Annotated in this window: 48 protein-coding genes, 1 tRNA gene and 3 pseudogenes (2 of these 52 cut by a window edge); 33 read left to right on the top strand and 19 right to left on the bottom strand. The window is 42.3% G+C overall.

All coding sequences use genetic code 11. The annotated features are described in order from the left end of the window. The 7 genes and pseudogenes from D1367_RS20150 to D1367_RS20120 all read left to right on the top strand — a co-directional run. A pseudogene (locus D1367_RS20150) lies at positions 1-1,108 on the top strand (PCRF domain-containing protein); it begins 27 nt to the left of the window's first position. Positions 1,109-1,210: 102 nt separating this feature from the next. Next, positions 1,211-2,333, top strand: a protein-coding gene (gene prfB / locus D1367_RS20145; RefSeq protein ID WP_118167947.1) for a peptide chain release factor 2 whose coding sequence is annotated in 2 segments (ribosomal slippage) — positions 1,211-1,282 and positions 1,284-2,333 — 1,122 coding nt in all. Because the reading frame shifts where the segments join, the coding sequence is not laid out codon by codon here. 206 nt (positions 2,334-2,539) lie between these two features. Continuing rightward, positions 2,540-2,695 (top strand): DUF3285 domain-containing protein, encoded by a 156-nt coding sequence (locus tag D1367_RS20140; protein ID WP_100899181.1) that lies wholly within the window; start codon positions 2,540-2,542, stop codon positions 2,693-2,695. A 110-nt stretch (positions 2,696-2,805) separates the two neighbouring features. Further along, complete coding sequence (ybeY, locus tag D1367_RS20135) at positions 2,806-3,333, top strand: rRNA maturation RNase YbeY (protein WP_118171596.1); 528 nt, start codon at positions 2,806-2,808, stop codon at positions 3,331-3,333. Positions 3,334-3,487: 154 nt separating this feature from the next. After that, positions 3,488-3,943, top strand: a complete 456-nt coding sequence (locus tag D1367_RS20130; protein ID WP_118167946.1) for a diacylglycerol kinase family protein — start codon at positions 3,488-3,490, stop codon at positions 3,941-3,943. A gap of 320 nt (positions 3,944-4,263) precedes the next feature. Next, entirely contained in the window at positions 4,264-4,863 is a 600-nt protein-coding gene (locus tag D1367_RS20125; RefSeq protein WP_118167945.1) for an anthranilate synthase component II, read from the top strand. Between the two features lie 3 nt (positions 4,864-4,866). Beyond that, the gene (locus D1367_RS20120; protein ID WP_118167944.1) at positions 4,867-5,634 is read left to right on the top strand and encodes an MBL fold metallo-hydrolase; all 768 of its coding nucleotides are present in this window, start codon (positions 4,867-4,869) and stop codon (positions 5,632-5,634) included. A gap of 43 nt (positions 5,635-5,677) precedes the next feature. Here D1367_RS20120 and D1367_RS20115 read toward each other — a convergent pair whose 3' ends face one another. The 3 genes from D1367_RS20115 to D1367_RS20105 all read right to left on the bottom strand — a co-directional run bounded on the left by D1367_RS20115 (position 5,678) and on the right by D1367_RS20105 (position 12,893). After that, positions 5,678-8,020 carry a beta strand repeat-containing protein gene (locus D1367_RS20115; RefSeq protein WP_118167943.1) on the bottom strand — a complete coding sequence of 781 codons (2,343 nt, stop codon included), beginning with the start codon at positions 8,018-8,020 and terminating at the stop codon, positions 5,678-5,680. 946 nt (positions 8,021-8,966) lie between these two features. Further along, the gene (locus D1367_RS20110; RefSeq protein WP_118167942.1) at positions 8,967-10,766 is read right to left on the bottom strand and encodes a beta strand repeat-containing protein; all 1,800 of its coding nucleotides are present in this window, start codon (positions 10,764-10,766) and stop codon (positions 8,967-8,969) included. A gap of 903 nt (positions 10,767-11,669) precedes the next feature. Continuing rightward, entirely contained in the window at positions 11,670-12,893 is a 1,224-nt protein-coding gene (locus tag D1367_RS20105; RefSeq protein WP_118167941.1) for an FG-GAP repeat domain-containing protein, read from the bottom strand. Between the two features lie 593 nt (positions 12,894-13,486). On the opposite strand from D1367_RS20105, the gene D1367_RS20100 reads away from it, so the two are divergent. Next, positions 13,487-14,797, top strand: a complete 1,311-nt coding sequence (locus D1367_RS20100) for an aminopeptidase P N-terminal domain-containing protein (protein ID WP_118167940.1) — start codon at positions 13,487-13,489, stop codon at positions 14,795-14,797. A gap of 104 nt (positions 14,798-14,901) precedes the next feature. On the opposite strand, the gene D1367_RS20095 is transcribed toward D1367_RS20100, so the two are convergent. The 11 genes and pseudogenes from D1367_RS20095 to D1367_RS20050 all read right to left on the bottom strand — a co-directional run bounded on the left by D1367_RS20095 (position 14,902) and on the right by D1367_RS20050 (position 27,198). Further along, positions 14,902-15,324 (bottom strand): hypothetical protein, encoded by a 423-nt coding sequence (locus D1367_RS20095; RefSeq protein ID WP_228674796.1) that lies wholly within the window; start codon positions 15,322-15,324, stop codon positions 14,902-14,904. 117 nt (positions 15,325-15,441) lie between these two features. Then, positions 15,442-15,594 carry a hypothetical protein gene (locus D1367_RS31030; protein WP_181984898.1) on the bottom strand — a complete coding sequence of 51 codons (153 nt, stop codon included), beginning with the start codon at positions 15,592-15,594 and terminating at the stop codon, positions 15,442-15,444. A 218-nt stretch (positions 15,595-15,812) separates the two neighbouring features. Then, on the bottom strand, positions 15,813-17,699 hold the full coding sequence (gene ftsH2, locus D1367_RS20090; RefSeq protein WP_118167939.1) for an ATP-dependent zinc metalloprotease FtsH2: 1,887 nt from the start codon (positions 17,697-17,699) through the stop codon (positions 15,813-15,815). 1 nt (position 17,700) lies between these two features. Further along, positions 17,701-17,997, bottom strand: a complete 297-nt coding sequence (locus D1367_RS31025) for a hypothetical protein (protein ID WP_181984897.1) — start codon at positions 17,995-17,997, stop codon at positions 17,701-17,703. A gap of 142 nt (positions 17,998-18,139) precedes the next feature. Continuing rightward, positions 18,140-18,634, bottom strand: coding sequence for a hypothetical protein (locus tag D1367_RS20080; RefSeq protein ID WP_181984896.1), 495 nt, complete (start codon positions 18,632-18,634; stop codon positions 18,140-18,142). A gap of 205 nt (positions 18,635-18,839) precedes the next feature. Further along, the gene (gltX, locus tag D1367_RS20075; protein ID WP_118167937.1) at positions 18,840-20,285 is read right to left on the bottom strand and encodes a glutamate--tRNA ligase; all 1,446 of its coding nucleotides are present in this window, start codon (positions 20,283-20,285) and stop codon (positions 18,840-18,842) included. Between the two features lie 133 nt (positions 20,286-20,418). Continuing rightward, a tRNA-Asp gene (locus D1367_RS20070) sits at positions 20,419-20,492 on the bottom strand. A 110-nt stretch (positions 20,493-20,602) separates the two neighbouring features. After that, a complete protein-coding gene (locus D1367_RS20065; RefSeq protein WP_118167936.1) occupies positions 20,603-22,126 on the bottom strand; it encodes a serine/threonine protein kinase in 1,524 nt (507 codons plus the stop codon). Between the two features lie 92 nt (positions 22,127-22,218). Beyond that, positions 22,219-23,840: pseudogene (locus tag D1367_RS20060) on the bottom strand (serine/threonine protein kinase). Positions 23,841-24,125: 285 nt separating this feature from the next. Then, positions 24,126-25,310: an esterase-like activity of phytase family protein gene (locus tag D1367_RS20055; protein ID WP_118167935.1), complete on the bottom strand. Its 1,185-nt coding sequence runs from the start codon at positions 25,308-25,310 to the stop codon at positions 24,126-24,128. A gap of 427 nt (positions 25,311-25,737) precedes the next feature. Continuing rightward, positions 25,738-27,198 (bottom strand): TM0106 family RecB-like putative nuclease, encoded by a 1,461-nt coding sequence (locus D1367_RS20050; RefSeq protein ID WP_118167934.1) that lies wholly within the window; start codon positions 27,196-27,198, stop codon positions 25,738-25,740. A gap of 180 nt (positions 27,199-27,378) precedes the next feature. On the opposite strand from D1367_RS20050, the gene D1367_RS20045 reads away from it, so the two are divergent. The 9 genes from D1367_RS20045 (at position 27,379) to D1367_RS20000 (ending at position 35,163) form a co-directional block, all read left to right on the top strand. Continuing rightward, entirely contained in the window at positions 27,379-28,572 is a 1,194-nt protein-coding gene (locus tag D1367_RS20045) for an aminotransferase class V-fold PLP-dependent enzyme (RefSeq protein ID WP_118171594.1), read from the top strand. A 680-nt stretch (positions 28,573-29,252) separates the two neighbouring features. Further along, positions 29,253-30,359 (top strand): glycosyl transferase, encoded by a 1,107-nt coding sequence (locus D1367_RS20040; protein ID WP_118167933.1) that lies wholly within the window; start codon positions 29,253-29,255, stop codon positions 30,357-30,359. A gap of 2 nt (positions 30,360-30,361) precedes the next feature. Then, positions 30,362-30,859, top strand: a complete 498-nt coding sequence (locus D1367_RS20035) for a hypothetical protein (protein ID WP_118167932.1) — start codon at positions 30,362-30,364, stop codon at positions 30,857-30,859. Continuing rightward, on the top strand, positions 30,856-31,080 hold the full coding sequence (locus D1367_RS20030; RefSeq protein ID WP_118167931.1) for a hypothetical protein: 225 nt from the start codon (positions 30,856-30,858) through the stop codon (positions 31,078-31,080). Before D1367_RS20035 ends, D1367_RS20030 begins: the two co-directional genes overlap by 4 nt. A gap of 43 nt (positions 31,081-31,123) precedes the next feature. Next, positions 31,124-31,537, top strand: coding sequence for a secondary thiamine-phosphate synthase enzyme YjbQ (locus tag D1367_RS20025; protein WP_118167930.1), 414 nt, complete (start codon positions 31,124-31,126; stop codon positions 31,535-31,537). Positions 31,538-31,804: 267 nt separating this feature from the next. Further along, a complete protein-coding gene (locus D1367_RS20020; RefSeq protein WP_118171593.1) occupies positions 31,805-32,554 on the top strand; it encodes a hypothetical protein in 750 nt (249 codons plus the stop codon). Positions 32,555-32,594: 40 nt separating this feature from the next. Further along, positions 32,595-33,383: a Nif3-like dinuclear metal center hexameric protein gene (locus D1367_RS20015; protein WP_118167929.1), complete on the top strand. Its 789-nt coding sequence runs from the start codon at positions 32,595-32,597 to the stop codon at positions 33,381-33,383. Positions 33,384-34,017: 634 nt separating this feature from the next. After that, entirely contained in the window at positions 34,018-34,236 is a 219-nt protein-coding gene (locus D1367_RS20010; protein WP_118167928.1) for a hypothetical protein, read from the top strand. A 615-nt stretch (positions 34,237-34,851) separates the two neighbouring features. Next, on the top strand, positions 34,852-35,163 hold the full coding sequence (locus D1367_RS20000; protein ID WP_012408115.1) for a DUF6679 family protein: 312 nt from the start codon (positions 34,852-34,854) through the stop codon (positions 35,161-35,163). Between the two features lie 84 nt (positions 35,164-35,247). On the opposite strand, the gene D1367_RS19995 is transcribed toward D1367_RS20000, so the two are convergent. Further along, entirely contained in the window at positions 35,248-36,915 is a 1,668-nt protein-coding gene (locus D1367_RS19995; protein ID WP_118167926.1) for an MBL fold metallo-hydrolase, read from the bottom strand. Positions 36,916-38,209: 1,294 nt separating this feature from the next. On the opposite strand from D1367_RS19995, the gene D1367_RS19990 reads away from it, so the two are divergent. The 13 genes and pseudogenes from D1367_RS19990 to bchB all read left to right on the top strand — a co-directional run bounded on the left by D1367_RS19990 (position 38,210) and on the right by bchB (position 48,055). Then, complete coding sequence (locus tag D1367_RS19990; protein WP_118167925.1) at positions 38,210-38,767, top strand: RDD family protein; 558 nt, start codon at positions 38,210-38,212, stop codon at positions 38,765-38,767. Between the two features lie 43 nt (positions 38,768-38,810). After that, entirely contained in the window at positions 38,811-39,005 is a 195-nt protein-coding gene (rpmG, locus tag D1367_RS19985) for a 50S ribosomal protein L33 (RefSeq protein WP_012411241.1), read from the top strand. Positions 39,006-39,007: 2 nt separating this feature from the next. Next, a complete protein-coding gene (gene rpsR / locus D1367_RS19980) occupies positions 39,008-39,223 on the top strand; it encodes a 30S ribosomal protein S18 (protein ID WP_012411240.1) in 216 nt (71 codons plus the stop codon). Between the two features lie 182 nt (positions 39,224-39,405). Further along, the gene (locus D1367_RS19975) at positions 39,406-41,466 is read left to right on the top strand and encodes a ribonuclease catalytic domain-containing protein (protein WP_118167924.1); all 2,061 of its coding nucleotides are present in this window, start codon (positions 39,406-39,408) and stop codon (positions 41,464-41,466) included. A 130-nt stretch (positions 41,467-41,596) separates the two neighbouring features. After that, positions 41,597-41,881 carry a type II toxin-antitoxin system ParD family antitoxin gene (locus D1367_RS19970; RefSeq protein WP_118167923.1) on the top strand — a complete coding sequence of 95 codons (285 nt, stop codon included), beginning with the start codon at positions 41,597-41,599 and terminating at the stop codon, positions 41,879-41,881. Further along, complete coding sequence (locus D1367_RS19965) at positions 41,881-42,186, top strand: type II toxin-antitoxin system RelE/ParE family toxin (protein WP_118167922.1); 306 nt, start codon at positions 41,881-41,883, stop codon at positions 42,184-42,186. The genes D1367_RS19970 and D1367_RS19965 overlap by 1 nt, the downstream gene beginning before the upstream one ends. Positions 42,187-42,269: 83 nt before the next feature. Continuing rightward, on the top strand, positions 42,270-42,467 hold the full coding sequence (gene rpmI, locus D1367_RS19960) for a 50S ribosomal protein L35 (protein WP_118167921.1): 198 nt from the start codon (positions 42,270-42,272) through the stop codon (positions 42,465-42,467). Positions 42,468-42,486: 19 nt separating this feature from the next. Continuing rightward, positions 42,487-42,843: a 50S ribosomal protein L20 gene (gene rplT, locus D1367_RS19955; protein ID WP_069069781.1), complete on the top strand. Its 357-nt coding sequence runs from the start codon at positions 42,487-42,489 to the stop codon at positions 42,841-42,843. Positions 42,844-42,855: 12 nt separating this feature from the next. After that, positions 42,856-43,668: a transporter substrate-binding domain-containing protein gene (locus tag D1367_RS19950; RefSeq protein ID WP_181984895.1), complete on the top strand. Its 813-nt coding sequence runs from the start codon at positions 42,856-42,858 to the stop codon at positions 43,666-43,668. Positions 43,669-43,772: 104 nt separating this feature from the next. Further along, positions 43,773-44,297 carry a tetratricopeptide repeat protein gene (locus D1367_RS19945; RefSeq protein WP_118167920.1) on the top strand — a complete coding sequence of 175 codons (525 nt, stop codon included), beginning with the start codon at positions 43,773-43,775 and terminating at the stop codon, positions 44,295-44,297. 306 nt (positions 44,298-44,603) lie between these two features. Beyond that, positions 44,604-44,971 (top strand): annotated as a pseudogene (locus D1367_RS19940) (copper amine oxidase); the annotation flags it as partial. A 262-nt stretch (positions 44,972-45,233) separates the two neighbouring features. Next, positions 45,234-45,803 carry a peptidylprolyl isomerase gene (locus D1367_RS19935; RefSeq protein ID WP_118167919.1) on the top strand — a complete coding sequence of 190 codons (570 nt, stop codon included), beginning with the start codon at positions 45,234-45,236 and terminating at the stop codon, positions 45,801-45,803. Positions 45,804-46,528: 725 nt separating this feature from the next. Continuing rightward, on the top strand, positions 46,529-48,055 hold the full coding sequence (gene bchB / locus D1367_RS19930) for a ferredoxin:protochlorophyllide reductase (ATP-dependent) subunit B (RefSeq protein ID WP_118167918.1): 1,527 nt from the start codon (positions 46,529-46,531) through the stop codon (positions 48,053-48,055). Positions 48,056-48,119: 64 nt separating this feature from the next. Here the strand turns inward: bchB and D1367_RS19925 are convergent, their stop codons facing one another. The 3 genes from D1367_RS19925 to D1367_RS19910 form a co-directional block, all read right to left on the bottom strand. Then, entirely contained in the window at positions 48,120-48,545 is a 426-nt protein-coding gene (locus D1367_RS19925) for a type II toxin-antitoxin system VapC family toxin (RefSeq protein ID WP_118167917.1), read from the bottom strand. Then, positions 48,535-48,792, bottom strand: a complete 258-nt coding sequence (locus tag D1367_RS19920; RefSeq protein ID WP_118167916.1) for a hypothetical protein — start codon at positions 48,790-48,792, stop codon at positions 48,535-48,537. Before D1367_RS19920 ends, D1367_RS19925 begins: the two co-directional genes overlap by 11 nt. Positions 48,793-49,566: 774 nt before the next feature. Beyond that, entirely contained in the window at positions 49,567-52,059 is a 2,493-nt protein-coding gene (locus tag D1367_RS19910; protein WP_338042130.1) for a tetratricopeptide repeat protein, read from the bottom strand. A gap of 353 nt (positions 52,060-52,412) precedes the next feature. Here D1367_RS19910 and D1367_RS31835 point away from each other — a divergent pair, with 353 nt between their 5' ends. The 3 genes from D1367_RS31835 (at position 52,413) to D1367_RS19900 (ending at position 57,508) form a co-directional block, all read left to right on the top strand. Then, positions 52,413-52,595, top strand: a complete 183-nt coding sequence (locus D1367_RS31835) for a hypothetical protein (RefSeq protein WP_220450964.1) — start codon at positions 52,413-52,415, stop codon at positions 52,593-52,595. A gap of 491 nt (positions 52,596-53,086) precedes the next feature. After that, on the top strand, positions 53,087-56,233 hold the full coding sequence (locus D1367_RS19905; RefSeq protein ID WP_118167915.1) for a plasmid replication protein, CyRepA1 family: 3,147 nt from the start codon (positions 53,087-53,089) through the stop codon (positions 56,231-56,233). A 519-nt stretch (positions 56,234-56,752) separates the two neighbouring features. Then, positions 56,753-57,508 (top strand): metallophosphoesterase family protein, encoded by a 756-nt coding sequence (locus D1367_RS19900; RefSeq protein ID WP_118167914.1) that lies wholly within the window; start codon positions 56,753-56,755, stop codon positions 57,506-57,508. A gap of 132 nt (positions 57,509-57,640) precedes the next feature. Here D1367_RS19900 and D1367_RS19895 read toward each other — a convergent pair whose 3' ends face one another. Then, a protein-coding gene (locus D1367_RS19895; protein ID WP_118167913.1) for a M48 family metallopeptidase crosses the window boundary here: on the bottom strand, positions 57,641-57,671 show its 3' end. The gene runs 833 nt beyond the window's last position; 31 of the gene's 864 nt are visible here — the last part of the coding sequence; its start codon lies off the right edge, out of view; it ends in the stop codon at positions 57,641-57,643.

Genomic DNA, 57,671 nt, shown 5'->3' with positions numbered 1-57,671 from the left:
GAAGTAGAAAGGTTATCTAATATCTTGATCAAGGCTGAAGGCTGTCTTTGACCTATCAGAACTGAGTGCAAGAATTGAAGACTTGAATCAATTGATTTCTCAAGCGACTTTCTGGGATAATTCTGTCACTTACTATCAGACACTTCAAGAAATTGACTTCCTGAACGCTAAGAAGAAACAATATCAGCGATCGCACTTGATTCTAGAAGATATCAAGGCTGCACTAGAGCTACTAGAATTCTCTGCTGATGAGGAGTTGTTGCAAGAGGCACAAACCAACCTTACCCAACTCCAGCAAGAACTCGAAATAGTAGAAATACAACAATTACTGTCTGACCCCCACGACCAAAAGGGGGCATTCTTGACAATTACGGCTGAGGTTGGAGGTATAGATTCCCAAGACTGGGCAGCTATGTTATTACAGCTATACCATCGTTGGGCAGTAAATCAGAACCATAAAGTATATCTAGTGCAAGAGTCAGCAGGTGATTTAGGAGGGGTCAAACATGCCACCCTAGAAATTACAGGGCGTTATGCTTATGGCTGACTAAAATCAGAACAAGGAACTCATGCAAGAATAGAGCGAATTTCTCCTGTTCATGGCAATGGCAGACGGCATACTTGCCTAGCCAGTGTAGAAGTCAGCCCGATTTTAGATGAGTCTGTTGATTTTGAGATTCCAGAGAAAGATTTGGAAATTACTTATTATCGCCATCGGGGGAATGTCAACCGGACAGAAACATGGGTAAAGATGGTTCACATTCCTACTGGGATTAATGTATCTTGTAACCAAGAGCGTAGCCAGATGCAAAGCAAAGAGAAAGCCTTAGCTATTCTCAAGAGTAAACTGTTTGCGATCGCACTAGCCCAAAATGTCCAGCAAGTTGAAGCAATTCAACCTCGACTCATCCAATCTCTGCTTATCCGTGAATATATCTTGCATCCTTACACCAAGGTGAAAGATTTACGTACCAATGTAGAAACACCTGTTGCTGCAGAAGTCTTGAACGGTAAAATTGATTTGTTTATCAAAGCCTATCTGCAACAGCTAAATAACACTACTTCAGTGACCCAAGAAGCGCTTGATAATTTCAAGTCACTTTTGTAACTTATAAAAAATTTGCCCAACTACAGCTAAAATCAAGAAACATAAGTAGAATAAAGAGCAATTTTCCACTACTAGCGCTCTATCTATCATTCAGCAAGTATTATGGATGTCCTAGAACTAAAACGCGAAATCGAAACGTTGTCTGGCCGCCTGGGTAAAACCCAGGACTATCTTTGACGTACCTGCACTGACAGCCAAAATTCAAGACCTCGAAAAAATATCAGCACAGCCAGACTTTTGGGATAACCAAACCCAAGCCCAAGAAACTCTGCAAGAACTCAACGATCTGAAAGCCCACCTCCAGCAATACGATCGCTGGCACGCCAATCTAGAAGATACTAAGGCAGTTGTTGAGTTGTTGGAGTTAGAAACTGATGAGGCACTACTGCAAGAAGCAGAATCTACCATCACTAAACTGAATCGTGATCTGGATCAGTGGGAATTACAACAGTTACTATCCGGCCCCTATGATGCGGAAGGTGCTGTACTAACTATTAGTGCTGGTGCTGGTGGTACAGATGCTCAAGACTGGGCATTTATGCTAATGCGGATGTACACCCGTTGGGGCGAAGCTCATGGCTATAAGGTAACTTTAGCTGAAGAGTCGGAGGGTGATGAAGCCGGAATTAAATCAGCAACCCTAGAAATTACTGGTCGCTATGCTTATGGTTACTTGCGATCGGAAATGGGTACACATCGCTTAGTGCGGATTTCACCTTTTAATGCCAACGGTAAGCGACAAACCAGTTTTGCAGGGGTGGAAGTGATGCCGCAGATTGATAACTCTGTGCAATTGGATATTCCAGATAAGGATTTGGAAATCACCACAACTCGGTCTGGTGGTAAAGGTGGGCAAAACGTCAACAAAGTAGAAACTGCGGTGCGGATTGTTCACCTTCCCACAGGTCTTGCTGTGCGCTGTACAGAAGAGCGATCGCAACTGCAAAATAAAGAAAAAGCCCTAAATCGCCTCAAAGCAAAGCTGTTGGTCATCGCCAAGGAGCAACGCGCCCAAGAAATTGCCGAAATTCGTGGCGATATGGTAGAAGCTTCCTGGGGAAACCAAATCCGTAACTATGTATTTCATCCTTACCAGATGGTGAAGGATTTACGTACAAATACAGAAACAACGGCGATTGGCGATGTGATGAATGGTGAACTTGATCCGTTCATTCAAGCTTATCTGCGCCAAGAAAATAAATTAGTAGAAAATACTAGTGCATAATTTGGGATTATTTACAAGTGCTAAGTAATTATCTTTAATATTACTTAGCACTTATTTATTATTTATTTTTCTAAGATTGGCGCGTAGGCGTAGCATTCCTTCTTATCGAGGTGTTTTCAGATAAATTCCTGAGCAATATACAGGCGATCGCCATTCTATCCCAGACCAACTGTTACAGTTATAAAAGAGTCTGTGGACAAATAACTATGAGCAACACTCCTTCAACAGAACCTCAACCTAGCTACGTAAAACTTGCCATGCGAAACATGGTGCGGAAAGGTGGAACTTCCCTAAAGCATTTTGCGTTGACTGCTGTAGGGCTTTTATCTCTCCTTGTTGGTCTTGCTTACCTAACTCACTAAATTAGTCATTAGTCATTAGTCATTAATTGTATTTAAAAGGACAGATGATCAATGACAAAGGACAGTCTTAGCGAAAAACCATAAACCTCAGACTAGGAGACTGTGTGCCCCTGAGCGTTGAACTATATGTGGAGGATGATTTTTACGAGTTGTCCCCGACAACATCTGTAAAAATTGAGGACACTGATCCCCGAATTCCTCCTGAAACTTGGGAAAATTGGTTTAATCACTGGTTGGAAATACTTCACCCTCAAATTCCGCCAGCGCCAAGTTATGAAATCGGGCTGCGTTTGACAGATGACTCGCAAATTCAAGAACTGAATGCCCAGTATCGTCAACAAAATAAGCCCACAGACGTTTTAGCCTTTGCTGCTTTGGAGGTGGATTTTCCTCAAAGCAAAGAGATGCTTGCTTCTGTACCATTATACTTAGGTGATATTATCGTGTCTGTAGATACAGCACAACGTCAAGCTCAACAGCAGGAACATAGCTTACCCACTGAGCTAGCCTGGTTAGCTAGTCACGGTTTTTTACATCTCTTGGGCTGGGATCATCCTGATGAAGAAAGTTTGGGGCGAATGTTAGAACAGCAAGTGAGATTGCTGAATGCAATAGGTATTGCTATTGACATGGAATAGCAGTAGTTAGTGTATTTCTATAGTGTTAATTTTGGGTAATACTTTTATAATAACTTCTGTGGAAAATTGCTTAAAGATTGCCTCAAAGTTAATTCTGCCATTAAAATCGGCGAATATTCCCACGTAGCAACTCTGTTTTTGTGTTTTTAAGTCTATGTCCCAAAAAATTTCTCCATCACCAACGCCCACCTCGTTACAAACACTGGTGTCTAACGAACGGGAATTCTCCTGGAAAGTAGCCTCTAATTTATTTGTTAGTTTTAAATATGCCTGGGCTGGAATCAGCTATAGTTTTCAAACTCAACGTAATTTTCGCATCCACGTAAGTGTTTGCGCGTTGGCGATCGCTTTAAGCGTTTTTCTACATCTGCAAGCGGTGGAAATCGCGGTAATTGGTGTAACTAGTGGTTTAGTTTTGGCATTAGAGTTACTAAATACAGCGATCGAGTCTCTTGTGGACTTAACCGTTAAGCAGACATACCATGAATTGGCAAAAATTGCTAAAGATTGTGCGGCTGGCGCAGTGCTTGTTTCTGCTTTAGTAGCGGTGCTGGTAGCTGGTACGCTCCTGCTCCCTCCTCTGGTAAAGTTAATTATATCGGCTTTGTAGAGGTTATTTGCGATCGCCAAGTGAGCCAATAACAGGATCAAACTCTGTCCGATCCCCTAGAGAACAGATTATAAGCAATTCAAAAGTGAGGCGATGTCTACGACGGGCTATAACGCTCTCTACGAGACGCTAAAAGCGAACGCGGACTCGCTTTGCGCGTCGCTATCTGCGTTGTGCCAAGCATCCTGGGTAAAGGATTACTTGGTAATTCTTTAAGCGTCCACGTCAGCGTTATTTTTACACCTAGCGAACAAATAGCATGAGATATTTGTCTATGCTGTTTGTAACTGATGAGTGGTAAAAACCAGGAGTTATAAGCTTTGATTATAGTTATCGACAATTACGACAGTTTTACATATAATTTAGTGCAATATCTGGGAGAATTGGCAGCAGAATTCCCAGTAGCAGATGATATTAAAGTTTTTCGTAACGATAAGATATCGATAGATGAGATTCGGGCATTAAAGCCCGAAGCTGTGGTTATTTCTCCTGGGCCAGGTCGCCCGGAAGATGCCGGTATTTCTTTAGAATTGATTGAACAGCTAGGACAAGAGTTGCCAATTTTGGGTGTTTGTCTAGGACATCAAAGCATCGGTCAAGTGTTCGGTGGTAAAATAATTCCTGCTCCAGAGTTGATGCATGGCAAAACCTCTCAGGTGTCTCACACTGGGGTGGGGGTTTTTCGGGGATTAGAAAATCCTTTAACCGCCACCAGGTATCATAGTTTGGTGATAGAACGTGAGACTTGCCCAGATGTGTTAGAAATCACCGCTTGGGTTGAAGATAACACCATTATGGGAGTGCGACACCGGAAGTATCCTCATATTCAGGGCGTCCAGTTTCACCCAGAGAGTGTCCTGACATCTTCAGGAAAACAGTTATTGCGAAATTTTCTGGAACAGTTACAGTCGAGAGCATAATTAATGAAACGACGACAGTTGATGGGCTATGCTGGGGCGGGGTTAGTCACAGCTTTGGTTACTAACTTGGGTTCTGAATCTCAAGCTGACGCACAATCTAGCGGTTTATCAGTTCAGTGGTTGGGTCATACTTGCTTTCTTTTTACTGGTGGCGGTGCGAAAATTCTTGTTAATCCATTTCGGACGGCCGGTTGTACTGCTGGGTATCGTCCACCAAAAGTTGCAGCAGATTTAGTACTGATTAGCAGCCAACTGCTGGATGAAGGTGCTGTAGACGTACTACCGGGAAATGCAAAACTCATCTATGAACCAGGAGTTTATGAGTTTAAAGGCATTAAGTTTCAAGGAATTGCCATAGACCACGATCGCAAAGGTGGTAGGCAATTTGGTTCAAATACCGCTTGGAGTTGGCAGCAAGGCGGAATTAATATCTTACACTTAGGCGGAGCTGCTGCACCGATTTCCATTGAGCAAAAAATCCTGATGGGGCGTCCCGATGTAGCATTTATTCCGGTGGGAGGCAGTGCAAAAGCCTACAATGCTGAGGAAGCAAAGCAGGCTGTGCAAATCTTAAATCCCAAGATAGTGATTCCAACCCATTACCGCACACAGGGCGCTGATGCTGCTAAGTGCGATATTTCACCACTGGATGATTTTCTGACCTTGATGCAAGGTATGACAGTGCGGCGTAGCAATGGGGATAGTATTTCCATTAGCCCTAAAGATTTGCCGGAAAATAGCGTGATTCAGGTTTTGAGTTACAAATTTTGAGGAGTAGGGGATGAGGGATAATAAACAATGACTGTGAACAAACTCATGCCCCGTTTACCAGAGTGCTGTAGTCCAAAGAGCTATCTGCAAAGATAAATTTCTCAAAGCCGGTCGTAGACAAGCTAATGGTGTTTCCATCGCTGTTGAAACTGAAGTTGGCAGAATTAACGGTATTGCCAGAAATAACACCAGATACCAGCAGTTCGGAACGATTGAAAGCGCCCAGATCCAGGGTATCAAAACCTTTACCGCCATCAACAGTTGCAGTACCGAATCCTTTCAAGTAGTCATTTCCTGTGCCGAGATCAATCTTGATACCGCCATCGATAGAGACTTTTTGTTGAACTCCATCTACGATACTGGTGGCTGTAATTTCATCATTTCCATCGCCAGTGTTAATGGTTCCTTGTCCATAAATACCGTAGGCAGTACCACCAATTGTTGTTGTTGCCTGTCCGGTAAGCTTGTCACAACTATCCCCAGTATCAATCAGTCCATCGTTGAAGATGCCATAGGCTGTAGCGTTTTCTCCTAAGCTATTCCCATAACCGATAATCGTGTCTTTGTCCGACCCTGTAGTGATGGTGGCGTTTTTAATGTTCTGGATACCGGTTCCAGCACCGCTGCTTCCAGGAGGGCTATTAATCTTGCCGCCGTTGCCAGTGCCAGTGATCGTGTCGTTTCCTGAGCCTGTATTAATACTGCCACTGTTATTGATACCAGTTCCAGCACCACCATCGCTTGCGGAGTAGGCATTGCCACCAGTGCCGCCAGTACCTATACCAGTAATCGTGTCTTCTCCGTCTTGGGTATCCAGTTCCTTACTGTTATCGATACCAGTTCCACTACCGCCGTTGCCAAAGCCGCCGTAGCTGGTATAGCCGCCGTTGCCGCCGTTGCCAGTGCCAGCGATTGTGTCTTTTCCTGAGCCTGTATTAATACTGCCACTGTTATTTATACCAGTTCCAGTACCGCCGTTGCTGAAGTTGCCGCCGTTGCCAGTGCCAGTGATCGTGTCTTCTCCTGAGCCTGTATTAATACTGCCACTGTTATTTATACCAGTTCCAGTACCGGCACCTTCGCCACCAGTGCCGCCAGTACCTATACCAGTAATCGTGTCTTCTCCGTCTTGGGTATCCAGTTCCTTACTGTTATTTATACCAGTTCCACTACCGCCTTGGACGCCGGAATTGCCACCGTTGCCAGTGCCAGCGATCGCGTCTTTTCCTGAACCTGTACTAATACTACCACTGTTATTTATACCAGTTCCACTACCGCCATATACGGTGTCGCCATAGCCGCCAGTACCTATACCAGTAATCGTGTCTTCTCCGTCTTGGGTATCCAGTTTCTTACTGTTATCGATACCAGTTCCACTACCGCCGTCGCCGCCGTTGCCGACGTTGCCGATGTTGCCGCCGTTGCCAGTGCCAGCGATCGTGTCTTTTCCTGAGCCTGTATTAATACTGCCACTGTTATTTATACCAATCCCAGTACCGCCAAGGTAGCTTACCCCGGTGGGGAAGAACATGTATATATCGCTTTTACTGCCGTCGCCGCCGTTGCCTGTCCCAGTGAGGGTGTCGTTTCCTGAGCCTGTATTCAGATTACCACTATTAGCGATGCCAGTACCAATACCGCCGTTGCCGCCGTTGCCGCCGTTGCCTGTGCCGATGATATTGTCGTTTTCTTTCTCTGTATTCAGATTGCCACTATTAGCGATGCCAGTGCCAGTACCGCCAGTACCGCCAGTAACGCCGTCGATGCCGTCGACGCCAGTGCCGCCTTCGCCGCCGTTGCCTGTGCCGGTGAGGGTGTCGTTTCCTGAGCCTGTATTTAGACTGGCACTATTAGCGATGCCAGTGCCAGTACCGCCGGTGCCGCCGACACCCTCTTCGATTTCGACACCCTTTTCGATGCCGTCGTTGGGGTAGCCTCTGCCGCCGTCGCCGCCCTGACCTGTGCCAGTGATATTGTCGTTTTCTTTCTCTGTATTCAGATTGCCACTATTAGCGATGCCAGTGCCAATACCGCCGTTGCCGCCGTCCCCACCGTCGACGCCCTCGTTGCCGCTGCCGCCGTCGCCGCCCTGACCTGTGCCGATGATATTGTCGTTTTCTTTCTCTGTATTCAGATTGCCACTATTAGCGATGCCAGTGCCAATACCGCCGTTGCCGCCGTCGATGCCTTTGTTGCCGTTGCCACCGTTGCCGCCGTTAGTGCCGTTGCCTGTGCCCTTAATGGTGTCCTTTCCTGAGCGTGTATCAATGGAACCTTTGCTTAAAATCTCAATTCCAATTGCCAAAGGTGCATTTAACTCTTCCCCTACTATTGTGTCTGCACTGCTGGTGCCGATGAAATTGGGTGGAACGCTTAGTCTAGACATAGTCAAAATTCTCCTTCATTAAATTAATAACGTGGTGAGGCACAAACCCAAATAATCAATTGCCTTATTACAATACCCTCGCCAAAATTACAGTTTTAGAACTGGACAAAAAGCTAAATTCCATAGACAGCAGGCATTTCAGGCTTTGGAATTGAGGTTTAAACCCATAGCCCAAAACCCAATACTGCTCGGATAAGCAGGGGAGGCAGGGGAAGCTCTTGAGGCAGGGGAGGCAAAAACTCAACGCCAGCCTCCATTTCTCCCCCAGCTATTGAACAGCTTGCCTCAACCAAGAAATTCCTTAACCGAGCAGTATTGGCCCAAAACCTGCATTCTGCGGAAGTTCTAAAAAATTGGCAAAGGTATTGCTAGTCAGACAGAATTAATTACACAATGTCATTGCCAATGCAGCGTACCCCTGCTCAAAAGCCTGCTACGCGCAGCATCTCGTAGAGAAGCCGAATAAAGCAATTCCAGGCGCAAGCGGATTGCTTTATTCGACTTCCCAATGACTGTAAATATTTTTGTCCATCTACTTCTTTTTATCTCTGGCTTTAACAGAAGGAAATGGAGATCAAGTTGTAAGATGTATTTTTGCTGTATCTCTCTCTTGCCAGGATAATATAGTTACTTCAATTAGCAAGTATGTGTTCACGATCACAGATATATTGTGTTTTAGATCACTGCTAATTTAAACAAAGTAAGCAGATAGGACTTACGCACGGGTAACGGAAAACGAACCTTATTAGGCGCAGTATTTCGACTTCGCTCAATAACCGGTCACGGAGGAATGAGAGTTTGAGAGGGTTTTTGCGTAAGTCCTATACATAGGCAAGAATAAACCTAACTCCAAAAGATTTGCCAGAAAATGGGGAGATTCAGGTTTTGAGTTACAAGTTTTGAGGAGTAGGGGATGAGGGATAATAAGCAATGACTGTGAACAAACTCATGCCCCGTTTACCAGAGTGCTGTAGTCCAAAGAGCTATCTGCAAAGATAAATTTCTCAAAGCCGGTTGTAGACAAGCTAATACCGTTGAAACTGAAGTTGGCAGAGTTAAGGGGATTGCCAGAAATAACACCAGATACCAGCAGTTCGGAACGATTGAAAGTGCCCAGATCCAGGGTATCAAAACCGTCCCCGCCATTAACACTTGCTCCCCCGAATCCTTTAAAGAAGTCATCTCCAGTGCCGAGATCAATCTTGATACCGCCACCGATAGAGACTTTTTGTTGAACTCCATCTACGATACTGGTGGCTGTAATTTGATCATTTCCATCGCCAGTGTTGATGGTTCCTTGCCCATAAATACCGTAGGCAGTACCACCAATTGTGGTTGTTGCCTGTCCGGTAAGTTTGTCAGAATCATTGTTGGTATCAATCACTCCATCGTTGAAGATGCCATAGGCTGTATCGTTTTCTCCTGAGCTATTCCCATACCCGATAATCGTGTCTTTGTCCGATCCTGTAGTGATGGTGGCGTTTTTAATGTTCAGGATACCGGTTCCAGTACCGCTATCGACGCCGCCGTAGAAAAGGGTGTTGATGTTGCCACCAGTACCGGTGCCAGCGATCGTGTTTTCTCCATCTCCAGTATTCAGTTTGCCACTGTTAGCAATGCCGATTCCAATACCGACGCCTTCGCTGTTGAAACCGTTGGCCTGACCGGTGCCGGTGATCGTGTCGTTTCCTGAGTCTGTATTCAGACTGCCACTATTATCGATGCCAGTGCCCCTACTTAAGTTGCTGCCAGTACCGGTGCCGGTGATCGTGTCGTTTCCTGAGTCTGTATTCAGACTGCCACTATTATCGATGCCAGTGCCATTAGTTTTGTTGCTGCCAGTACCGGTACCAGTGATCCTGTCGTTTCCTGAGCCTGTAGTCAGACTGGCACTATTAGCGATGCCAGTGCCATTACCATAATCATCGTTGCTGCCAGTACCGATGCCGATGATCGTGTCATTTCCGTCCCCTGTATTGAGACTGCCATTCTTACCACTGTTATCGATGCCAGTGCCACTACCGCCGTCGCCGTACCTGCGGGTGTAGCTTTCAGCGCCGTCGCCGCCGTTGCCAGTGCCAGTGAGGGTGTCGTTTCCTGAGCCTGTATTCAGAATGCCACTATTAGCGATGCCAGTGCCATTACCGCCGTCGCCTTGCTCGAAGCCGCCATTACCGCCGTTGCCTGTGCCGGTGATCTTGTCGTTTCCATAGCTTGTATTCAGATTGCCACTATTAGCGATACCAGTGCCAGTACCGCCTTCGGCGCCCTTCCCAAAGCCGCCAGTGTTTCTGTTGCCGGCGTTGCCGCCGTTGCCTGTGCCAGTGAGGGTATCGTTTCCTGAGCCTGTATTCAGACTGGCACTATTAGCGATGCCAGTGCCACTACCACTGGTGCCGCCGTTGCCGTATGCGAAGGCGTCGCCGGCGTCGCCGCCGTTGCCGCCCTGACCTGTGCCAGTGATATTGTCGTTTTCTTTCTCTGTATTCAGATTGCCACTATTAGCGATGCCAGTGCCAATACCGCCGTTGCCCCCGTCGTTGCCGCCGTCGATGCCGTTGCCACCGTTGCCGCCGTTAGTGCCGTTCCCTGTGCCCTTAATCGTGTCCTTTCCTGAGCGTGTATCAATGGAACCTTTGCCTAAAATCTCAATTCCAATTGCCAAAGGTGCATTTAACTCTTCCCCTACTATTGTGTCTGCACTGCTGGTGCCGATGAAATTGGGTGGAACGCTTAGTCTAGACATAGTAAAAATTCTCCTGCATTAGATTAATGGAGTTAACACAAATAAATAGATATCAAGTGGTAAGATGCATTCCAATACTGCTCGGTTAAGAAAATTTGTAGGTTTGGTTGAACGAAGTGAAACCCAACCTAGCATTGGAGTTATTTTTTAGGCTTAACCGAATAGTATTGAGATGCATTTTTGCTGTATCTATTTCTGAGCAGGATAATATAGTTATTTAAATATGTAAGTACGTGTTAATAATCACAGATATATTGTGTTTGAGATCACTGCTATTAAACAAAGTAGTAGAAGTAGATATAGCGGTTCCCATTCAGATGCGGTACAAGATTATATCGTAAGGTGTAAGGGCACGGCACTGCCGTGCCCCTACGGGTGTACCTCACGTAAACGAAAACCGCTATAGGCAAGAATCAACCTAACTTATGTAACCCCATGTGCGACTTGATCTCAAACCTAACCCCCAACCGCAACCCTTGGGGTGCATCCCAGTTCTTATTATTCGATGAAATAATAAAATAAAACAAGTCATTGCGAGGAACGAAGCAATCGCAATGGCTGGGATTGCTTGTCTGCGACACGCTCTTGCGTTCGTCGTTCCTCGTCTCTACGAGACGCACTCGCGTTCGCAATGACGGAAGATTGTTAGATTTTGAAAAAGTGGGTTTCAAGACTTAATTCACATTAAACGCAAATTATCCCAAATTATTTGTACATCTGTAGGGGCGCACAGCACAGCTGTGCGCCCCTACGATGGGATGTTTTTTTACTGGAAGTCCCTAATGCCAATTTTAGATTTTGGGTCGCACCTTTGGTGCGCTGGGAGCGCAACTTGGATATTGAAGGAAAAATCTAAAATCCAAAATCCAAAATCCAAAATTGAATGACCTCTGTTTCTAGCTTTTAGAACGTATACCACTGAGGGCCAAGCTTATCTGCGTCGCTAATGGGAGTCTCAACGGCTGTCGTCTCATTGATAGTCCAGATGTTGTCTGTACCTGCTGTCTGGTCGCGCCAGTAGATGTCGGTCTTACCATCGCCGTTGAAGTCGCCAAGAGATGGTGTCAAGGCCGCGTTATTAGTCGGTAAGAAAGCTTCAGTCGCAACTGTTGTACCATCCATCAACCAAGCGGTGTTCTCACCAGTTGTGCCATTGTGCCAGAAGATATCGGTCTTGCCATCACCGTTGAAATCGCCAATTTTAGAAGTCCAGGCTGAGTCAAGTGTCCCTAAAGCGCCTTCTGTGACTAAGATGCCTCTCATCGTCCAAACCTTGTTCTCACCTGTTTGAGCGTTTCTCCACAGAATGTCAGTGCTTAAATCGCCGTTGAAATCACCAAGGCTAGCAGTCCAAGCGGCATCTTGTGATTGCAGCGCAAATTCAGTCTTTTGCGTACCATCCATAAACCAAGCGGTGTTATCGCCGGTTGTCTGATTGCGCCAGAAAATGTCACTCTTACCATTGCCGTCGAAATCAACAATGGTAGGAGTTAGTGCTGCATCTGTTGTGTCTAGAACAGTTGCATTCAGAACGGTGGTACCATCCATCTCCCAAATAGCGTTCTCACCAGTTGTAGCATTATGCCAGAAGATATCGGTTTTGCGATCGCCATTGAAATCGCCAATCTGAGGACTCCACGCTGCATCAACGCTAGATAGAGCAGCCGCACTACCAACCTTGGTTCCATCCATCAGCACAATACTATTTTCGCCGGTTGTCTTATTGCGTAATAAGAAGTCGGTTTTGGCATCATTGTTGAAATCGGCAATTTTGTAATCATAGGCAGTTAGGTCGAAATTACCTAGAGAACCCTGCTCAACAACTTTTGTGCCATCCATCAACCTAATGATAATCTCACCGGTTGTAGAATCCACCCAAACTTTATCCGTTTTGCCATCACCGTTAAAGTCAGGAGTAATCGCCGCACTGGTTAAGTAAGGATTAGGATTGGGATTTGCTGACAGCAATCCAGATGATTGTGGTACTGAGGAACTCTTACTCAGTGGAAGAAAATCAGAAGTTAGAGGAGTTGAACTAGCAATAATCGATCCTAATGATTCTATTCTTTGGGTAGTTGCTGCGAATAGTTTATCGGAATTTATTGAAGTGTTTTGAGTTCCAAACATGGTGTGTTTTTATGGTTGGTTGTCATATTTTTTTAACTTTTTTTGGCAATCTATTTCTGTAACCAAATAACATTTACCAGTTTTTTAAATTTTCTTTATAACTATTTTTTGTTTATAAATTTCATTGTTTAAAGATAAAATTATGTTCCTTTTATCCTATTGGCATAAAAAAAACAAGCTCTATATAAGCAATTAAAAATATTCCTTTGTATTTTACATATATGATGATTTGCAGACAAAATATAATTCACTAATCTATTTACTTTGATATTCACAATGTTGAATTAAAACATCCAATACATCTTAATGTGATTGTTAGTTGATTACATAAAAATAGTTACACTAGGTAATCTGAATGTGAGTTTGTATAGTAAGTCTAAATTATCGATGAATAATAAGATACCCGACTTCTCAAAGAAGTCAGGTATTTGAGATTTTTAAGATAATTGATTATTTACCAATCATTTATGACTTGAGTTAAAACAAATTAGTTAGAATAACTTAGATTAGCAACTACCTAGATGCACAAATTCTGCTTCTAAGTAGTTGGCAAAAGTGTAAAATAACACATTAATTTAATACATACATCAGCTATGAAAGCAGAATATCGGCAGCGTCGTGAGCAGTTAATGGCAAAAATTGGTGATGGCACAGCCATTTTTCGCAGTGCGCCAATGGCAGTGATGCACAACGATGTCGAGTATGTTTATCGCCAAGATAGTGATTTTTTCTACTTAACTGGTTTTAATGAACCACAGGCAGTAGCAGTGTTAGCGCCGCATCATTCAGAACATCGGTTTGTGCTATTTGTCCAACCGAAGGATCGCGAAAAGGAAGTATGGACTGGTTATCTTTCTGGGGTAGATGCAGCCAAGGAAATTTATGGTGCTGATGAAGCTTACCCCATTAGCGAGTTAGATGAAAAGTTGCCGCAGTATTTGGAAAAATCCAGCCGGATTTATTATCACTTAGGACGCGATCGCCCTTTCAATGACCAAATCCTGCGACATTACCAAAGTTTACTACGAACTTATCCTAAACGCGGTACAGGGCCTGTCGCTATTGAAGATACTGGCCCTGTTCTCAACAGCATGAGACTAATCAAAAGTGAAGCTGAGTTGGAATTGATGCGTCAAGCAGTTGCGATCGCAGTCGAAGCACACAATTACGCCCAAGAGATCGCCGCACCCGGACGTTATGAGTATGAAATACAGGCGGAGATGGAACGCATTTTTCGAGTTCGGGGTGGCTTAGGGCCAGCTTATCCTTCGATTGTGGCTTCCGGTGTGAATGCTTGCGTACTGCACTACATTGAAAATAATCGTCAAATGCAGGATGGAGAATTACTGCTAATTGATGCCGGTTGTGCTTACGGTTATTACAACTCGGATATTACGCGGACATTTCCTGTTGGGGGTAAATTTACGCCAGAACAAAAGACGCTGTATGAGATTGTATTGGAGGCACAAAAACAAGCGATCGCTCAAGTAAAACCAGGTAATCCCTTCAAATTAGTTCATGATACAGCAGTGCGCGTTCTCACGGAAGGTTTAGTTGAACTTGGCATCCTCAAAGGTGAAATTGATAAGTTAATTGAAGAAGAGAAATATAAGCCATATTATATGCATCGCACTAGTCATTGGTTAGGGTTGGATGTTCATGATGTGGGTGTTTACCAACACGGTGAAGATAAACCGCAGATTTTGCAACCAGGCCAAATTTTGACAGTGGAACCGGGATTATATATTGTGCCTGATACCAAACTAGCAGAAGATCAACCAGAGACTGATCCTCGATGGATTGGCATTGGTATTCGGATTGAGGATGATGTGTTAGTTACATCTGATGGACATGAAGTGTTAACTGCGGGAGTTCCCAAGGCAGTGGATGAAGTGGAAAGATAAATCTAATTCGCAATTCGCAATACCTCGACTTCGCTCGGCACAAGTTCGCAATTCGCAATTAAACACTGCGATCGCAAAGAAAGTAAGTTTGATGATATCTCAGATCAAGAACACCCTTCAACAAATTCAACTTCCGGCAGCTTACCTGACCGAAACTGAGTAACACGCTTACCGTCAGTCTCGAATACCACACGATAGTTTTGGTCAGCACGGTCTTTCGGGATCAATGTCAAGTAGTGTCCGCCTTGGACGTATTTATGAGGCGTGACTTTAATTTGTCCTGGATAAAGAGACTTAATCCGCGCTTCCGTGTCGCCAATTTTTGCACCTTTTAAAGTAGTAATTTTGCCATCTCTCCACACATCTACTCTAGAAATACGACCTTCTGTCACCATAAACCCAAGATTTTTCGGTTCCCCTTCTGGCTTAACGTAGTAGCAATTATTATTAGGTGCATCGCCAACTAGCTTAGTAGTAGAAGCTTTTGCCGCTTGGGAGAAAGTCATCCCAACTCGAACCTGTCCCAATACTGTTCGGTTAAGAAGATTTGTAGGTTGGGTTGAACTTTAGTGAAACCCAACAAATCCCTGAAAATGTTGGGTTTCGTTCCTCAACCCAACCTACATTGGAGTTATTTTTTAGGCTTAACCGAACAGTATTGGAACCTGTCCGATACCATTGATGAACAATTTCGATTGATTTGTCAGTTTTGTCTGTGCTATGACTGTGCCGACAGTTAGAGAAGAAAGAGCAAGCGTTACAATGCCAAAAGTCAAAAATTTAGCTTTGCTATTCATTTTCTGCAAATAAAATTGGGTAGATATTTATATACAATAGCTATGTTGCCAGTTTCGGATTTTTATTTGGTTTATCGAACAGAATTCAGAATTATTCTTCAATAGCAAAACATTTACGGTAGAGCTAAAAAAATGAGGATGGTATGTGCCATCCTCATTTGATTTCTTGCTTATTTATTTGCTCATTCCCAGGCATTAGCCCAGAAAATAATTAATTATTACAGTTGTGGTACGTACTGCTGCTTCTCAGGAACTTCAGCGTACTCAGCCACAATTTGACGGAATTCTTCGCCGTCAATGGTTTCTTTTTCGATGAGCAAATCGACTAAGCGATCGGTGACAGTGCGATGGTCACGGATAATCTTCTTCGAGTTTTCGTAGCATTCTTCCACGATCGCTCGCACTTGTCCATCAATGCGAGAGGCGATAGATTCGGAATACTCAGATCGAGTTGTCCAGTCACGACCCAAGAACACTTCACCTTGCTGGCTTTCCAACGACAATGGCCCTAAATCGGACATCCCGAAACGAGTCACCATCTGCCGCGCCATTCCCGATAACTGTTGCAAGTCTCCACCAGCGCCAGTTGTAACTTCCGCAGCCCCAAAAATTACTTCCTCAGCAGCGCGACCGCCCAAAGCACCAGTAATCCTCGCTTTCAACTGAGAACGAGAAATTAACCCTTGTTCTTCGTTGGGAGTAAACCAAGTTAAACCTTGCGCTTGTCCTCTTGGAATCAAGGTAACTTTCTGCACTGGGTCATGGTCTTTTAACAAAGTCCCAACTAAGGCGTGTCCAATTTCGTGGTATGCAATTAAGCGTTTGCTCTTGCTGTCTACCAAAGGAGTGCCTTCCATCCCAGCGACTACCCGATCCACCGCATCATCAATTTCGCGGAGGGTGATAGCTTCTTTACGTCTTCTAGCTGTGAGAATTGCTGCTTCGTTGAGTAAGTTGGCTAAATCAGCACCCGTAAATCCAGGAGTGCGGCGAGCGATCGCATCCAAGGATACACTAGGATCTAGTTTCTTGTTGCGTGAATGGACTTGCAAGATTTCCAAACGCCCTTTGATATCGGGTGGATCAACTGTTACTTGTCGGTCAAAGCGACCGGGACGTAACAAAGCTGAGTCTAGTACGTCGGGACGGTTGGTAGCAGCAATAATAATGATGCCTGTATTACCTTCAAACCCGTCCATTTCAGTGAGCAACTGGTTGAGGGTTTGCTCTCTCTCGTCGTTACCGCCACCGATACCAGCGCCCCGTTGTCGTCCTACAGCGTCGATTTCATCGATGAAGATGATACAAGGGGCGTTATCTTTGGCTTTCTTGAACAAATCGCGGACGCGGGATGCACCCACACCAACGAACATTTCCACAAATTCCGAACCGGAAATACTGAAGAAAGGTACGCCTGCTTCACCAGCGATCGCCTTTGCTAGTAAAGTTTTACCAGTTCCAGGAGGCCCAACTAACAGCACTCCCTTGGGAATCCGTGCGCCTACTGCGGTAAATCTTTCTGGCTGCTTCAGGAAGGTGACAACTTCTTGCAATTCTTCCTTAGCTTCTTCAATCCCGGCTACGTCATCAAATTTGACCCCGGTTTTCGCTTCCATTTGGAAACGCGCCTTGGATTTGCCGAAGTTCATCGCTTGACCTGGCCCGCCAGGGAGGTTGCTAGAACGTCGGAACAAAAAGAACAGCCCGGTAATCAATAAAACTGGGAATATCAGATTGCCCAACAATCCCCAAATTGCGCCATCATTCCGCATCGGGTGAGCATCAAAACTAATGTCTTTTTCTTTGAGCTTGCTAATTAACTCAGGAGCGTTAACAGGCAAATCCACACGCCACCTTTGGACACGATTTTCGATGTCTGGATCGCGGGCTTCGATAATTGCTGTCCTACCACCTTCGTATAGATCCACGCTGGTGACGCGATCGCCATCCAAGTATTCTAGAAAGCGACCATAAGTCATGCGGGTATTGGCTGTATTCTTACTCATGTCGGTAGGAGAGCCTGCAAAAGCCCCTTGCCAGAAGAAAAAACCAATTACCAAAGCAGGCAATGTCCAGAGTACTACGACTTTCCAAGAGAATTTCATTTTAATTTGCCTCTAGATGCCTATACAATTCATCAGCCTTAGCAACCGAATGTTCATCACTCTGCCACTTTAAGCTGTTAAACGGATGTTTATAAATCCATTTTGTGTAATTTGATCTCTTATATGCACTGCCATACAGCGATTGGCGCATTATGGCGATGCCAACAAGAATCTTAATCAAAGTTAACTTAATTTTAATACAAAATCGCACGAGAAAAGGGAGTGCAACGGGATGCAAAGACACGGATAATTTCTCTAGAATGTTCTTCGCGTCATTCCGGCCTCTTTCAATCATCATTAGGGGGAGTGGGGAGTGGGGAGTGGGGAGTAGGGAAGAAGCAGGGGAGCAGGGAGCAAGGGAGAAAAATTTTCCCCTCAGCAAGAGCCGCCCCTCTGCCCCATTCCCCATTCCCCATTCCCTACTCCCTACTCCCCATTCCCTACTTAACTTCTGTAATTTTTAGAGTGTAAGGAAGATACTTGTCTTTTTGGTAGGAACCAACCCAAATTTGGTAAGTTCCAGGTAGCCATTCACCAATCATGCCAGTATTTTTACCATCAAAATCGTCATTGCACCAAGTACCACCGGGCCCCTTGATAATCATGGTGGTGTCTTCAGGACTTTGCACTTGCAGCTTCAGGTAGTCAAATTTACTTGTTAGCGCTAATTTGTGGTCTGGTGTTTCATCAACAAATCCGGTGCAAGGGCCAGTAGCTGTTTCAGTTCTCCCACCTACTTCACTCCCAGATATTGAACCACCACTCATCCCGCGAACTGTCAGGGGGTCTGGGGAAAACTGAGGCCCAATGGTGACATCTCCAAATATCGTTGGCGCTTCCTGAGCATCAACGCCAGCATTAATTGCCGATGTGATGAACAGCATAACTATCATGAACGATAATCTCATCCCTCTATTGAGCGCTTTTGTCGGCATTGTAATTACGTTCGCTTCTAAGTGTTTTTGAAGACATGAATTTTACACACCAAGTTCCCAACGTGAGGATAATTGACTACCTATTTTAGATTTGAAATTGGGGAATGGGGAATGGGGAAGAATTCTTATAATCCCTCACTTTGTACAGACGCGATTAATCGCGTCTCTCCTCACTCCCACACCCATATAAAAATTGTTGTAATCGCTAACTAGCTTGTGTTATTGCCTTACTCAAGCGCGACTTATCTAAACCAATCTGATTTAGTAGTAACCAAGATTGGATCAAGTCGGGGCCATGAACATCTCCAGTTAAGGCTGCTCTGAGCGATCGCATTACTAAGCCTTTTTTGACTTTTTGCTCTTTCACCACTTGTTTAATAATATCTTGGGCGGCGGCTTCTGACAGTTGCGGCTGATTTTCTAAGGCTGTGACAATCGCCTCAAGCACAGCAGTAGAACCTTCTTGCTTCAGTTGTGTACTACCTTCCTCGCTAAATTCAACTGTGTCAGTAAAAAACAGTTGGCTTTGAGGTACTGCATCTACTAAACGAGTCAAACTTTGGCTAATTAAAGTTACTAGCTGCTCTAACCAAGGGCGTTCTCTTCCACCATCAAATTTATACCCAGCCGCTTGCCAATAGGGTATGAGTAAATCTGTGAGTTTATCTACTGGCGTTTTGTGGATATACTGACTGTTTAACCAATCCAGCTTGTCCCAGTCAAACTTTGCACCTGCTTTATTTACACGCTCAAAACCAAATTCTTTGGCTGCTGCTTCTAAGGTAAATATTTCTTGCGTCGAATCTGGTGGCGACCAACCCAGCAATGTCATGTAATTTACCAACCCTTCAGCAATAAAACCCATTTGCTGAAAGTCAGAAATGGAAGTAACGCCATCCCGCTTAGAAAGCTTGCGCCCTTCCATGTTCAAAATTAGCGGCGTGTGGGAGAACTCTGGGATTTTTGCACCCATTGCTTCATACAGTAAAATTTGCTTGGCGGTGTTGGCAATATGATCTTCTCCCCGAATGACATGGGTGATTTGCATATCAATGTCATCCACTACAACTACAAAGTTGTATAAAGGTTGACCGCTTCCTTCTTCTGAGGCGCGGGCGATGACCATATCACCACCTAAATCGCTACCTCGCCAAGACATCTTTCCCCTTACTAGGTCGTTCCAGACAATTTCCCGCCCATCTTCGATTTTGAAGCGAATCACAGAGGAGCGACCTTCTGCTTCATAAGCGGCGCTTTGTTCTGGCGTGAGGTTGCGGTGACGGTTGTCATACCGAGGAGCTTCGTTTCTAGCTTTCTGAGCTTCTCTTAGAGTTTCTAGTTCTTCGGAAGTGGTGTAGCAGCGATAGGCTAATCCTTGATCTAGCAGTTTTTGTACTGCTTCTTTATAAATATCCAGGCGTTGAGATTGAAAAAATGGCCCTTCATCCCAATTAAGCCCTAGCCAACGCAATCCCTCAAGGATATTCTCGGTGTATTCGGGACGCGATCGCTCTAAATCTGTGTCTTCTATTCGCAGGATAAATTTACCGCCGTGGTGGCGGGCAAATAACCAGTTAAATACAGCCGTTCTAGCTGTACCAATATGTAAATTTCCGGTTGGACTCGGCGCAATACGGACTCTGACAGTCACAGTTAATTCTCTCTTTTGCAAAGCATGATAAATGTAGCTTATATTCAAATCCTGAATTCTGAGTCAATCCCTTCGGGGAATTCAAAATCTAAAATCACCGAAGTTCAGTGATTTACTACTCATAAATTTAGAACGGGACTGACGGGGCTCGAACCCGCAACTTCCGCCGTGACAGGGCGGTGCTCTAACCAATTGAACTACAGTCCCTTGTTTGGCAACTTTGCTATTATCACTATTTTTTTTCTACTTGTCAAGTGTTTTGGAGTGGGAAATTAGGAATTCTTTTTGTCCCGTCTCTCCCAGGTGCGGATTTTTCGTTAAAACCCTGATAATACAACCTGTGGCTGTGATTCCAGATGCTGCAATATGCGGGATTGCATTTGTTTATACTGCTGTTTTAATAGCTGTTTGCTCAACTGGGGTTGAGAAGCTGGTGGTAGACTATGAATTTGTTGCGCCCAATTTTTCAACATTTGTCGCGGAGTTGGCTCGATGCGACTACTGAGAACGTTGGTGCATGAATGTGGTGCTTCCAGAGTAAAGAAAATCAAAGGATAGTGTTCATTTTCAGCCAGGAAACTTACCAGCCTAGTATTTTGGGGATTTTGCATATCTAAGTAGCATGGTAGCCACTTAGGAGCCAATTGCCGATTGTAGAGTAGAGTCACCCACAACAGCATTGGGTGAGGGGATGTCATAAAGATAAACTGGTTGTAACGGGTAGAAAGGGCATAGTTTTTGATTTCTTGTTTTGGCAACATCAACCATAGTGCTGTCATAGCTCCCTGTGGGGTGTCTAGAAGCTGGGGAAAAACAATTTCTTGAATTGGTTTATTTGGAGGCCACAAAAGTTTCCGGCAGCTTTGTTCTACTGTGATTGGTAAACCTGAATCTAAGGGACGGCTAAGGATGGAACTAGAGGCTAAATTTGTAGGTATACTGGGAGAATTAGAATCTTCTAAACTGTTTAATACTTGCAAAATTTGAGCGATATTTTGGGGGCGATCGCAAGATTTTTTCGCCAGACAAGACATGATTAAATTATTTAGCTTTTCAGGTATTTTAAGAGTAGGTTGAACATCTGCGATCGCTTTTGGTTGCTCAAAGTGATGTGCTTTATACCAAGCACCAAAGTAATCAGTTTCTGGTTGCCAGGGTTTTTTGCCTGTGAGCATTTCAAACATCATCACACCCAGGCTATAGATATCAGAGCGACTATCTAATTTTTCCCCATCTAACTGTTCTGGAGAACAGTAGGGTAAAGTGCCATTAAATCCCCTACTTGTACTAGCTGTTGATGTATAATTCAAAAATCTAGCAATACCAAAATCGAGAATTTTAACTAACTGACCCAATATCGGATCGGGAATAACTAATATATTGGCAGGTTTGATATCTCTATGAACCAAAGGACAAATTTTGCCATCAATGTTAATGCCTTGATGGGCACACTTTAAGCCCAAACAAATTTGGCGGGAGAGAGTCAAAAACATGGGCAGTGGTAGCGGAATTAAATCCTTTAAACTCTTACCACATAAATATTCCATGACGTAGTATGGTTTTCCTTTCTCATTCACACCATAATCATACGCCCGCACTATATGTAAGCTCTTTTGACTCAAAGCCGCACTCATTAAAGCTTCACGAGCAAAGTCTTGTTGCATCTTTTTATCGACAACAGTTTGAGTCAAAAACTTGACAGCAACTGGTATGCCTCCTAACAAAATATCATTTGCTAAAAAAACTTCACCCATGCCACCGCTACCAATTAATTGCTTGAGTTGATAACGATTGGCAAGCAAGCCCATACTACTTGGAGATGCAAATAAGCTCTGATTCACTTTGTTTACCTCTGCTGAGTCTATTTAAAGTTAGCAATACACACATAAAAATATCATTAGGTAATGGTAGTAAGCATTTTGATAGGAGACTTTCAAGAACGTGATAAAAGTTTTAAAAAAATCTCCACAAATTTATCCATCCAATTTTTTAAACCTTCTGTCTCAGATTTTTGCTCTGCGGCTAATTTTCGTAAGATGTCTAACTTCAGCTTTTCATAATCTGTTTTTAGAATATCTTTGGCTTGATTAGACAGAATTAATTCATTTGGATGTTGACTCATCTCTAAGCAATCTATAAGTTGCTGGCGCTGGTTAGCTGTAAGGCTTAAAGTTGTTACATGAGAGCATTGAGTTGGATCTTCTATGGCAAAGAATAGTAAATGATAGTAACCTACTTCCGCTAAACTACGTGCTATATTCTGACTTTTATTATCTTTCAAATCCAGAAAATAAGGTAGCCACTTAGCCATAGAAGCTTGAATATCGTATAGTACTGTTACCCACAAGAGCATTGGGTAAACATTCATTTGACTAATAAATTCAGTACCATGTATTTTATCCAAAAATTTTGTAATCTCTTGTTTGGGTAACATTGCCCAAAAAGTTGGTATAGCTCTTTCAGCCGTTTGTAGTAAATGGGGAAACCCAATTGGCACAATTGGTTTATTTTTAGGCCAATTCTTCTGCAAACACTCTTTTTCTGATAATAAAGTTGAAGGTACTAATTGAACCGGAAATGAAACTTTAATAATGTCACTGCTATTGCTAGTAATACCATCATTAATCTGAACATTAACTTTTTCTAAATCTTCTAATATTTGGTTGACATTTTGAGGGCGATCGCTTACTTCTTTAGCTAAACAACTCATCACTATTTTTTCTAACGCCTGCGGAATTTTTACTTGCGGGTTCACTTCCTCAAGTGTAGGTGGAATTTGAAAGCGATGCGCTTGATACCAAGTACCAAAAGAGTTACTTTTTGTCTGAAATGGATGCTTTCCTGTCAGCATCTCAAACATTAGTACTCCCAAACTGTAAATATCAGAGCGAACATCTAGCAATTTGCGCCCTTCCATGTGTTCTGGAGAACAGTAAGGTAAACTGCCAATAAAAGAATCTGTCAAAGTCATCCCACTTCGCTCTGTTAAAAACTTAGCAATACCAAAATCTAGTATTTTGACAATTTCTCCTTGCTTACTATCTTCAGTAATGAATATATTTTCTGGTTTAATATCTCTATGAACAATAGGATAAATCTCTCCTTTGAGGCTGATACCTTGGTGGGCACATTTTAAGCCTAAACAAATTTGATTACAAATCTCTAAAAACTTTGATATTGTTAAGGGCTGAATTTTAATAATTTGTTTGAGATTTTTTCCTTGCAGGTATTCCATTACATAGAATGGAGTTTTATCATCAGTAACGCCATAACTTAAAACGCGAACAATATGTTTACTTTTACGGCCTAATTGAGCGCCAATAAAAATCTCCCTGGCAAAGCGTTGGGACATGTGCTGGTTAGCCAAATTAAATGATAAGACTTTGACTGCGATCGGCATACCACCTTTAGCAGTATCTTCTGCTAAATAAACTCTACTCATCCCCCTTTGCCAATCAAATCTCTGATTAAATAGCGATTATTTAAGAACTGTCCAATGTAATTGTCTAGCTCTGCTTTTTGCCCTACCATATTCTCAATTTTATTTTGTGACATAAAAATCATTTATGAAAAATAGTGTTGGCAAAATACTTTAATAAGTCTAGTTAATTATGAAATATAAATTTAGAAAATATCATAGTTTTTAGAAAATTAATTATATGTTGTAATCAAGGTTAATCTCTCTGAAAATTTCCTTAAGTATGGTGTAACATATTTATTAAGGAATACGGTTGAGAAATTACACGGAAACTACAAATAAGCTAGATAAAGCTGCTTAGTAAATTCCGTGAATACACAGTAAAAAATAAATGGCAGTAAAACCTTGATACCTCTGTACAGCTAAGGGTTGAGATTTGGGAATAAACGGCGTAAGAATCTGATTAGTGGTGTTTCAATTTTCATTTTAAAGGCTAGTATCTGAGTCCGTTGCAAGGAGTTAAAATTGTTATCACTGATGAGAATTAATGATTGCTGACCATCGGATAGTTTAGGGCCAAGAGTTAAACCTTCAATGTTGTCTAGCAGTACATCTAGGCTTCTCAAATCTAACAGTAGTTTTTTCTGAACTGGTTTAATATTTTTAGAGCCAACTGCTAAAAGGCTATTTATCTGATGAAGATCATCAGATCCTTCTAAAGAAACCTGGAATAGGGAAATAGCAAATCCTAAACCAGTAAAAGACCGTTCTAAACTTAGGAAGTGTCCTTGATTATCGAGAGCAAGTAAATCAGGTAATCCACTAGCGAATTTGCCAGTCACATTCAAAAAGGGGGAAACTGGTTCTGTTTGGTAAAGAAATTCCTTTTCTGGCTGGTTGTTGAGCAAGTTGTATTGCAAAATCCGACAAGGAGTACCGATGTTAGCTTTTGCTGCGACACCATCTTGAATTAGAGCATTTTCGGTGGCTGTGAATAGATGCTTTTTATCGGGTGTGATGGTAAGGCTTTCAAAAGCCAAATTGTTGCGGATACCTTGTTTACCACTTTTATCGGGCAAAAATTTGCTTGGTATAGGAAGTGTTGTAATTTCTCTACCAGAAGATAGTGAGAACTCTTTAATAAAAGGATTAATTAATTTTGCAGCATCGCCTTCAGAAGAAATAAACACAGTTGCTTTATTAGTTAAAGCAATACCTTCGGTATCAGTTTCACCAGGGCGAAAGGTTTGACCATTTTCATTTAATAATGTAGTAATACTGACAGGAACAACTTTACCTTTTTGTAGGGAATCCTTGCTTAAGTCGATTTTCAGGGTGTAGAAACGGGCAGCAGCTTTTTGCCCACGGTCATCGGAAATAGCATAATAAAGGTTGTTTGTAGAATTATATGTAATTCCAGATAAACCTCCAATTTCAGTTTTTTGTAAGGTTAAACCTTTTGCTAAAGTCGCTTCTCCGATGAACTTTATGCTACTTATTTCGACGGCATTTATGGGTAAAAAGTTTAATAAAAAGATGAAAATTATAATTGCGATAAAGAAGTAAATAATTCGTGGAATTTTGAAGATATTTTTAATTAACTGCATATATTTGTGTTGAAGTGAAAACTTAGAAATAAGATACAGCAGATTGCAAGTTGCTGAGGTACAGATAATTGTAAGGGCATGGCAGTGCCTATAGGTGTCAACTTAAGCTAAAACCCTTTTCAAACCTCGTTTCCAGCCTTTGGCTGTAAATGCACATCATTGCGGCTCTGCCGCAAGTCTTGAGGCGGAGCCTCAACGACGGGCATTCCCAGTCGGATACTGGGAACGAGGCAATCCTAAAAGCTTTTTCTAGACTGGTTCTTACGTTAAGTTGACACCTATAGGCAGTGCTATGCCCCTACCTCCGTACTTCATTTACCTGAAATACGTTGTATCACGCTAAAGCCAGCATGGTTGCACATCTGTACACCGCTACAAATAACATGTATTCTAAGCAATTGAAAAGCTTTAAAAAATCCGAAATTACTTAAGCTAGGCGTAAACCATATTCATCCTGAAAAAAGTTTACCAGCCAGTTTTTCACTCTGAGGGTAGCGCGACAGTCATCTTCGTTGTAGCTTTGGATAATTTCTAGTAAGGTGCGATCGCCTGTTTCTAGCCACTGATCATACCAGTAAATACACTTAGCACCACTAGCTTCTTTTTCCCGCCACTCAAATCCTAACCAACGAGCGATCGCTTTCAGGGCATAACTTTCTACAGGTAATGCTACACTTTGGGTTAATTGTTCATAGACATCCACAAATCGACTCAGTACAGGACGCACTAAGGAGGAAGGAGTTTTGTAAAGCCTTGCCAACCGTTTGACTGTATCAAACTCGTACACACAAAAATGGTAAATTGGCGCTTCGGGATATTGCCAAACTAAATCCAAAAATTGCTGCCAAACTAATTCTTCGTCTTCTGGTTTATCTGCTAAAAACGAATAAAACTGTTCTGTATTGGCAAGTCTATCAACGACCAAAACCCCTAAAAGATAATTTAAATCTAAGTCTGGCTGTGCCTCAATATCAAAGTAAATCTCTATGGGTGCTGTGAATGTTATATCTTTTATTGGTAGTGGATAGGGTAATATTAAGGGTCGTCTTTCCAATGCAGATTGAGCTTGCACTATCAGCTTGGGCGCAACTTCCCTGTCAAAACCAACTAGGTTTTCTAAGGTGCTGGGACTAGTATTAGCGAGAGATTCTAGTGTGGTGATGGCTAGGTCTTGAAGTTGAGTGTAGCGAATGGGTGTTACACCTGGTAATAGTGAGAGATGTTTTTCAGATTGAGCGATCGCATAACATTGACTATACCAATGGCAAAGATTGCACTTTTGCCGAGAAATAAACACCTCTGGCGGATTCGGTAACTCTAAAACTTGAATCAACTCCTCCAAAATGTGCTGCATCCGTGGTGTCCATTTGAGCAAATCCACAGGATAATTTATATCTTTGGTACGCAATATCAACCAAGCTGTTTCTGGTGCAAAGTCTTGTATTATTGCCAATACTTGGGCGTGAAATGCGGCAACAACTTGATATTCTTGCTTAGGGCGCTTACCCAGTTCAGTACTAGCCGGAACATACATCCAATCTCCAAAGCAAGATTTTCCTGGCCGTTTGACGAGTAAATCTGGACGACTTAGCAGGGTGTATCCTTCAGAATAAGTTGCTAACAGTACTCCCTTATAGATGTACTCAACTCCACGCTGCATCAATTCTAAAGTTGCTGCTTCTGCTGCTTCCCAGTTTCCATAAGAATAATCTGGTTGGTGATAACTCACCTTTGCCAAAGCACTGAGTTGATGAGCGATTTTATCCTGTTGTAGTTTCCGCAGCAACTCATTGGGAGCATCACGTTGACTTTTGTCACCGTGGATATCTAGAAAAGTCCGACGTTTACAGCGTTGGTATTGCAGTAGGAGTTCAGCATTAATTAGCATTCTTTTAAGTTAACAAGAATTAGTACAGTCTGGGAGTAACTCAGATAACTAATGATGGAGTGGGAGAATGGAGGAGATGTGGTTCGACTTCGCTCAACAACCGGGGGATGAGTAAAAAATAACTAACGATCAATGACTTTTGACTAATCCAAAATGTACAATCTAAAATCTAAAATTGGTATGACCAGTACTTCTGCCACACAAACCAGGTTACATAGCCATCGAGAGCAATTTCCGGCTTTAGGGAATAAGACTTATTTCAATTATGGGGGACAAGGGCCGATGCCCCAAAGGGCAATGGATGCGATCGCTCAAACTCAAGCTTATGTTCAGCAAATAGGCCCCTTTGGTAATGAGGCGTATCGCTGGATAGCGCCCCAGACTCAAGCCGCTAGAGTTGCGATCGCTTCAGAGTTACATGCACCAAGCGAAACAATTACTCTTACGCAGAATGTCACTGTTGGCTGTAATATTGCTATGTGGGGCATCGAGTGGCGTGCTGGCGACCATATACTGCTTTCAGACTGCGAACATCCAGGCGTAATTGCCACAACCCAGGAAATCGCGCGAAGATTTGCGGTGGAAGTTACTACCTGTCCTCTAAAAGCAACTTTAAATGAGGGCGACCCCGTAAAAATCATTGCCCAAGACTTACGCCCTAATACTCGTCTTGTAATATTAAGTCATGTTTTCTGGAATACTGGTCAAGTTTTACCTCTTGATCAAATTGCCGAAGTATGCAGAAAGAATAATTCTTTTTTACTGATAGATGCTGCCCAATCTGCTGGTTTGTTGCCTTTAAACTTGACAGAATTGGGAGTAGATTTTTATGCTTTTACTGGTCACAAATGGTTATGTGGCCCTGCGGGTGCTGGTGGCTTGTATGTCCGACCAGAAGCACGAGAAAGCCTGAAACCTACCTTTATTGGTTTGAATGGCATTGTTGTAGATAGTCAATCTCAGCCTGTGGATTGGCTTCCAGATGGGCGACGATATGAAGTGTCTACATTAGCTTATCCGTCGTATGTTGGGTTACGAGAGGCGATCGCAATCCATCAGCAATGGGGAACCTCACAGGAACGTTACGAGCAAATTTGCCATAACAGTGAGTATCTCTGGCGACAATTGACGGCGTTACCTGATATTAAATGTTTGCGAACTTCCCCACCCGAAAGCGGTATAGTCTCCTTCCAACTCATAAATAATCAGCCCCAAGCTAATCTCAAGTTAGTGCAATTTTTAGATTCACAAAGGATATTAACTCGGACAATTGCCGATCCTAGCTGTATACGCGTTACCGTCCATTACTTTACTTTAGAATCGGAAATCGACCAATTGATTGAGGCGATTCAAAGTTTTAGCAAAACTAATTAAAAGTTAGGAGTTATAAGTTAATACAGTTCAGTTAAGCATTTCTTCCTTCTCTTGCTTTGCGTTTTTATCTACAAGACGCTACGCGAATGCGTCCCATACTGTGGGAAGCCCCTTTGTGTCTATGCAGTTTGTTAAAAAATTGACTTTGAGAAAGAGTTAAGCCTTAACTGAACTTAATAGAGTTATAAGTTAAGCTGTTCCACATTTAACTTACATAATTAGGGCGCTCATGTTGCCATAGGTGTCAACTTAAGCTAAAAATCGCTTATCTGTTGGCTTCCACGCCCGCCCAGAAATAAATTTCAGCGGCTCATAGTTAAAGTCTACTTCAGTAGACTAAATATTCCTAAAAATCTTTAGTCTACTTCAGTAGACTTTAGCTATTATTCTTGGAACTTCAGTTCCTTGCGGTACATGGCTTTCACGTTAAGTTGACACCAATGGCAAGATGCCCACCCCACAAGAGTTATATTAATTTTGAATATGCAAACTAGATGTGGTTTAGCTTATCAGTCTGGGAATTATGATTTTAATTCCTACCTCCTAACTCCTAACTCCTAACTCCTAACTCCTAACTCCTAACTCCTAACTCCTAACTCCTAACTCCTAACTCCTAACTCCTAACTCCTAACTCTTAACTCTTAACTCCTAACTCCCAACTCCTAACTCCTAACTTGAAAATGGAACGCCCAATCTTATACTTAGCCATAACAAACCACGGCTTTGGTCATGCTACCCGCATTGCTTCTGTAGCTGCGACAATTCAAAAATTATGTCCAGAAGTTCTGCTAATTTTCGTAACTACTGCCCCGCGCTGGTTGCTAGAGTGCTACATAGAAGGCGATTTTATCTATCGTCCCCGTGCATTTGATTTGGGTGTGGTGCAAACCGATAGTTTGACAATGGATAAAGTAGCGACTTTAGAAAAGTTGCTAGATATTAAAAAGCATCAAAATTCGCTCATTGCCTCAGAAGTGAATTTTATCCGCCAAAATCGCGTTAATCTCATTTTGGCAGATATTCCCTTCCTCGCTCCTGGGTTTGCCAAAGGTGCAAATATTCCCTGCTGGATGATGAGTAACTTCGGTTGGGACTTGATCTACCGGGATTGGGGAGGCGAATTTACCGCAGTTGCAGATTGGATTAGTGCTTGGTATTCAAAGTGCGATCGCTTGTTTCGTCTCCCCTTCCACGAACCAATGCCAGTTTTTAACAATATCACAGATGTCGGTTTAACAGGCGGTTCCCCCCGTCACTCTGCTGATGATTTACGTTCTCTTTGGGGAATAACTGCACCAATCGAAAAAACTATTTTGTTAACCTTTGGCGGCTTGGGTTTACAGCAAATTCCCTACGATAACCTGCGGCGATTCCCAGATTGGCAATTTATTGTCTTTGATCAATCTGCTCCTGATTTACCTAATTTAGTTAAAATTAGCGATCGCAAATACCGCCCTGTAGATTTTATGCCTATTTGTGGACGAGTCGTTTCTAAACCTGGTTACAGTACTTTTGCTGAGTCCACACTATTAGGAGTACCTATTATTACCATCCCCCGTGAGGACTTTGCCGAAGCAACTTTTTTAATAGAAGGCATAACAAATTATAACCAGCATCAAATCATCACTCCATCTGAATTTTTTCAAGGGACTTGGGATTTTCTGCATAAGTTACCTCAATTACCTACGCAATCTGAACCAATTGCGAAAGATGGTAATGAAGCGATCGCTCATGCTGTAATTAATTATTTCGAGTTGAATAAAGTTATTCAAAACAACATACATTAATAATGGAAGATCCGACAATAGACGAAGAAACCTTAGAATTAGCCGCTCAAGATGTGCGTCGAGTGATTGAAAGACAAAAAGAAGAACGGCAAATTTTAATCACTCAGATGAACATCCTATTTGTCACAAACACCGCATTATTAAGTTTTCTAACAATATCTAGACTAATTGCAATATTTAGCCTTTTCAGTGTACTAGAAATATTGTTACTGTTTTTTAACTTTATGCTACTAATACGATCTTTATTGCCACGCAAATTTTTTGTCAGCCCCAACCTAGAAACTGACGATTTTCAGAATAAATATTTGAAGTTTTCACCTCAAGAATACCAGTCACAGATGTTAGTTAACTTGAGAGAGACTTATAATCAAAATCAGAAGCAAGTAGAGAATATTTCTCAATCATTGACCTATGCTACTTTTGTAACTGCCGGAATCGCATTTGTTGCCTTGTTACATCAAGTAACAGTTTATTTCATTCCTGAACTACAAAAACTATGAATACCAACCAAGACGATATAACATCCTCTAAAAAGAGTTTACAACTGCCAGAGCCAGATCGGGCTAACATTACAGCTTTATCTCACAATCTGCCTAACACACCTATTATCCCCGATCTCCTCAAAGAGTTTGTAAATGCGGTGTTAAGTCTCTTTAGCAGAAGACATACTCAGTCTAACGATCAACCAACCGCAGAACAACAACCAAATCAAGCAGACTGAACGGCTAATTAGCTTTTACTGTCATCAATAATTACTGTTTTAAATGACTCACTACCAAAAGCTACTAAAAATTTCCACCACTGGTAAATCTTTTTACAATATCACTGCAAAAATTGCAGCCGCAGTTGCAGAATCGGGAGTTGAAACTGGTCTTTGTACTCTATTTTTACGCCACACTTCAGCCAGTCTAGTCATCCAAGAAAATGCCGATCCCGATGTCCTTGTGGATTTAGCTAACTTTATGGCAAAACTCGTGCCAGAATCGGGAAAATACATTCACGATGCAGAAGGCCCCGATGATATGCCGGCACACATTCGTACCGCACTCACCCAAACTTCTGAACATATCCCCATTAATCGTGGTCATTTAGTACTGGGAACTTGGCAAGGAATTTATATTTGGGAACACCGCCAGCGCAGTCATTTAAGAGAATTGGTTGTCCATATTTCTGGATAGGCGATTCTCAAGTTTTATTTAAGGTAGAGTTTAAATACTCTAGTTATCCAGCTTACCTTTTGGCTATAATCTCACAAACTCGCGGTGATATGCATTTAACAAATTTCGCTGCGTTCGCTTTGTCATGAAAATTAATCAGATACATGCTAAATAATTTGTGTCAATTTGTAAATTAAAAAGTAAAGTTTATTTGTGACTATTTAAAAACCTACTTATTTCGATATAAGCTAATATTTAGTGTCAGATGTATGGGCTATTTCAATTACTATGAAGCAAGAACTGAAACCAACTCATACTTTCCAATTAATTGATGAAATACTTGCCCAACAGTCTATTAATCTCTTATCACTTAATCCCAAAAAAACATTAATTACCAGTTTCGCAGAATTGGGAAATTTAATTGCTGAAGAAAAGACCGAAATTGAACTCCTCATAACCCTTCAGCAAACTCTTGAATCCATAGTCCGTACTCAGTTACAGAATTTTCCAGAAAACATATTCTGGGATTTTGATTTTATGGTAAGTAGTATGCTAAGACAGGCTCTTATAGCAGATGAGGGTGCTGTTCCTTTTTTAAACCTTTTTGATGAAAAGATGGTTTTACTGACGGAGATGTTCGGAAGTAAAACAGAAATCCGCTTTCGTTATGTTCACGATTTTATGTATGGGTTTGAGTGGGCAAGGTGGGTACAAAAAGAACCACAAAAACGCGCACATATAGAGCCTTTTAGTCCAGTTTTTTTGGATTATTTGCTCGTCAAAGGTAAAGAACTTTTACAACGAATTAATCACGGTCAGGTTACATCTTATAAACTATGTGACACAGGCTACCGTAATCCCTTCACTTTTTCTCGTGAACCAGAAGATGAATATCGTCTATTAACTTGTCTTGCCCAAGAAGAACTTATCCCAGTAGCAATGTGGAATTGGAATGCTAGCCCTGTCTGGAACAAACCTTTCCAAGAAATGCGCCAGCAATTAGCATTAAAATTAAATATTCAACCACAGAGACGCTGATTAGCAATTAAAAATTAAAAATTGCTGAAATAAAAGAATTATGAAAATTGCTGACTTAATTACTTGGTTTGAAGCATGGGCAAATCCCGCTTGGTGTGAAAGTTGGGATAATTGCGGCTGGCAGATTGAACCAGGAGTGTTGCAGGAAAAAGCACGGGTTTTAGTATGCTTGACACCGACTTTAGCAGTAATGCAGGAAGCGATCGCTCTTCATGCTAACCTGATATTCGCCCATCATCCCTTGATTTTTAATCCTCTCAAATCTTTACGCACTGGGGAAGCGATCGCAGAAATGCTACGGTTATCCTTTAGCCACAATATTGGCATTTACACTGCTCACACCAATTTCGACCAAGTGCAGGATGGTACTGCTGACGTTTTAGCTCAAATTTTAGAACTCAAAGAAGTTACTCCCATAGTACCAACACAAGGAGGATTAGGATATGGTCGTGTTGGTTTGCTAGAGCCATTTCTAACATTACAGGAATTACTCGCAGCCATTCAAACCCGACTTGCTCCCCCTAATTTGATTTTTTCCCCAAGTGCTGATTTACAGCAAACAATTTCACGAGTTGCTGTTTTAGGTGGTTCGGGGGCTAGTTACATTTCATCTGTCGCTAAAACTGGTGCCCAAGCTTATCTGACTTCTGACTGTAAATTCCATCAGTTTCAAGAAAGCCGCGATTGCAATCTCATTTTAATCGATGCCGGACATTACGCTACCGAACGTCCGGCTTGCGATCGCTTGGCGCAAAAATTCCACTCCTTAAACCTAGACTGGGTGCAATTAAGTCAAAAGGATGAAGATTTCCGCCAGTTTTTTGCTTGATTGCTTATATTTCACTATATTTTTAAGATACTAGGACTTACGCACTGTACAAATGCATCATGATGTGAATTAACGAAAATGTGTTCTTTCAGGCTTTTCCTAATTATCCTGCAATCGTAAATAGACCATACTGTAGGGGCACAGCAATGCTGTGCCCTTACGAAAGATGTGGTTTTTAAACTTGATCTATATTCTATATTTGGTATTTCTTGTCAATGCGTAAGTAAGTCGGTGAGAATAAATCAAACTAGATTAAGTAATGTAAAAAATATTGAGATTATTTCGTAGTGGGGACTTTAGTCCTCAAATGATGGCTGGAGCCGCTCACTACAAACCTTGAATTATTCACACCGCTCTACTTAAGTCCTAGATACAAGATTAAAAGTTTCTCTATCTTTTAATCTTGTCGAATTATACGTCATCTCAGTACTGACGCTAAAGTTTTGCGTAACTATCATCTGCGTACAAAAATAGATAGATGCACCCAAATGTCATATTGTAACCCATTGATGTGATCTAAATCACTAAATAGGTGTAATTATAATCACATAATATTCATGTTCCATATCAATTAGTAACAGAGAAAAATGTTCCACACTTGACGTAACAATTTGTCTACTCTGTCCTAACCAAGATGATTCCCACACTCGTTGAATCTGCTTTCCAAACTGGATATCTTAGTGTTGAATCTGAGGGATTACTCCATCAAGTGCTTGTCACTAAATGCTGGAAGGAAGAGGATTTGTCAGCCCTCGCAACCCTATACGATGCAGTTCGGGCAGGTAAAATTAAACGAGAAGCCTCCTCATCTAACGTGCTTATGGAATTTCCGCTACCATATAAATCTTGCTGATACTCCAAAATAAGCAAAGGGTAATTTTCTCATGTTTCCCCTTATCCCCTCATTTCTTTTGCCCCTGAAGCTTCTCCTCCCTACTCCCTTGCCTTTTAATTAGCTATCATCAGGCAAAAAGCTGTAAAAATCAAAACTATTTAGGTGTTGTTGTTGAAAAGCATCAAGGTCAGCAAGAGAATGAGTTAAGATCATATACACATGGGTAAAAGTAAAGCCAAGTCCCCAGACTTCCCAGCAATGCCAATGATTAAAAGTAGGCAAGTTAAACAACCGCAATCAACGATTGGTTTGGAGTATTCTTTATTACATAATAGTAACAAGGATTCACCAGCAAATATGAGCCTGTTTAGGACAGGTTCCGTATTGTTTGACTTCCATGAAGCAGACATTCCGTAAAATTGAGCCGGAGAGAGATTAAGTTCATTGCTGCAAGCATTGATTTCTGACCCAAAATTTCCCAATAATTGACAACTACATGCAAGTCTTGGGATTGGGTGATGAAGCGTACTTGTTCTGAACAGTGAAATTAACCTCTTAAAGGTGTAATGTAATTGGGTAGAACCCAGATTTTGACAGGTTTAACTACGTTGTTTAAAAAGGCAGAAACAGTACATGCTACACCGCAAGATTTATCAACTCTGTTGCGATGGGCGCGAGGTATGTGTTTTCTTGCGGGACCAGCAACGCTGGATTGAACGCGCCCGCATCATCGACATAGAGGGAGATTTAGTAACCCTACGCTATGAAACAGAAGAAGAGGACGAAGTTTGTTCTTGGGAAGAAATGGTTCGCCTCGAGAGCATTGGTGCTGTAACGCAAAAACTCGCTTCAGTACCACGCGGTAATGTGGAGCCTTTGATGACTGAAGACTGTCCCGAAGCCGAACGCATCCACAACCGTTACACTGACTCTAATCCAGAATAATCAGTCAGTAATTATTAGTCATTAGTCATTAGTCATTCGTCATTCGTCATTAATTAAAAATGACAAAAGACACCGGATTAATGACTATTGGCTATCATTCAAACCTTCAAAAGCAGGGCAGTAACCTTCTAGAGTTACCTTAAAGTTATACAACGGGGAAGCTGGATTCCAACATCGCTGCCCCCTTTGGTGTCGGCAAGTACCGCAACAGTCTACATCTGTCCATGTATAGCGATCGCTATTTTGGTTGAGCAATTCTCGTTGAGACAATCCCCTCAATACTAGTTCTTCGCCTTGCCAACGAGCCTCGATTAAACCAGTATCGGCAAATTGCCGCCAACGCGGATCGGTGGTAATCACATCGGCTAGGGTAATTGTGATTACTGTTCCTAACTCTGTCAGTTCACCTTCGTAATTAGTTTCTGGTGCTGCGGGTTGTAAAAATGTATCGCCGATAGGCAATTCTACTAAAATGTCAGCCGCCGGCGAATGGATATGGTAGCGGTTTTGCAACTCCTCTAAGCTAGTCAAGTCAGCCAAATAGGCAGGAGAACCGTGAACAAAAATGACGTGCTGGGGTCGCAAATTATGAATTAGCTGCGTAGTACCAGGGCCATCACTATGTTGAGCCAAGAGATAGCTTTCAACAGTGGTGGGTGCTAAATATTCTTTATTAACTTTTATATCAATTTTTTCTGGTAGGAGAATTAGCCAAGGGCCAGTGTCTAGTTGGCAGTGCTTACCCAAATCATCTGTAGAATCGGTGAGGACAATACAAGGTGACTTCCCCACAGTGGGACGATGTTCTGCTTGTAAACGACGCACGCGGGGACGCACCCGTTCATCCCAAAATAAGGGTTGATGGCGGGCGAAATTCTGTACAGATGGGGGAAGGTGGGGTAGCAGTTCTAGGTAGGCATCACACCCAGTAGCGACAGCACCATCTACCCAGATATCTATATCTCGTCCAGTGAAGTGGTGATGAGAGCGTAAGAGCATTAATAATTCTTGACCCAATCCTAAAGCCGGAGTGGGAAGGATCACAGAACAATGGTCAGCGATCGCCCGATTAATTCGTTCTGCTAGTTGATTTTCTTGGTTGCGACGGTGAGGATGACGGGATGTGCCATAACTGCCTTCAATAATTAGCACATCCAAGTCTAATCCTCGCAGTTCCTCTAAACGCAAACCTTCTACCAACCGAGAGTTTGACAGGAAAAAATCTCCTGTGTACAGTAGCTTATAAGTACGCTGCTTAGTGGTGTAGGTAAGGAGAATTGCCACTGCCCCCGGTAAATGCCCGGAGGGAAATAATTCTGCCACCAAACCATCTTGGAATTCCACAGGCGATCGCAACGGCAAGGCATGACAAAATTCGGAAATTTTCTCAGCATCTTGGTCTAGCCAATTCAACGGCAGTAACTTGCTGGTTACTTCGCTACCATAAATAGGTAATTTTGGAAAAGCTTTATGAAGTGCCAGTAAGCCTCTGGCGTGATCCGGGTGGGCGTGACTAATCAAAACGAAATCTGCTGGTGGGGGCGAACCAGTTCCACGTACCGACTTAGTAAGCCCCTTCGCCAGCGATGAAATATCTTCCAAACCACAATCCAATAGAATGCGGTGTGGCCCCATCTTCACCAATAAACACACACCCTCATCGTAATGCTGGACACTATAGGGGAAACATTCTAATTCAGTACTCCCTTCCGCAGCATCTACGCGAGAGGATGCCGACAGATTATCCTTCATGCTCTCCTCCCCACAAATCTCATCATCATGGACATATCCCAAAAGCCAAAAATTACACAAATTTTGGTTTTGTGACTTAGGGGTAAGTTTTATCGTGCGCCCCTACACCCTGAGAATAAGATTTTTGATTGGGGAGGACGCCTCTACCGAACCCGCACTGGTTCAGAAAGGTGGACTAACCAGAAGCCATCAAACTACTAGCTCAAGGATGCCTCTTGTTTATTTTCCCTTTGCAAGTTCTGAGCTATCTTAACCAACTCACCCTATGGGAAGTCGCCTAAGCGTTTACAGATTTATCTCAATGTGCAGAGCCATTGCCGTGATAGTTATCTGAATCATAGAATCCATTTTTCGTGCCAAAGAATAAGCACGAAAGCGTAAAGATAACTGTCAATCCAGCTAGAATCAGCTTTACATCCATTTTTTTGCTGTCCCTTACTTAAAGACTTTCCTATATTAATTTAGTGCTTCCGCAATCAAACGTAATCACTAGAAAATCTTTACTATGCTTATGTGGATTGGGCAATAGGTAAATTTACCGCAATCAGTCAGATTGTAGAACCTTTCGGTTCACCTGTCCATTGATCTAGATGTAAAGCAATATGACACCAGGAACAATCCTCTACAACCTCTAAAAATCCTCAGTAGTTACGATTGACCCACCGTTCAAATAAGCTTTTGAGGCTCTTTAAGTAGAGCGGCGTGAATAATTCAAGGTTTGTAGTGAACGCGAGTGCGTCTCGTAGAGAGGACTTTAGTCCTCAAATGATGGCTGGAGCCGCTCACTACGAACTAATTTCAATATTTTTTACATTACTTAATCGAATGGCACTAAGAGTAAGTCCAAAGTCTTGTGTTGCCTCGTTCCCAGGCTCCAGTCTGGGAACGAATTCTGGGAGGCTCCGCCTCTCGTCAACAAAGAGGAGGCAGCAGCCCCTTGAATACATTCCCAGTCTGAAGACTGGGAACGAGGTTAAACAAGCCTTTCGCCTTTTCTTAGTGCCATTCATTACTTAATCTAGTTTGATTTATTCTCACCCACGTACTTAGATACAAACCTTTAATAATTTACGAAACTTTACCAAAAAGGCTCTCATCATTCAAAACTAGGCTAAACGCCAAACCCAAGCCATCACCTTTAGGACTTACGCAAAATATCTCTCAAACTCTGATTTCTCTGTGCCCTCTGTGCCTCTGCGGTTAGTTATTCCGTAACTCATGCGTAAGTCCTAACCTTAATATAAAAAACAGGAGCAATTATTTCCCAACCCCTCAATAAAAATACCTGTGTTGTATGACTATCGAACGACTTCCCCAAAAACACTATCCCAAGGCTGAAATTGGGCGACGAGGTATGGCATTGGGGCTTGATTTCCTTGGTGTCTGGTTAGTCAGTTCCCTACTGGGAGGCGGCGATATCGGGATAAAATTTGTGCAAATCCTAGTTTTTGTGATATTTTGGCTGATTTTGCGGGTGCTGGTGGCATACAACAATCAAGGTCAAAGTTTAGGGCGTTGGGCGTTCGATTTAAAGGTGTTAGAAGTTGAAGATGGGGAAGTAGTGGGCAGAATTCCAGATTTGCTCTCACTAGTGAAGCGAGAGGCGATCGTTGGCTTGGGTGCCCTCTTAGTGTCAATTGCCCTGAGCAATATTAGAGCCAATCCCACTGCTATACTGCTAGTACTTCCCCTAGCAATTGATTGTGGGACTGCCTTCTCTGATACCCAGATGCGGCAGGCTTTACACGATCGCTATTGTGGAACTTTTATCGTTTCGTCGCGTCGTGGCTACTCGCTCGACATAAAAATTAAAAGATTAGTTGATAATATGCGGCGGAATGTGAGAAGATAGTCATTTGTGTTAATTCTCTTCAGGCTTCACTGTTTGTAAGATTATGGCTAAGAGTAAAGGTGCCCGCATTATTATCACACTAGAGTGTACTGAGTGCCGGACAAATTCAGACAAGCGTTCTGCTGGTGTTTCTCGTTATACCAGCACCAAGAATCGCCGCAACACCACTAACCGGCTAGAACTGAAAAAGTTCTGCACCCACTGCAACAAACATACCGTTCACAAGGAAATTAAGTAGAGATGAGTTATTTCCGTCGTCGCCTTTCTCCGATCAAGCCAGGAGAACCAATCGATTATAAAGATGTTGATTTACTGCGTAAGTTTGTCACCGAGCGGGGTAAGATATTGCCACGTCGGATTACTGGGCTGACATCTCAGCAACAGCGAGAGTTGACATTAGCAATTAAGCGATCGCGGATTGTGGCTTTGTTGCCATTTATCAATGCGGAAGGCTAAAAAGAGTGATGAGTTATGAGTTATGAGTTATGAGTTATCAATTAACTCCTCACTCCTAACTAATTTAAAGTGATGAGTTAGAAGTTATGAGTTATGAGTTATGAGTTATCAATTAACTCCTCACTCCTCACTCCTCACTCCTAACTAATTTAAACTGTTCACCAAATTAAAGTGCGAGAGTTGTGGAGAAGGGGACGCTAGTTGAATTTAGGGTTCAAGGCGATCGCCGTCTGGGCATCGTAGAACGTCCAGACGGTAAAACCCGCTGGTTTGTGGTAGACGAACGTGGTCAATCCCACAGCCTCGCGCCTAGACAAATAACTTATACAGTTACCGGACAGACGTACAAGCCCTCAGAGATTGCCAGCTTTTTGGAGCAGGTCAAGCCTTATTTAGATCCATCTAGCTTAGAGGTGGCTTGGGAATTACTGGTTGAGGATGGGGAAACAGTCACCCCCGACCAAATGGCAAATTTGCTATTTTCAGAATCAACTGCCCCTCCTTGTTACGCCGCCCATTGCTTGTTATCAGACGACAAACTTTATTTCAAGCAAAAAGGAGACGCTTACGAGCCGCGAACTGCTGCTCAGGTGGCAGAACGCCAGCATCAGGTGGAAGTAGAGGCACTAAAAGCTAAGGGACAGCAGGAATTTTTAACTCGTGTAGAGCAGGCGCTTAAAGGTGAAGCAGTAGAATGGGGGCGTCACGATCGCCAGCGCTTAGAAGGACTCGAAAAATACGCAGCACTGCTTGCTGACACCGTGCGGACAGGAGTTAATTATGACTCTTTAGCTCGCGCTTATCCGCCAAGCGCTCCAGTATTAGAAACTATGACCATGCTGGGACGGCCCACAACACCGCAAGGAGCCTTTCAGCTATTGGTGGATTTGGGTTGCTGGAGTCCTTATGAAAACTTGTTCCTGCGTCGTTCTTCAATTCCGATCCAATTTCCTAATAAGGTATTAGAAGTGGCGCAACAGCGTTTGGATTTCCCGCCGATTGACTCAGATACAAACCGCCTTGATCTGACTCACCTGAAGGTCTACACCATTGATGATGAAACTACCACAGAGATCGACGATGGTCTGAGTTGGGAAGTACTACCCGATGGCCGGGAACGCCTATGGGTGCATATCGCCGATCCTACTAGATGGTTAGTACCTGACGATGAATTAGATTTGGAAGCGAGAAAGCGGGGTAGCACAGTCTATTTACCTACGGGGATGATTCCCATGTTCCCAGAGGTATTGGCGACTGGGCCAATGAGTCTGATCCAGGGACGGGTTTGTTGCGCCCTCAGTTTCGGGATTATTTTAGATACAACTGGGGGAGTAGAAGATTACAGCATTCATACCAGTTCGATTAAGCCGACTTATCGCCTCACCTACGAAGATGTAGATGAAATGCTGCAATTACGGGTACAGGCAGAACCAGAAATTGCTGCGATCGCAACCTGGGCGCAGAAGCGCAAAGCTTGGCGTTACGCTCAAGGGGCAATTAGCATCACCATGCCGGAAGCGATGATCAAAGTCAAAGATGATGAGATCAATATTGATATTTTGGACGATTCCCCGTCACGGCAAGTAGTGGCAGAAATGATGATTGTTGCCGGTGAAGTTGCGGCTCGTTATGGTAAAACTCATAACATACCTTTGCCCTTTCGCGGTCAGCCGCAACCGGAATTACCCCCAGAAGAAGAATTGCTGCTACTTCCCGCTGGATTCGTTCGCGCTTGCGCTATGCGTCGTTGTATGCCCAAGAGCGAAATGAGCATTACGCCTCTGCGCCATGCTGGTTTGGGTTTGGATACCTACACTCAAGCAACCTCTCCCATCCGTCGTTACAGTGACTTGCTTACCCACTTCCAACTTAAAGCCCATTTGCGGGGTGAAGTTTTACCATTTTCCGCAGATCAACTTAAAGAAGTGATGATGACTGTCACCAGCATCACTCAAGAAGTGACGATGGTGGAACGGCAAACTAATAGATATTATGCTCTAGAGTATTTACGCCGTCATCCAGAGGAAACTTGGGATGTGACAGTGTTGATGTGGCTGCGCGAAGACAGCAACTTGGCTCTAATTTTGATAGAAGATTTGGGCTTGCAGTTACCAATGGTTTTCAAGCGTTCTGTGAACTTGGGCGAACAGATATTGGTGAAAGTCAGCCACGCCGATCCGCAAAAAGATATGATTCAGTTTCAAGAAATAGTTTATCAAGAAGCCCAAACAGCAGCGAATTAACTAATTTGTCATTTGTCATTTGTCATTTGTAATACTTGCTAGAGGGTAGTATTATCAATTACGAATTATTTTAATTTTGCTCTAACCTCTCTCGGTTAGGATATAGAGTAAATGGAATGAGGTAATAGTTGTGAATATATCTTTGACCCCAGAACTGGAGCAGTTGGTTAAGGATAAAGTTAGTAGCGGGAAATATCACTCAGTTAGTGAGGTGATGGGTGAAGCATTGAGGTTGCTAGAAGAACGCGATCGCCTTCGAGATCAGCGTCTAGCAGAATTGAAAGCTAAAATCCAAGTTGGTATTGAAGAACTCGAACGTGGTGAAGGAATTGATGGTGAAGAGGTATTTGCAGAAATAGAAGAAGACATTCGACGTGCTGAAGCCCAAATGCAACAAGCTGAGGCTGCTAAATAATGAGTAGGTGTATTTTAGCGCCTTCAGCTAGATTAGATTTGAAAGAAATTAGCCGCTATATTACCCGCTTTAATCCTGGTGCGGCTCGAAAACTCAACAAAAAAATTATACAGCAGTGTAAGCTGTTGGCTAATTTTCCTAATATGGGGCAAAGTTGCGATAATTTTGCTAGCGGTTTACAGAGTTTCCCCGTAGAAGATTATTTGATATTTTATCGTCCCATTGATGGCGGTGTAGAAGTTGCACGTATTGTCAATGGTTATCGGGATTTAGAGACAGTTTTCTTAAGTGAGGATATTCTTTAGTAGTTGGTTAAATCCTTTATTTAATTTCCATTCCAGCAATTTTATTAGTATAATAATGGATCGTGTCGAATCAAAACTAGACCATGCCTAAACTAAAGACTCGTAAAGCTGCGGCAAAGCGATTCCGTGCCACCGGCACCGGCAAAATCGTCCGTCGTAAAGCGTTCAAAAGCCACCTTTTAGAGCACAAATCTTCCAACAAAAAGCGTAGCCTGCGTCAGAGTGCGCTTGTACATGAACGCGATGAACTGAACGTGCGCTTAATGCTCCCATATTTGTAAGTATTTTAGGAAATAAGTTATGACTCGGGTAAAACGCGGTAATGTAGCTCGGAAGCGCCGCAATAAAATTCTCAAACTAGCTAAAGGTTTTCGCGGTTCTCACTCAACTCTGTTTAGAACTGCCAACCAACAAGTGATGAAGGCGCTACGGAGTGCCTACCGCGATCGCAAAAAGAAAAAGCGCGATTTTCGTCGCCTCTGGATCACCCGCATCAATGCTGCTTCAAGACAACACGGCTTGAGTTACAGCCAGTTGATCGGTAACTTGAAAAAAGCTGATATCCAACTAAATCGCAAGATGTTGGCACAATTAGCAGTCCTCGATCCAGCTAGCTTCGGCAAAGTTGCTGAACTCGCAAATCAAGCTAAAGGATAAAGGTGGCAAGGGATGCATAACAGATGTAACAGATGGAAAATAATTACTCGGTTACATCTGGTATTATCCGCCACTATTTTTTGGATATCTTGCTTTTCCGTAGTGGGGACAGGATTAATTGCGTCTGCTGCCGAAATGCCAGAAATTCAGCAGCGAGGCTATCTAACTGTTGCCGTTAAAGATAACTTGCGTCCGTTGGGATTTAGAGATGCTAACGGTAATTTACAAGGTTTAGAAATTGACTTAGCACAGCGATTAGCACTTGACTTGGTTGGTACTGAGGCTGTGAAATTGAAACCCGTAGCGAATCGCGATCGCTTGGCTGTAGTCTTAGACAAAAAAGTTGATTTTGCGATCGCTAGGGTGACAGCAACTGAATCTCGCAGCCGCATAGTTAGTTTCAGTGTTCCCTACTATTTGGATAGCACTGTATTAGTTACAAAAGATGCCTCTGTACAGAAATTGAGTGATTTTGCAAAACAAAAAATTGCTGTACTCAATAACTCCAGCACCATTGCCCAAGTGCGGTACTATGTGCCAAACGCCGAGTTGGTAGGAGTGAATTCTTATAACGAAGCGCGAGATAAAATAGAAACTAATGCAGCCTTTGCCTTTGCCGCAGATGCTAGCGTACTGAGCGGTTGGGTGCAACAATATCCCCAATATCGGCTACTACCAATTAAGCTATCAACTGAACCCTTGTCTGTAGTCATGCCCAAGGGATTGCAGTACGATGATTTAAGACGGAATGTGAATCAAGCGATCGCTCGTTACTTAGCAGAAGGTTGGCTCCAGCGACGTGTTCAATATTGGGGTTTACCGTAAGTTGGTCATTAGTCATTGGTCATTGGTCATTAGTCATTAGTGAATAACAAATGACAAAGGACAAATGACAAATAACAAACTTTATAATATTTGTATTTGCAGCAATGGATAACAGTCTAGCCGTTGTTTATCTCTCAGTTTTGGTGGTTATACTCACAATTGCAGCCGTGAGTGTTTTTCGCCAGATTTTCAAAACTCGCAAGATTGAAGGCTCCTTTGCAAGATTGCGGAAGAAGTTAGAAAAAGAAAAGGGTACGACTCAAGAATATTACGAGTTAGGCAGTATTTATTCAGACAAAAAAATGTATTCCCAAGCGATACTGCTGTTTCAAAAAGCTATCAAAGCGGCTCAAGAAGAGGGAGAAGAAAATATTGCCCCTATTTACAACGGGCTGGGTTATATTTATTTTATTCAAGAGCAATATGACCTAGCAATTCGTCAGTATAAAGAAGCCCTAAAAGCTAAACCAGACTACGTAACAGGGTTGAATAATCTCGGTCATGCTTATGAAAAGAAAAAGTTAACTACTCAGGCGTTACAAAGTTACGAAGAAGCACTAAAATTGGCTCCAAATAACCCTATTGCTAAACGCCGTGCTGAATCTTTACGTCGTTTAGTTTCTGCGTAAATTGGGCATTGGGCATTGTTTATTTCTCCCTACTCCCTACTGGCTAACTATTAACAAATTAATTTGGCTTTAGCCTCTTAATTTATCGGTTTTCATGCTTAAGCTTGGAAATAGATAACTATAACTCTTTTGTAAAAATGTAAAAGATGATTAAAACAATTCGCAATTCGCAATTCGCAATGACGCTCCTACGTCGCTAACGCTGCGCTAACGCAATTACGTTTTGTGACGGGGATTTAGACCCCGACACTTTCACGCGCTGCTTGATAGAAGCTCTTGACTTAAACCCCTACCACTTGTTAAGCGCTAGGGGCTGCACCTAGATATATGCTAATGCCTGGTGGAAATTCCATATTTTTCCCTGTGGAAGGCTCAAACATCCGTCAAAAGGCAGAATTTGCGACTCACCACGTCTGGTAACAAAATATAAAGCTGCTGAACTCTATGCTGGCGGCGATTATCTCACCCAGACTCAACCAGAACAGGGTTTGCCAAAATATATTGCAGACGATGAATCATTGATGGGTGAAGATATCGTGCTGTGGTACACAATGGGTATAACTCATGTTCTGCGATCGCAAGATTGGCCTGTGATACCTATTCACCGAGTTGGCTTTAAGCTAATCCCTAGAGGATTCTTTAGCCGTAATCTAGCGATTAATTTACCAGAGTAAAATATTCGTTTTTTAAAGTTTCCTTAGTTTAGTTTTTTCGTAATCTGTAAACCTGTAACTTGAATGCTGATAAGCTTATCGTAGGTCAAATAAGTAAGACGGCGGAAATAATTTGCATGTTTGTAGTAAGGACTTCAGTCCTAAAAGAAGGACTGAAGTCCTTACTACGAAATGGATTACAATAATTTTACATTAAAAAACACATAGTTTGAATTATTCACACCGACTTACTTACTGACAGTTTTCATTCATAGGATAGCTCATGAATTTTCCAGAAATTAATATTCCCGGTGATGGGACACTGCACGCTCGTTTAATTACTTCCTTGGGTCAAATTATAGTTCGTTTGGAGGAAGACAAAACCCCCAACACCGTCAAAAATTTTGTAGGTTTAGCAACCGGGACAATCGACTGGAAAGACCCTAAGACAGGTCAATCTCAGAAAGGGACTCCTGCCTACGATGGAGTTCGCTTTCACCGAGTCATCCCTGATTTTATGATTCAGTGTGGCGATCCCCTGGCTCGTTATCCAGATATGGCCAACCGTTGGGGTACTGGTGGCCCGGGATATCAATTTGAAGATGAATTTCATCCTGAATTGAAACACTCTAGTGCGGGTATCCTCTCAATGGCAAATGCAGGACGCGGTACTAATGGTTCGCAATGGTTCATTACAGAAGGGCCAACGCCTCATCTTGACCGCAAACACAGTGTTTTTGGTAAAGTTGTCGAAGGTATGGATATAGTCAACCGCATCGCCAATGTTCCTACAACTAGAGATCGTCCTAATCAAGACATAGTGTTAGAAAAAGTAGAAATTTTTCGGCAGTAATTAATACCTGTCTAGGTTAATTTCTACGCCCTCGAATGAACAAACTGCATTAGTGTTATTCTCCCTTTTTTGCTTGTTTAAAGAGGGTTAGGGGGATATTGATACTACAACCTAATTATTTACAAACATCCTCTGAGAGGATGTTTGTGCTTTTTGGGAAGTTGTACATAAATTTTATAAATTTCTTGGTGATAGTTAATAAACTGTTCCACAAATAAACTTGCATATACTGGGCGGGCAGGATGCCCACCCCACAAGAGTTATATTTAACTCGATTATCCAAGTTAGATGTTTTTTAGCTTACTATTTCTTTATCAGGCTGCGCCAAACCCTTTTAACTTCTTTGTTAATGTTCTTTGCGTCCTTTGCGTCCTTTGCGGTTCGTTTTTGTTTCTTCTTTCTTGTACTTAAATCTGATTTAGCGCATCTTCATACAAAATTGGTATAATACACCGCCCCACCTTGAAAACAAATTTGCCGAAAAATTAAGATTTATTTTAAAAAAGCAACAGTAATATTATTAAATTCAGAAGCTAGATTCCAATCAGGAAGAAGGTTTGAGCCATGCCTACGCCTACACACCGCAGCTAAAACCCTTACAAGTCTTCACTTCATCAGGGATACAACTTTTGAGACAATCAGAAACGATTTAATAATAATCAAGCACTTATAGTCCACTTTTATCGGACTCCGTGTTATTTCTGTTGAAAAGGGAGAACACAAACATGAAATTGGCTTACTGGATGTATGCAGGCCCAGCCCACATCGGCACTCTGCGAATCGCTAGCTCTTTTAAAAATGTCCATGCGATCATGCACGCCCCCATTGGCGATGACTACTTTAACGTCATGCGCTCCATGCTATCGCGGGAGAGGGATTTTACTCCGGTGACAACCAGTGTCGTCGATCGCAACGTTTTGGCGCGTGGTTCTCAAGAGAAGGTGGTAGATAACATCACCCGCAAGGATGCCGAGGAACACCCAGATTTGATTGTGTTAACTCCCACTTGCACCTCCAGCATTTTGCAAGAAGACTTGCACAACTTTGTCGAACGGGCGCAGTTGGAAGCAAAAGGAGACGTAATGCTGGCGGATGTGAACCACTACCGCTACAACGAACTGCAAGCCGCCGATCGCACTTTGGATCAAATTGTCCAATACTACATTGAAAAAGCCCGGAAGCGGGGCGAATTACCAGAGGGTAAAACTGCGAAACCCTCGGTGAACATCATCGGTACTACTACCCTTGGTTTCCACAACAATCACGACTGCACCGAACTGAAACGGCTGATGGCTGACTTAGGAATTGAGGTAAATACCTTAATTCCCGAAGGTGCTTCGGTGAATGACTTGAAAAAGATGTCCCAAGCCTGGTTTAACCTAGTGCCTTACCGTGAACTCGGTTTGACCACAGCTCGTTACCTGGAAGAACAATTTGGCACACCTTATATAGACATTACTCCAATGGGGGTCGTGGAAACTGCCCGTTGTATTCGCAAGATTCAGCAGGTTATTAACGCTCAAGGTGCAGAAGTTGATTACGAAGATTTCATCAATGAGCAAACCCTGCATGTCTCTCAGGCTGCTTGGTTCTCCCGTTCAATTGACTGTCAAAACTTGACTGGCAAAAAAGCTGTGGTTTTTGGTGACAACACCCACGCCGCCGCCATTACCAAGATTCTGGCGCGAGAAATGGGGATTCATGTTGTTTGGGCTGGAACCTACTGCAAATATGATGCAGACTGGTTCCGCGAACAGGTGAGCGAGTATTGCGATGAAGTGCTAATTTCCGAAGATCATGGTGAAATTGGGGATGCGATCGCTCGTGTCGAACCCTCTGCCATTTTCGGCACCCAAATGGAACGCCACGTTGGTAAGCGCTTAGATATTCCCTGCGGTGTAATTGCAGCACCAATCCACGTCCAAAACTTCCCCATTGGTTACAAACCATTTATGGGTTACGAAGGCACGAATCAGATTACAGATTTGATCTACAATTCCTTCACTTTGGGAATGGAAGATCACCTATTAGAAATCTTCGGCGGTCACGATACCAAAGAAGTTATTACTAGAGGAATTTCTGCTGATTCTGATTTGAATTGGACAAAAGATGGTCAAGCAGAATTGAATAAGATTCCGGGATTTGTTCGCGGTAAAGTGAAGCGAAATACTGAAAAATTTGCCCGCGATCGCGGTTTCAAAGAAATCAACGCTGAGGTATTGTACGCCGCGAAAGAAGCTGTCGGGGCGTAGGTTAAAAAGTTAGCGAATTTTTAATAATAAAGGGCATATCTTAATGAATGCCTTTTATTATTACTTATTCTGACTTCAGCAGACGAATAAAGCCAGCTTGTTCAAAGTGGTGATCTGTGGTTAATGCCTCTTTAATGCCAAGCTGTTGCATCACTATAAAAGAAGTGCTATCCACCAAAGACCAAGCTTTATCTTCTCTAGTTTTAAGTAACTCCCAAGCTGCTGAATCTATTGTTGGTTCAATATAAATCAAGTTGATATAAGGAGCAGTTCTAACAGCTTCTACGTATTGAAATAACTGCGGACGAGGTACGCGTAAAGGGCTATTCAGCAAAGCCACCAGTTCAATAACAACATAATTAGTTGTTACCATTGCTTGATTTTGCTGACGTTTATGTTGAAAGCACTGCTTTGCTTGTTCATGGTAGGAATCAGTTGCAATAAATAAATTAGCCCACCCGGATGTATCTATAAAGACTTTATTCGTCAATTTTTAACTCCTGCTGCAAAGTTTGCTGGAGATATTGATCGTGGTTTTCTCCTACATCAGAATTCTCAAATTTCAATGTACCTATTAAAGGTAAAATTGGATCGAATTCGGAGATATTTTCCTGTTTAGCTGATTCAGACAATGATTGCAGAATTAAATCTTCTAAAGATAGATTTAGTTTTTCTGCCTGGGCAGTTAATTTACTTTCTAGTTCATCTGACAACTGTATTGTTAAGGTTTTAGCCATTTTATTCAGCAGTTACGGATGTTTATAATCCTATTATATGCCCGCATAGCAAGTAGAGGAGAGTACTTCTTTAGCGTGGAAACAATCGCAACTATTTGTAAAATGTAAATTATAAATTTTACATGCTATTCATTAATAATTTAATTTAACACAATATAAATCTATTGCAGCACCAATAAATTTGTCTGTGATCGCGGTTTCAAAGAAATCAACGCTGAGGTCTTGTACGCCACGAAGGAAGCTGTTGGGGCGTAGATTCACAATTATCATATCACTAACAAGAAAGGACACTCATTATGAGTGTCCTTTCTTGTTAGTAAGAACTCAGGACTTACGCAAAAATTGCCAAAAAGCTTAATTTATCGAACCGCCAAGACGCCAAGAACGCCAAGAATTCGTAGAGCGTGCGTAAGTCCTAGAACTTTCAAAAAATTAATATTATAACTAAATACGTATATTCTCGGTTACGTATTAGTTTTTATTTATCTGATTACAATTGGACGAAGAAGTATAAAGTAAGAGATTACAAAACTTTATTTTTCAAATGTAATTCTTTTATCTTTACTTTTTTTGAATAAAGTATAAAGAAGTAATTGCGTTGTTGTAAGATCAGGGACTAATCATACGCTGAAGTCCAATCGAAATAGGCTCATACTCGTCAGGTGTCAAACTGCCCCGATAATCAACAATACGGTTAACATCTAAAACCCTAACCTGATCTAATAAAGCAATAGATGCGGACTGTGCCTACGCACCTCTATCTATTGCAAAAACTTAGTGCGATCGCTTGTATTTTTCTAGCAATTGCGGCAAGTAATCATAACCGTCCACGCCAATAAATTTAATGATGTTAGTTCGGTACTTTACTATTAATTGCTGTACGGTTTCATCTCCTAATTTACTCTGTAAAATTGTTAATAACCCAGCCGCTTGCCGCCATTCCACCGCAGTAATTTGCTCTAATAAATACATTCCCAGACAGCTATTATATACAGCTTTTTCGGAATTATTCAGGTTGTAGTAACTTTCTGCCAGATACAAAAAGTTTAGCCCTTGCAGATATTTATCACTAGAAAACTGCACCGCCTCAGTACCTTTTTCTAGGTATTCTACAGCAGCTTGGGGTTTTTCTAAGGCGACGTGAGCAATACCAAGACTGATGTAACAAAGAGCTTGAGTTTGGTGAGCCGCCAAGCTAATACCAAATCGTGAATCACTCAATTTTTCTGACAATTCCAAACCTCGGTGCAAGTATTCTATTGCTTGTTCATAGACATCTGGTTCTATGCGTTCCATCTGCTGTGCCGCAAACACTTCGCTATAGCCTAAAGTTGCCAAGGCGTGAGCTTCTCCTAAGCGATCGCCTGCTTGACGAGCCAAAATTAACGCCCTCTGGCTGTAGTTAATCGCCTGAGAATAATCTTTTTGAGCAACGCAAACACGGCTATTGTGGTTGAGATTGGCAATTTCACAGGGTTGATCCCCGGCTTGGCGGGCAATTTCTAAGGCTTCCTGGTGAAATGAGTTAGCCTCTGGATATTTACCTAAAATAAACTGGGAATAGCCCAACAGCGTTAGTATCCGCGCTTTTTCTTGAGTACCTTCCACTTCTTTTAGTGGTGTATCCAAATAAGCGATCGCATCTCGCAACAAATCCCTACCGAAAAAGGCAAAGACTCCGCCGTAAAGGGGAAAGTATTCGCGATGGGCAAAAGTTCTGAGGATTTGTAAGACAATCTGAAAACAGGCTTTCGCTAATTCTTCGCCTTTGCTGCGATCGATACTGGTAGCGATACGGAAACCATTAGATAACTCGCACCAAACTGCAGCGAAACTGAGAAAAATGGCAATGGACGCAGATGTACCCCATTTGGAATCATAGGGTTGTCTTTCAAACCAAGTCACCAAACCTTGCTGCATTCTTTGCAGAATTACTGTCAACTCCACCCAGTCTTTCATATCTATATAAGACTGGCGGACAACTATCTCCGTTGTAGATTCGCCATCAGCCAATGCACAAAATAACAGTTTTGGCAAGGGACTGCTGACTTTTAGCGCCCATGAAGCCCAAGGGTCTTGCTTTGCTCTGGACTCTTTCAATTCTAATGGAGTTGCTGCTGGCTCGTAAATCCAACTGACAAGAGAACCTTCTAATTGCTGATAGGATTCTACGCCGTTAGCAATGCCGATCGCTAGTTGTTGTATTTCTTGTTTTAGGTGGAGATCCTCGTGAGAAGACACCGCTTCCTTTAACTCTTGCGCCAGTTGTTGTAATTGATTTTGGCTGAAAACTTGGTTTTGGTTGGGGTCAATAATTTGTAACAAGACTGAAAAGTGAGAAGCTTCTGAGGCTGTGAGAATTTGTTGCACAGCTGCGGTGACTGCGGCTTGATTTCGCTTTTGTTTTTGGATTCGTTCCCATTCCCCTTGAATACTTTGTAATGCTTTGAGGGTACGATTTAAACGAGCTTTCTTTAACTCAGGAGTCTCTTTTTGGAACAAACTCCCAGAATTTATCACCTGATCTAGTTCAGATTGGGTGGAATGTGAGCGATCGCTCAAACAGCGTTCAAAGATTTCACCATTACCACTGCTTACATTTTCTACTAATTGGCGATATATAAACTCTTTGGAACTGATTTTACCTTTGAGGGCGGTAGTAATAATTTCCTCGATTAACTTTTGATAGCAGTCAGATAAGGAATTAGATGCTGCGGCTGGCGTAGGTTCTGCTGCTAGATTATTTGTTTCAGAAGTAGAGGAATCGGATATTTCTTCTTTAGTTGGCGTTACTAAAGTTTCCTCAGAAGTAGAGGAATCGGATATTTCTTCTTTAGTTGGTGTTGCTAAAGTTTCCTCAGAAGTAGAGGAATCGGATATTTCTTCTTTAGTTGGTGTTGCTAAAGTTTTCCGAGAATTTATAGGTGAAGCATTTGCTTTAGAATTAGATAAGTAATAATCTGCTAAAGAGCCGCAGAGAAACTCTTCACGAAAGCTGTCTATTTTGGCAACTGACTGGATTTTGCGGTAACGACGTTTTTGATACCATAAACCAGAAATGAGTAAGCTTGCGATGACTCCTATGCCAACTCCTGCCATAGCAACCTTGGCATCTTCTAAAGCTTGATTTTGTTGCCCAGATTCGACAGTCGGATTGGAAGATGCACTTTGAGCTATAGCATAGTCACTCGCTGAACTTAGCTGAACGCTAGTGGCGATCGCCGCAAACGACAGTATAAATCTAAATATTAACTTTGATTTCCACATAATCTGATAGTTTAAAAATATGTTATCAATTTTTGGGTTGCTTCTGGTTTAAGGTAGATATCAGACAAAGCAGAGTTTTTCGAGACTAACCGCCTCCCTAAGGAGTGGAGAGTCAAAAATCAAACTGGCTAGATCCCTTTTTTACCAAGGAAGTTACTTTTATATAGAAAATAAACTTTGTCAACAGTAGTTTCCAGAAGATGTTCTTATTTCTTAACATTATTTGTGCATTTAGGAATCTTGACAAAGCCAGATGTTAATAGCGGTTTTCAAAATATTTGTATCAGGTATTTCGTAAAATGGTTATAACTTATAGCGATCGCATAATCAAACAGCATTGAGATCGATAGCCAATGGCCGCAGAAGTTGGCATAGATCCCATTAGTGCGTCACCGATAGCATTAGCGAGTCATCTCACTCGGGGAGATGCTTTAGCGCAACGAGCGTCACAGCCCGTCGTAGACATCACCTCTTGGGTTTGGAACGTAGAGCCATTAACAATTCACGCATTCACGCATTCACGCATTCAAAATTGAAGAGAGTTTCAGATGGGGATTTAAACCCCAACTGAAACTGCGCTACGTGTAATGGTTGGGGTCTTAAACCCTTTAATTTCTGATAAAATGTAAACTTTAAGATACTTGCACCGAGTTTCTAGTATAGTGTGGCGGAAGTTCCCTACCTTAAGGGCTTAAGCTCCTTGCTGGTTTGAGGTAGTAGCTGGATTTATGCCAAGGTGTACGAAGATACTACCCTATAGCGATCGCTGCTGCAACCCCTCAAGCGATCGCATTCCTTAACAAAAAAATTTACTGATAAATAAAAATTAAAAGCGAACAAATATCACAATACAAAATTATTACTTCGGGGATCTAATAGGCAGAATAACTTACCAAACCCTTAACCGATGTGTCTCTTGTAACGAAGTAAAAAAATAATCATAAAAGCCTCGCAATCTCTCTTAGAGCAAAAAAGCAGATGCATGTTAATGTTTTAATCTCATTGTCTTCCCTTCGAGCGGTTCCCTATGCATCTGCACTATTTACACCCCCAAAACCTTGAAGAATTAGTCAATAATAGTGGTATAGACTTACACCTAGTGCAACTCAATTTTAGGTCACTCCAAGGCGTAACAGCTTATGAGTACCTATTGATTTCTGAGCTACTCCCTCGCACCAATACCGGAATGGTGAAAAGTAGTTGGTTGCAGCGTTATGCTCATATCACTGAGGGTGGTTGGTGGTGTTCCGGGCTAGACCCTTTGAATAATTGGCAAATGATGGAATGGGGATGCTTTAAGCCAAACCAACCCCGACAGAATCACAATGGTAAGTCCATCAAATACGAGCATCCCCCCAGCACACCAACGCGGGTGTTTTGTTTGCGGGTAACGCTGCAAGTGTGGCAACAAGTCGCTGCACGTTACAATCTGGTCATGCCTGACAATATCACCATTACTGCTGATGGTGAAGCTGAAGGCTTTTGGCAATGGGTGATGCAACATAACATTCCCCTGATTCTCTGCGAGGGTGTTAAGAAAGCAGCCACACTTTTGACGCAAGGATATGCAGCTATTGCCATTCCCGGAATTACCAGTGGTTATCGGGTTGTTAAAGATGAATTTGGTAAAGTTACCCGTCGTCAGCTAATTCCTGATTTAGCAGCATTTGCAATTACAAAACGTAGTTTTTATATTTGCTTTGATTTTGAAACTCAACCTAAAACAATTGCTGCTGTAAATAATGCGATTTCTCAACTTGGTTGTTTATTCCAGCAAAAAAATTGCACTGTTAAAGTCATCGAACTTCCAGGAATAGAAAAAGGAGTTGATGAGTTTATCGTTGCGAAAGGTGCAAGTAGTTTTGATAAAGTTTATCGTCAAAGTGTTGATTTAGAAATTTATCTTGCTCAAACCAAACCCCACACTGAGTTAAGCATTCCTGCGGCTCTCACCTTGAATCGCCCTTATATAGGTGAAATACCTTTCCCAACTTCTGGATTAATCGGAGTCAAATCAGCAAAAGGAACAGGTAAAACTACAGCCCTACAATCCGTTGTTCAGCAAGCAAAAGTTAGAAATCAACCTGTTTTGTTAATTACTCACAGAATCCTACTAGGAAGATTTTTGTGTGAAAAAATTGGTATTCAATGGGGAACACATAAAGAAAATGCGGAGAAAAGGATTGATAAAACACTTACCCCCGCTCCTCCCATTCTCCGCTCATTCTCACCTCAGCAATCTCTTGGATTGTGCGTTGATTCTATTTGGAAACTTAACCCGGAAAATTGGCGGGGAGCAATAGTAATTCTAGATGAAGTAGAGCAGTCTTTGTGGCATCTATTAAACAGTAATACTTGTAAACATAAGCGTGTAAAGATATTAAAATTATTCCAGCAACTAATTTCCACAGTTTTAACAACTGGAGGGTTAGTAATTGCCCAAGATGCCGATTTATCAGATGTTTCACTTGAATATTTACAGGGATTATCAGGAATTAAATTAACACCTTGGGTAGTTCTTAACCAGTGGAAACCTCAGCATGGTTGGGACGTAACTTTTTATGATTCGCCAAACCCAACACCACTAATTCACCAACTGGAATTGGATTTACTTGCTGGACGTAAATGTTATGTTACTACCGATAGTCGCGCTGGGCGTTACAGTTGTGAAACAATTGAACGTTATCTCAAAGAACGCTTACAAAAATTACGAAGGCAATTTCCCAAAACTTTGGTAGTTAGTAGCCACACGACAAACACACCTGGACACGAAGCGGTTGATTTTATCGCAGCTATCAATCAAAAAATCTCTGAATATGACGGCGTTTTTGTTACCCCTAGCCTTGGTACAGGAATTAGTATTGATGTCCAACATTTCGACCGAGTTTATGGCATTTTTCAAGGGGTAATTCCTGACTCGGAAGCAAGACAAGCATTAGCAAGAGTGCGCGATGATGTGCCGCGTGTTGTCTGGTGTGCTAAACGAGGTATTGGCTTAATTGGTAGTGGTAGTACAAATTATCGCTTGCTATCTGATTGGTATCAAGAAAATCAAAAAGAAAACTTAGCTTTGCTTAGTCCACTGCATAAAATAGATGTGGATTTACCTTTAGTTCATGACCCGATTCATTTGCGAACTTGGGCCAAGTTATCTGCACGAGTAAATGCTTCTATTCGCCTCTACCGTCAATCGATGCAAGATGGTTTGATTGCTGATGGGCATCAAATTCAGATGCGGAGTAATGCTGTTCACAATAATATTATTCGAGATTTACGCCTTGCATTTTTGGCAACTGATGCTGATGATTTAGCTACCCGCAGAAGATTAATTTTAGAAATTGTCAAAGTTCAAAAAGATTGGGCGCAAAGCCGTCAAAAAGCTAAAGATATTAAACGCAAAATTAAAGATATTAAGCAGCAAAATCAACTATCGGTAGCAACTGCTGTAGCTAATGCTAAAAATATCGATTATTTAGAATATGAGCAGCTATTAGTGAAGCATTCCCTGACTGATGGAGAACGTAACCAAATCAATAAATATGTTCTTAGGCAAAGGTATGGTGTAGAAGTTACTCCTTGGCTGAAATTACAGGATGATCAAGGATATTATCGTCAACTGTTAATTCATTATTATCTAACTCACGAAAGCGAGTATTTTCACGTCAGAGATCAGCAAGAATGGCATCAGCAATTGTCTTGGGGTGAAGGGAAAGTTTTTCTGCCAGATTTAAAAACTTACACGCTCCAAGTTGAGGCAATGAGAGCTTTAGGAATGCTTCAGTTTCTCGAAGCAGAAAGAGAATTTACTGAGAGTCATCCAGATTTGATGTTGCTGAAAAATATTGTTTTTCAGCATAGTAAACATATTAAAAGAGCGCTTGGTATTAACTTAGTCGGGGAGAAAGAGCAGGTTTCAGCGATAAAAATACTCAGCCGACTGCTAAATTTGTTGGGCTTGAAACTAAAGCGGGTGAATGAGGTTTATCAAATCGATCTAGAAACGCTTTCTGATGGCAGAGAGAGAATATTTACAGTTTGGCATCAACGGGATGAGTTGATGTTGGCTCATGTTAAGAGTGTTGGCTATGAGTTGCCTGATTATTCTTCAGACTGGAAGCTTGAAATTATCCAACCCAAGGCTTATGCCGCAGTAGCCAATATCTTGGATAACTAAGATAAGAGAACTCCAAGAAATAAATTATCCATAGGACTTACGCACACTCTACGAATTCTTCTCTACGAGACGCTGCGCGTTGGCGAAGCCTCTCGTTAGAGAAGGCGTTCTTCTCTAACGAGACGCTGCGCGATGGCGTCAACTCTTGGAGACGCGAAGCGCGATAGCGAAGCGGTAGCGAGTCATCGAGCGTCTGGCGGTTCGATAAATTAAGCTTTTCGGCAATTTTTGCGTAAGTCCTGATCCAAATAAACGAACCACAGAGACAAAGCAGTGCGTTGGGCGGGTTCCCCGACTTGTTCGCTCTTAGCGTTCCCGCAGGGTAGCAACTGCCGCGCAGAGAACACAGAGAGAAGAGAATAGAGAGGATTTTTGCGTCAGTTTTGGGATATTTTTTTATTTATGGGGGAATAATTAAATTAAAATAAAAATTATTCAGTATTTCTACCTTCTATTACGGAAACCAGACAGCTTAAACTGTAGCAGAAGTATTAGCCAAACTATTGAAGCTAAGAGACAATGAGCGAAACTAGCCCCAGACGAATTGTAATTGGGGATGTGCATGGACACTATGAAGGTTTGATGACATTGCTGGAGGCGATCGCCCCCACGTCAGATGATCAAATCTATTTTCTGGGAGACTTAATTGATCGCGGCCCTCATAGTTCACAAGTAGTTAATTTTGTCAAGCGACATAACTACTCATGTTTGTTGGGAAATCATGAGCAGATGTTATTAAACATTCTGACCAATGAAAGAACCTCCTCCCCAACGATGCAAGCATGGCTCTACAGTGGGGGGCAAGCTACCGTAGCCAGTTACCACGAGGCTTCAATCCCTGATGACCATCTGGATTGGTTCAAGAGTTTGCCTACATATCTCGACTTGGGGGATATTTGGTTAACTCATGCTGGTGTTGACCCTTCCAAGTCGGTGACAGAACAAACTGCCGATCAACTGTGCTGGATACGAGAGGAATTTCACAGCATTGAAAAACCCTACTTTCCAGATAAGCTCATTATCATCGGTCACACCATTACCTTTACTCTGCCGGATGTTTCTCCTGGTAAACTGGCACAAGGAGAGGGATGGCTAGACATAGATACTGGCGCTTATCATCCCCGGAGTGGCTGGTTGACTGGATTAGATATCACCAATAAGCTGGTTTATCAAGTTAACATTTTTAAAGACTATCTCCGTACCCTGCCTTTAGAAGATGTAGTGATCAGAGTTAATCCAGCTAAAATCAAAGTCGATCGCCGCAACCATAATTGAGCAATATTCGAGATGAGCGGGAGTGGAGAGTGGGGAGTGGGCAGAATGAGGGGGATGAGGGGGATGAGGGAGACTCAAATCAGTGAACAGTTATCACAGACGATTTTCTTAACTGATAACTGATAACTGCCCTCAAGACCTCACTAATGGTCGAATATTAGTT

It is taken from the genome of Nostoc sphaeroides, assembly GCF_003443655.1.
Classification (GTDB): domain Bacteria; phylum Cyanobacteriota; class Cyanobacteriia; order Cyanobacteriales; family Nostocaceae; genus Nostoc; species Nostoc sphaeroides.
This window is presented reverse-complemented; position numbering and strand designations above follow the sequence as displayed.

What these genes read in the sequence shown, in the direction of transcription:
- D1367_RS20050 (WP_118167934.1), bottom strand. Translation starts at nt 27,198, where the DNA reads ATGCTAATTAATGCTGAACTCCTACTGCAATACCAACGCTGTAAACGT.
- D1367_RS20080 (WP_181984896.1), bottom strand. Translation starts at nt 18,634, where the DNA reads ATGCCGACAAAAGCGCTCAATAGAGGGATGAGATTATCGTTCATGATA.
- rpmI (WP_118167921.1), top strand. Translation starts at nt 42,270, where the DNA reads ATGCCTAAACTAAAGACTCGTAAAGCTGCGGCAAAGCGATTCCGTGCC.
- D1367_RS31835 (WP_220450964.1), top strand. Translation starts at nt 52,413, where the DNA reads ATGGCCGCAGAAGTTGGCATAGATCCCATTAGTGCGTCACCGATAGCA.
- D1367_RS19945 (WP_118167920.1), top strand. Translation starts at nt 43,773, where the DNA reads ATGGATAACAGTCTAGCCGTTGTTTATCTCTCAGTTTTGGTGGTTATA.
- D1367_RS20020 (WP_118171593.1), top strand. Translation starts at nt 31,805, where the DNA reads ATGAAGCAAGAACTGAAACCAACTCATACTTTCCAATTAATTGATGAA.
- D1367_RS19920 (WP_118167916.1), bottom strand. Translation starts at nt 48,792, where the DNA reads ATGGCTAAAACCTTAACAATACAGTTGTCAGATGAACTAGAAAGTAAA.
- D1367_RS31030 (WP_181984898.1), bottom strand. Translation starts at nt 15,594, where the DNA reads ATGAATAGCAAAGCTAAATTTTTGACTTTTGGCATTGTAACGCTTGCT.
- D1367_RS19995 (WP_118167926.1), bottom strand. Translation starts at nt 36,915, where the DNA reads ATGAAGGATAATCTGTCGGCATCCTCTCGCGTAGATGCTGCGGAAGGG.
- D1367_RS20115 (WP_118167943.1), bottom strand. Translation starts at nt 8,020, where the DNA reads ATGTCTAGACTAAGCGTTCCACCCAATTTCATCGGCACCAGCAGTGCA.
- rpsR (WP_012411240.1), top strand. Translation starts at nt 39,008, where the DNA reads ATGAGTTATTTCCGTCGTCGCCTTTCTCCGATCAAGCCAGGAGAACCA.
- ftsH2 (WP_118167939.1), bottom strand. Translation starts at nt 17,699, where the DNA reads ATGAAATTCTCTTGGAAAGTCGTAGTACTCTGGACATTGCCTGCTTTG.
- D1367_RS20105 (WP_118167941.1), bottom strand. Translation starts at nt 12,893, where the DNA reads ATGTTTGGAACTCAAAACACTTCAATAAATTCCGATAAACTATTCGCA.
- D1367_RS31025 (WP_181984897.1), bottom strand. Translation starts at nt 17,997, where the DNA reads ATGATGATTGAAAGAGGCCGGAATGACGCGAAGAACATTCTAGAGAAA.
- D1367_RS20055 (WP_118167935.1), bottom strand. Translation starts at nt 25,310, where the DNA reads ATGCAGTTAATTAAAAATATCTTCAAAATTCCACGAATTATTTACTTC.
- D1367_RS19950 (WP_181984895.1), top strand. Translation starts at nt 42,856, where the DNA reads ATGCATAACAGATGTAACAGATGGAAAATAATTACTCGGTTACATCTG.
- rpmG (WP_012411241.1), top strand. Translation starts at nt 38,811, where the DNA reads ATGGCTAAGAGTAAAGGTGCCCGCATTATTATCACACTAGAGTGTACT.
- D1367_RS20040 (WP_118167933.1), top strand. Translation starts at nt 29,253, where the DNA reads ATGGAACGCCCAATCTTATACTTAGCCATAACAAACCACGGCTTTGGT.
- D1367_RS20130 (WP_118167946.1), top strand. Translation starts at nt 3,488, where the DNA reads ATGTCCCAAAAAATTTCTCCATCACCAACGCCCACCTCGTTACAAACA.
- bchB (WP_118167918.1), top strand. Translation starts at nt 46,529, where the DNA reads ATGAAATTGGCTTACTGGATGTATGCAGGCCCAGCCCACATCGGCACT.
- D1367_RS20140 (WP_100899181.1), top strand. Translation starts at nt 2,540, where the DNA reads ATGAGCAACACTCCTTCAACAGAACCTCAACCTAGCTACGTAAAACTT.
- D1367_RS20010 (WP_118167928.1), top strand. Translation starts at nt 34,018, where the DNA reads ATGATTCCCACACTCGTTGAATCTGCTTTCCAAACTGGATATCTTAGT.
- D1367_RS20045 (WP_118171594.1), top strand. Translation starts at nt 27,379, where the DNA reads ATGACCAGTACTTCTGCCACACAAACCAGGTTACATAGCCATCGAGAG.
- D1367_RS20100 (WP_118167940.1), top strand. Translation starts at nt 13,487, where the DNA reads ATGAAAGCAGAATATCGGCAGCGTCGTGAGCAGTTAATGGCAAAAATT.
- D1367_RS20015 (WP_118167929.1), top strand. Translation starts at nt 32,595, where the DNA reads ATGAAAATTGCTGACTTAATTACTTGGTTTGAAGCATGGGCAAATCCC.
- D1367_RS20110 (WP_118167942.1), bottom strand. Translation starts at nt 10,766, where the DNA reads ATGTCTAGACTAAGCGTTCCACCCAATTTCATCGGCACCAGCAGTGCA.
- rplT (WP_069069781.1), top strand. Translation starts at nt 42,487, where the DNA reads ATGACTCGGGTAAAACGCGGTAATGTAGCTCGGAAGCGCCGCAATAAA.
- D1367_RS20035 (WP_118167932.1), top strand. Translation starts at nt 30,362, where the DNA reads ATGGAAGATCCGACAATAGACGAAGAAACCTTAGAATTAGCCGCTCAA.
- D1367_RS19905 (WP_118167915.1), top strand. Translation starts at nt 53,087, where the DNA reads ATGCATCTGCACTATTTACACCCCCAAAACCTTGAAGAATTAGTCAAT.
- D1367_RS19900 (WP_118167914.1), top strand. Translation starts at nt 56,753, where the DNA reads ATGAGCGAAACTAGCCCCAGACGAATTGTAATTGGGGATGTGCATGGA.
- D1367_RS20000 (WP_012408115.1), top strand. Translation starts at nt 34,852, where the DNA reads ATGCTACACCGCAAGATTTATCAACTCTGTTGCGATGGGCGCGAGGTA.
- D1367_RS19990 (WP_118167925.1), top strand. Translation starts at nt 38,210, where the DNA reads ATGACTATCGAACGACTTCCCCAAAAACACTATCCCAAGGCTGAAATT.
- D1367_RS20120 (WP_118167944.1), top strand. Translation starts at nt 4,867, where the DNA reads ATGAAACGACGACAGTTGATGGGCTATGCTGGGGCGGGGTTAGTCACA.
- D1367_RS20030 (WP_118167931.1), top strand. Translation starts at nt 30,856, where the DNA reads ATGAATACCAACCAAGACGATATAACATCCTCTAAAAAGAGTTTACAA.
- D1367_RS19935 (WP_118167919.1), top strand. Translation starts at nt 45,234, where the DNA reads ATGAATTTTCCAGAAATTAATATTCCCGGTGATGGGACACTGCACGCT.
- D1367_RS20025 (WP_118167930.1), top strand. Translation starts at nt 31,124, where the DNA reads ATGACTCACTACCAAAAGCTACTAAAAATTTCCACCACTGGTAAATCT.
- D1367_RS19965 (WP_118167922.1), top strand. Translation starts at nt 41,881, where the DNA reads ATGAGTAGGTGTATTTTAGCGCCTTCAGCTAGATTAGATTTGAAAGAA.
- D1367_RS19910 (WP_338042130.1), bottom strand. Translation starts at nt 52,059, where the DNA reads ATGTGGAAATCAAAGTTAATATTTAGATTTATACTGTCGTTTGCGGCG.